Source organism: Blautia fusiformis (genome assembly GCF_020686995.1).
Classification (GTDB): domain Bacteria; phylum Bacillota; class Clostridia; order Lachnospirales; family Lachnospiraceae; genus Blautia_A; species Blautia_A fusiformis.
In genome coordinates, this window is sequence record NZ_JAJEPT010000004.1 from 57,672 (window position 1) to 115,342 (window position 57,671).

A 57,671-nucleotide genomic window follows, 5' to 3' on the forward strand; every position below is an offset into this window, starting at 1 on the left:
TTGGGGATGGAATCCTGGAAAAGCATTGCAAAGACCAGATATGTGAATGACAAGCAGATCACAGACCATTATGCGATCATTCCTACCGGTCAGGGATTGAATGCGCTTGGAAGCGTGTCTCTTACTGCGCAGCGTGTGTACGAGACTATTGTACGGAGATTTTTGTGTATTTTTTATCCGCCGGCCGTTTATCAGAAGGTGAGTCTTGTGACGAAGCTGGATGGCGAGGCATTCTTTTCATCCTTTAAGGTTCTCAAAGAAGAAGGCTATCTGAAGACCGCCACGAATTCTTTTTCGCGGAAAAGGGCTTCAGACAGTGAGAAAAACAGAAATGGAGAGGAAGACGAGGTTTCCTGTGATACTGTGCTCCTGGAGGCGTTGCAGAAGCTGAAAAAGGGTGATATACTTCCTGTGAACGGTTTGAGTATCAAGGAGGGTGAGACTTCACCGCCCAAACGATACAATTCCGGTTCCATGATCCTTGCCATGGAAAATGCAGGACAGCTGATCGAGGATGAGGAGCTTCGAGCCCAGATCAAGGGAAGCGGGATCGGCACCAGTGCTACCCGTGCCGAGATCCTGAAGAAGCTTTTTAACATCAAATATCTGGCACTGAACAAAAAGACCCAGGTGATCACTCCAACGCTTCTTGGGGAAATGATCTTTGATGTGGTAAATTGTTCTATCCGGCAGCTTCTGAACCCGGAGCTTACGGCAAGCTGGGAAAAGGGGCTCACCTATGTGGCAGAGGGCAGCATCACGGAACAGGAATATATGGACAAGCTGGAGCATTTTGTGCGGGTACGTACCCGGCAGGTGGAGGCAAGCAATTATCAGTATAACCTGCGGCAGTTTTTTGATGTGGCCGCTGTAAACTACAGGAAGCCGGAGCGAGCTTCCAGACAGGGAGGAAAGAGATCATCATGATGAAAGATTTTACTATCAGCAATATGCTGGATCTGAATGAGACCATTGCAGCAGAGCTTTTTGAGGGAAAAACCTATCCGTGGGAGGTTCTTCCGGAGATCGGAGATTTCATTATTAAGCTGGGAAAAACACTGGATTCTTCTGAATATGAGGAGAAGGGCGAAAATGTATGGATCGCAAGATCTGCTACAGTTGCGCCGACTGCAAGTATCACCGGACCGGCTATCATTGGCAGAGACGCCGAGGTGCGCCACTGTGCGTTTATCCGCGGCAAGGCTATCGTTGGTGAGGGCGCAGTTGTGGGAAATTCCACAGAGCTTAAGAATGCAGTGCTGTTTAACAAGGTTCAGGTTCCTCATTATAATTATGTTGGAGATGCTGTGCTGGGATATAAGTCCCACATGGGTGCCGGATCGATCTGTTCCAACGTAAAATCAGACAAGAAGCTGGTTGTCGTAAAAGACGGGGATGAAAAGATCGAAACCGGTCTTAAGAAATTCGGAGCGATGCTCGGGGATCATGTTGAAGTCGGATGCGGTTCTGTGCTGAATCCCGGTACTGTGATCGGACGGAATTCCAATATTTACCCGCTGTCACCGGTACGTGGATGTGTTCCGGCGGATTCCATTTATAAAAATGCAAAAGAGATCGTAAAGAAAAAATAAGAAACATATTCTTCTGGACACGCATTTAAGCTGCACTTTTGAGAAAGTGCAGCTTTTTTTGATGGGGTGATGGATGCAACAGTATTGGTCGTGGAAGGATGAACCGACCGGGAGCGGGCGGGATTAAGATAAAAACAAAAGCTGTCGAAGTATGACCAGTCCTATAATATGGACTGGGTAAAACCAGTAAAAGAAATATTTTGCTGATTTTCCGCGGATGAAGCCTCTTTTTCCATTGTACAGGTTAATGGACAGAAAGGCAAAGGAGGCTCTCCATTCATAGTAAAGCCAGCAGCTTCCGAGGATTGCCTGGCCTGGCTTATCGTTTCGCATATAGTACATGATCAGCAGGAAGATATACCCCCGCCATCCATAGTCTGCTTTCAGAAAAATGGAAACAACAAGCAGTCCCAGGATGCAGAGAAGCTGCATCGAAGGTCTGGCCTGGAAATATTCAATGGCACAAAAGGCCAGATATCCGAGGAAAAGCGTAAAAAACACATTTTGTCTTTCGTAACGCAGCGTATTTGTAAACATCAGATTCCACGGAATTTCTGAGAGCAGCGCAAAAAGAAGGAGATTTCTTCCATAGAGGAACCGGCTCCGTGTATGACGGAAGCCTTCCAGCAGGAGAAAACAGAAGATGGGAAAAGCAGCTCTTCCGATATCGCGGAAAATAAGATATACAGTATATTCTCTGCCGAAAAGTGTAAACAGGATTTTCTGTGCAGGCTGATACATACTGAGCAGCACAGCTCCGATATGATCGATCAGCATGGTGATGATCGCGATCATCTTCAGAGCGCTTCCGCTGAGAATGCGGTATTTTTCTGGAAAAACAGAATCCACAGATGCATTCATGAAAAATATACCTCCAAGGTTAAACTTGCTAATATATTATCACATACATACAGTAGTTGCCAGAAATATTTGACAGTTAGGCATGCAATACTGCCGGAATAACTACCAATATTATGCGTTTTATGGCAAAATTTTATCAAATATGACTGGACGAAACAACGGTTTTGTGAGAAAATAGCGATAGGGTGTTATCGAACTTTTTTTCTCAATAACATCGGTCAATCTATACTTGAAAGGAGTTTTAAAATGATTTATTCACGCGAAGTAGAAGAAATGTGTCCAGTGGCACAGGGCGTACATCATGGTGCCGCTCCGATCCCGGAAGAAGCAAAATGGGTTCAGGCAAAAGAAGTAAAGGATATCTCCGGATTTACACACGGTGTTGGCTGGTGTGCTCCGCAGCAGGGTGCTTGTAAGCTTTCCCTTAACGTTAAAGAGGGAATCATCCAGGAGGCACTTGTTGAGACAATCGGATGTTCAGGAATGACTCACTCTGCAGCTATGGCTTCTGAGATCCTTCCAGGACTTACCGTTATGGAGGCACTGAACACAGACCTTGTATGTGATGCAATCAATACAGCTATGAGAGAGCTTTTCCTTCAGATCGTTTACGGACGTTCCCAGTCTGCATTCTCCGAGGACGGACTTGCAGTAGGCGCTGGTCTTGAGGACCTTGGAAAAGGACTTCGTTCTCAGGTTGGTACAATGTATGGAACTCTGAAAAAAGGACCTCGTTACCTTGAGATGGCTGAGGGTTATGTTACAGGTATCGCTCTTGACGAGAACGATGAGATCATCGGATATCAGTTCGTAAGCCTTGGAAAAATGACTGACTTCATTAAGAAAGGTGATGACCCGAACACAGCATGGGAGAAAGCAAAGGGTCAGTACGGCCGTGTTGCAGATGCTGTTAAGATCATCGACCCAAGAAAAGAGTAATTACACTTCGTAAGGTGAAAATATCAGGAGGTTACAGGAAATGGCTTTATTTGAATCATATGAGAGACGAATTGACAAGATCAATTCTGTTTTAAACAGCTATGGAATCGCTTCTATCGAAGAAGCTGAGAAAATCACTAAAGACGCAGGACTGAACGTTTACGATCAGATCAAAGGCATTCAGCCGATCTGCTTCGAGAACGCTTGCTGGGCTTACACAGTAGGTGCAGCTATCGCGATCAAAAAAGGCTGCAGAAGAGCCGCTGATGCAGCTGCAGCTATCGGAGAAGGTCTTCAGGCTTTCTGTATCCCGGGATCCGTTGCAGACACACGTAAAGTAGGTCTTGGACATGGAAACCTTGGAAAGATGCTCCTTGAGGAAGAGACAGACTGCTTCTGTTTCCTTGCAGGACATGAGTCTTTCGCAGCAGCTGAGGGTGCGATCGGTATCGCTGAGAAAGCAAACAAGGTTCGTAAAAAACCTCTTCGTGTTATCCTGAACGGTCTTGGAAAAGATGCTGCTCAGATCATCTCCCGTATCAACGGCTTTACATATGTAGAGACAGAGTATGATCCATATAAGAACGAGGTTAAGGAAGTATTCCGTAAATCCTATTCTGAGGGACTTCGTGCAAAGGTTAACTGCTACGGCGCTAACAGCGTTCCGGAAGGTGTTGCGATCATGTGGAAAGAGGGCGTTGACGTTTCCATTACAGGAAACTCCACAAACCCGACTCGTTTCCAGCATCCGGTAGCAGGAACATACAAAAAAGAGTGCAACGAGAAAGGTAAAAAATACTTCTCCGTTGCTTCCGGCGGTGGTACAGGACGTACACTTCATCCGGACAACATGGCAGCAGGTCCTGCTTCCTATGGTATGACTGATACACTTGGACGTATGCATTCTGACGCTCAGTTCGCAGGATCTTCTTCCGTACCGGCTCACGTAGAGATGATGGGTCTTATCGGCGCTGGAAACAACCCGATGGTTGGTATGACAGTTGCTGTAGCTGTTTCCGTACAGGAAGCTGCTGACGCTGGCAAATTCTGATTTCAGATAACGAAAAATAGTGGGAAAGGCTGTAAACCTTAGGGTCTATGGCCTTTTTCTTTTTGCTCTGAAATAGAACAAAATATTCTCAAAAAGTGTGAAAAAACAGCAATAGCGAACACGTAGCTAACATTTTTGGGGAATTTATGAAATATTTTTTGGAGAAATTCATAAAATAAATCAAAGCGGCAGGGGAGATACTGAGAATATTTATGGAAGCGCTTGTGGATTATATTAAACCGGAATTGCTGATCACAGCGATCGCTTTGTATTTTATGGGGATCGCACTGAAGGAGGCTCAGGCTGTGAAGGACAAATATATTCCGCTGATACTGGGGTGTGCAGGGATACTTATATGCGGAATTTATATTTTTGCTACCTGTTCCTGTAAAAATGCACAGGATATTGCAATGGCAGTATTTACATCCACGACACAGGGAGTCCTGGTGGCGGGGCTTTCTACATATGTGAACCAGCTGATCAAACAGCTGGAAAAAGATGAATAATGGATTTTGTAAGGTAGTTTCAGATACTTGCAGCAGCTGCAGGAATTTATGCGCCAGAAGAAAGCCGTTCAGAACAGGATGCAGGTAATTTGCGGAAATGCCATAATTGAGAGTAGGAGAAAATATATCATAAAAAGGAAGGATACATCATGCATGAGCAGATGTATCCTTCCTTTTTGAATTGGTTATTTATGCATTTTTCAGTGCCTGATCCAGATCTTTGATAATATCATCTACATTTTCGATACCAATGGAAAGACGGATCATTCCGGGAGAAACTCCTGCTTCAACCAGCTGCTCGTCGTTCATCTGACGGTGAGTATGGCTGGCTGGGTGAAGGACCATAGTGATGGAAGCAGCAACATGAGTTGCGATGGTGGCAAGCTTCAGACTGTCCATAAAACGGACTGCTGCATCACGGCCACCGGTCAGTTCAAAGGAGATAACGCCGCAGGTACGGCCATCCTTCATATATTTCTGAGCCAGTGTGTGATATTTATCCTCTGGAAGTCCTGCGTAATTTACATGAGAAACCTTTTCGTGTGCGTTTAGGTATTCTGCGATCTTCTGGGCGTTGGAGCAATGGCGTTCAACACGCAGTGGAAGCGTTTCCAGGCCGAGGTTCAGAAGGAAACAGTTCATCGGAGACGGAATAGAGCCCAGATCACGCATCAGCTGGGAAGTAGCCTTAGTGATGTAAGCTTTTTTTTCAAACTGCTTTGTATAGACAACACCGTGATAGGATTCATCCGGCTCTGTCAGACCGTGATATTTATGGCCATAGGCATCCCAGTCGAAGTTACCGCTGTCGACAATGGCACCGCCTACCTGAACGGCATGCCCGTCCATATATTTGGTGGTGGAGTGGGTAACGATATCTGCACCCCACTCGAAGGGACGGCAGTTTACCGGTGTGGCAAAGGTGTTATCCACAATAAGAGGCACGCCGTTCTGGTGTGCAACGTGTGCAAATTTCTCGATGTCCAGGACGACCAGAGCCGGATTGGCGATGGTTTCTGCAAAGAGAACCTTTGTGTTCGGTTTAAATGCGGCAGCAATCTCTTCTTCTGTTGCATCGGTATCAACAAAGGTGCAGTCAATGCCAAGCTTCTTGAAGGTGACGGCAAGAAGGTTGAAGGTTCCTCCGTAAATGGTAGAAGCGGCAACAACGTGATCGCCTGCCTCACAGATATTAAATACTGCGTAGAAGTTGGCTGCCTGTCCGGAAGAAGTCAGGATCGCAGCAACACCGCCTTCCAGATCTGCGATCTTTGCAGCTACGGCATCGTTGGTCGGGTTCTGGAGACGGGTGTAAAAATATCCGTCTGCCTTCAGATCAAATAATTGGCCCATTTCGTCAGTGGTGTCATATTTGTAAGTAGTGCTCTGATAGACAGGAAGTGCACAGGGCTCGCCCTTGGATGGGGTATAGCCGGAGTGGATACATTTAGTCTCTAAATTATAGTCGCTCATAGGGATAAGTCCTTTCTGCTGTGTTTTTCGTATGAATTTAACCGAATCAGGGAAGCCTGCCTGCGTTTCAGGGATTTCTGAGAGAAGCTTTGATCCTTAAAGTTCGGTTAAATAAAGTATGAAAAATGCATTTGTGTATTTTAAATAAAACTACATATAAGTATAACTCTTTATGTGTTGAAATACAATAATATTCTACATAAACTCTACTAGGGTATAAGGGAAATGAAATATTGCGTTCTGGTGCACATAATAAAACGCTATATGATCAACGTTTATAATAAGCATAGTAAGTCATTTTATAGATGCGAAAATGTGAGTGAATGCCGAAAAAAATACTGTAAAACAAACAGAATATGTGAATGGAGTAACAAATAGTGAAAATCGCATAAAAACAAAATGGAAATTTTGTACAAAAAAGACATTGCGTTCACGTGCACAAAATGATAATATAACATCATCAAAAAGAACACAAAAACAGAAAACAATAAAAAATGAACGGAGGAATTTAAAATGTTAAGAGTAGGAGTTATCGGATGCGGCGGAATGGGAAGAGATCATATCAGAAGACTGACAGAGAAGATCCAGGGAGCAGAAGTAGTAGCTGTTTCCGATGTATTTGAGGAAAGTGCCAGGAAAGCAGCCGAGATCTGCGGAGCAAAAGTCTATGCAGACAGTAAGGAGCTCATCAATGCAGAAAACGTAGATGTAGTATTTATCGTATCTCCGGGCTTCGCACATGTAGATTCTCTTCTTCAGGCGATCGAGGCCGGCAAGAGGATTTTCTGTGAGAAACCATTATGTACAACTGCTGAGGACTGCCTGAAAGTAGTAAAGGCAGAGGAGGCAGCCGGCAAACATCTCATCCAGCTTGGATTTATGAGACGCTACGACAAGGGATATCAGCAGATCAAGGAAGCACTTGCAACCGGAGAATACGGCGAGCCGCTGATCCTTCACTGTACACACAGAAATCCGGAGGTAGGTACCAATTACAATACACCAATGGCTGTGCACGATACCGCAATCCATGAGATCGATGTCCTTCACTGGCTTGTAGATGATGAGTATGAATCAGCACAGGTAGTAATGCCAAAAGTGACGAAATATTCCCACTCTGAGCTGAAGGATCCGCAGATCATGATGCTCCGTACTAAAAAAGGTGTATGCATTGATGTAGAAGTATTTGTAAACTGCAAGTTTGGATATGACATCAACTGTGAAGTTGTATGTGAGGACGGTGCACTGAAAATGGCACAGCCGGCTTATCCGTCTATCCGCAAGAATGCGGCAGTGTCCACTGCTATTGACACAGACTGCTTCGTAAGATTTAAAGACGCTTATGATAAAGAGGTTCAGGACTGGGTTGATAACGCAGAGGCAGGAGTGATCACAGGACCGAATGCATGGGATGGATACCTGGCAGCGATCACAGCAGATGCTCTTGTAAAAGCGCAGGAAACCGGACAGATCGAGAAAATCGTTTCAGCAGTTGAGAAGCCGGAATTTTATAAATAAATATATTTTACGAGCTCCACCTCATCAAGTGTGAATTATCATACCAACTTATTGCTACAGACTTCCCCAATGAGTCTGCGGCGGCAGTTACCGGCAGGATCCGATTCCGCTTCGGCTTTGTTGAAACTGCAGTGGAAAACCTGCCGGTGAGATTAACTGGAAAAATTGGCTGAAAAGTAAAAACATATGGAGGGTATTGAAGATGAAATTAGGATTTAATGAAGCAACTGCACTGGAATGTAAAGGACAGTCTCTTATGGCAGACCTGGAGATGTGCGAGAAATATGGTTTTGATTATATTGAGATCCGCTTTGACTGCGTAAAGGACTATCTTAAAGAGCATACACTGGAAGAACTTGCAGACTGGTTTAAGAATCATCATCTGAAACCATGGGCATACAACACTCTGATCTTCTTTAACCAGAGAGATGAGGCAGGGGAAAAAGAGATTGACGAAGAAGTTGATTTTATCCTGAAGGTTTCCAAAGCGATCGGAATGAAAATGCTGATCACCGTTCCAAGCTTTGATGTAAAAGACAAATCTGTCAGTGAGATCAAAGAAGAAGCAGTTGCACGTCTTCGTTATCTTTCCGATAAGGTTGGCGCGGATATGAAGATCTCCTTGGAGTTCTGTGGTGCACCGAACTGCTCCATCAATCAGTTTGGAACAGCCTATGATGTGGTAAAAGCAGTAGACAGAGATAATGTAGGCGTTACCGTGGATACCTTCCATTTCCATGAGATGTGCTCCCGCCTTGAGGACCTGAGAGCTGCTGATGGCAAGAAGATTTTTGCATACCATTTAAATGACTGTGAGGATCTTCCGCTTGGCTCCTGCGGAGACGACAAGAGACTGTGGCCGGGTGAGGGTGTTGTAGATCATGCAGGAATCGCAGCTGCACTGAAGGAGATCGGTTTTGATGGCGTTTGCACCATCGAAGAGTTCCGTCCGGAATACTATGCAATGAGCCATGAGGACAACGTGAAAAAGGCTGCGGAAGTTACCAGAGACTTTGTGCAGAAATATTTCGGATAATTCATTCAGAAAGGTCCGACCTTAAACCGATAGGAGGTAGATACTATGGCTGGTAAGGGAATCCCTGAATTGTTGAATTACAAGCAGAAGGGGAAAGACTTGAATGAATTCATCAAGGTTCCGTTGTCGGAAAAGCTGGCATACTGTTTTGGTGATCCGGCACTGACCTTGATGTATACCATGACTACAACTCTGCTGATCTATTTTTATACCAACGTTGTTGGAATATCAGCAGGTGCGGTAGGAATGATCATGCTTTTGTCCCGTGTTTTTGATGGATTTTCCGATGTGCTGATGGGAACTATTATCGACCGGACTCATTCCAAGTATGGAAAAGCCAGGATCTGGATCTTAAGACTTGCGGTTCCTTATGCGCTGGCAGCGGTGCTTTTGTTCACCATGCCGCCAATGGGAAATATGGGAAAAATCATCTATGCTTTTGTTACCTATAATATCATGAATACGGTTGTATACACTGCTATCAGCCAGCCATTCCATGCACTGGGATCTCTGATGAGCCGTGACCGTCGTGAACGTGATGTGATCTGTAACATCCGCATGGTATTGTCGATCACAGCAAGTATGATCATTACTGCGTTCACACTGCCACTGATCAATATCGTAGCGAATATTACCGGCAATCAGCAGATGGCCTGGATCCTAGTAACTGCCGGCTATGCGATCATTTCTGTCGGTGTACTTGTGAATACTTATATGGTCTGTACAGAGCGTGTTTCTGCAGCAAAACAGGAAAAGGAAGATATTCCTTTTGTGGAAGCATTTAAAGCAACCGTTACCAACCGGTATTTCCTTATCGCTCTGGGGCTGATGATCTTTTATACCGCATATCAGATCATTATCGGAACGGACCTTACCTATTACTGCCAGTATGTACTCGGAAATGTAGACCTCGTCATGCCTCTTTCCGCAGCTGAGAAACTGGCAACTGTGGCAGGAATTGCCCTTCTGCCGAAGGTGCTTCCCCGATATGGAAAAAGAAATCTCATCTGTGCCGGCTGCATCCTGGGCGTTGCAGGACAGCTTCTGTTCCTGATGAATATTACCAGTGTTTCGCTTGGTGTTGTAACCTGTATCATGAGAGGTATCGGAATCGCCCCATTCTATGGTGTGCAGTATTCTCTTCCAAGCGATGCTATTGAGTATGGCCAGTGGAAAACAGGCAAGCGTGTGGAGGGTCTGATGTTCTCATCTATGAGCATGGGTCAGAAAGCCGGTTCCGGACTGACTTCTGCTATTATGGGAGGAATTCTTTCGGCGGCATACTTTGACGGAACAAAGGCGACAGCGGCAGAGCAGTCTGCAGAGGCAATCCGCGTGATCAAGGGATTTTATCTGTATGTTCCGATAGCAATCTGGGTAGTGATGTTTGTGATCGCAGCATGCTACCAGCTGGACAAAGTTTATGACAAAATGATGCGTGAACTGATCCAGCGAGAATCGGGAGAGGAAAGCGGCTCTGTGCCGGGCGAGATCCAGTCCATGCCGTTACCGGAAGCTTCCGGAAACCGGATCAACGTGGCAATTGGAAGACTGTATGGCAGCAGTGGAAGAAAGATTGCCGAGGGTGTTGCAAAAGCACTGGACTGCAAGGTTTATGATCGCCAGATCATCTGTCTTATGGCAGAAAAGTTCGGTATGGAAAAAGCAGATCTGGAAAGTGTAAGGCAGTATCTGGATTCCTACAATTATGAGGATTCTGAGCTTACATTTTCCCCGTATGGACATTCATCGGCAGGTGCGGCAGCAGATTATACAGGTGTTCAGATGTTTGAGGTGCAGAGCCGGATCATTCGTGAGCTTTCTGAGAGAAGACCAGGTGTATTCCTGGGAAGATGTGCCAACTATGTGCTTCGTGGAGAGCCGCATACATACAGCTTTTTCGTTTATGCAGATGATGCTTACCGGGAAAAAGAGGGCCAGGAATATTATAAAGGCCAGTCTCTTGGAGAACTGAAGAAACGTGATCAGATCCGAAATGAATATTATGAGAAGTTTACCGGAATCCGCAGAGACGATCCCCATTATTACGATATGGTGATCAATGTATCCAAAACAGGTGTAGCCGGAGCGGCCAGCCTGATCCTGGATTATATCCGGAATAAAGAAGAGGAAAAAGGAGGGAATGCATCATGAAGATTGCATTTGACGTAGATGTTCTTGCGAAACAGATGGATATCAACCGTATGGTCCATCAGGTGGCGGACTGGGGATATAAATATATTGAACAGTCTCCGCATCCGAGGATCAATCCGTTCTATAAGCATCCGTTATTTTCAAAAGAATGTGAACAGGAATACAGACAGGCTCTTAAAGAGACTGGCGTTGAGATTTCGTCCTTTATCGTGGTGTATCGCTGGTCTGGTCCGACGGAGGAACAGAGACAGTTTGCAGTTGCAAACTGGAAACGAATGATCCAGATCGCCGGAGATATGGGAGTGAAGGTTATCAATACAGAACTTTCGGGTGATCCGAACCAGCAGGAAATCTGCAATGGAATGTGGTTTAGATCCATGGAGGAATTGCTTCCGCTGATCGAGCGTGAGGGTATCCGTGTGGAGATCCAGTCTCATCCTTATGATTTCTGTGAGCTGAATAATGAGACCTGTGATATGGTGAAATCCTTCCGTTCTCCAAACCTTGGTTATGTGTATTCTTCTCCTCATGGCTTCTTCTACGATGAGGGCAAAGGAGATGTGCGGTCCATGCTGAAATATGCGGGAGATGAACTGACCCATGTACTTTTTGCGGATACCTTTAACCAGACCATGGACTGCAGATACATTTTAAATCCGCCGTGGCTGAATGGCCGTGGAAAAGCGGATGTGACGGTGCATCAGCATCTTGCAATGGGTGAGGGTGATGTGGATTTTGATGGTATTTTTGAAACATTGAGAGAAATGGATTTTGCCAGCAAGCAGCTGAAACCGGATGCACCGAAAGCCGGCGGCGATAACATTGCCTGCGTTTCCATGTTTGGTTTTCCGGAAAAGATGGATAAGCAGGCACCGGAAGCAAGAGAGAGGATTGAGAGAGAACTGCTGGGGAAATGATCGGGTGATTGCGGCAGATCAGAAAGAAAACTGTAATAAATGAGCAGCTGACAGTACGCAGAACGGTGAATAAGACTGATAAAATAATGAATGTGTGCAGAAACACGGTTTCCAGGATGAAAGTTTCATTGTGGAAACCGTGTTTTTTGATGTCTTTCTTTACAAAAAAACTTTACATATATCAAACAACTGTCTTGTCACATGTAAAGGACTGTGGTATTATGTGTAAGATGTTTTGAAAAAAGTTACATGATAATAAAAAAGCAGATCAGAAGCATCTGCATAATAAAGACTAGTACAGCGAAAATTAAGTTTCTGCTATATTGACGCAGCAGATGAAGAAATCAGACAAGTCAATATGGCGGTTACTTAATATTCGCTGTACTAGAAAGCAAAAGCAGGAACTCAAAAAAGAAATCCTGCAGGAAAGGTGAAAGATAATGACAGTTGCAGAAGAAATCCAGAAATTAAAAAAAGAAAAAGATGCCATCATCCTTGCACACTACTACGTGCGTCCCGAAGTGCAGGATGTAGCTGACTATATAGGAGATTCCTTTTATCTTAGCAAGATCGCAGCCAGCGCAAAAGAGAAGACGATCGTGTTCTGTGGAGTAGGATTTATGGGAGAGAGTGCCAAGATCTTAAGTCCGGATAAAACTGTTCTGATGCCTGCCATGGATGCAGACTGTCCGATGGCTCATATGGCAACAGAAGAAGGCATCCGCAAGGTGCGAGAGGAGTATGACGATGTGGCAGTTGTCTGTTACATTAATTCCACAGCAGCATTGAAGGAGCTTTCTGATGTATGTGTTACTTCCGCAAATGCAGTAAAGATCGTAAAAGCGCTTCCGAACAAAAACATCTTTTTTATCCCGGACAGAAATCTTGCACATTTTATTGCAGAACAGGTTCCTGAGAAGAACTTTATTTATAACGAAGGTTTCTGTATTGTCCATGAATTTATGGATCCGGAAGAAGTAAAAGCAGCAAAAGAAGCGCACCCGGATGCACTGGTTCTGGCACATCCGGAATGTCCTCAGACAGTTCTGAAACAGGCTGATTACATCGGAAGCACATCCGGAATCATTAAATATGCACAGGAAAGTGACAATAAAGAGTTTATCATCTGCACAGAATGTGGCGTTCAGTACAAGCTGGAAACTACCTGCCCGGATAAAAAATTCTACTTCACAGAAACCGTACCGGTTTGCAAAAACATGAAAAAAGTATTTCTGGAAAAAGTTCTCCACGTTCTGAAAACCGGGGAGAATGAGGTTCATGTAACAGACGAGACACGTGAAAATGCGAAGAGGCCGCTGGAGCGGATGCTAGAACTGGCAAAATAAATAAAACACATTTGTATAAAAGATTTGTCTGAGTTGGCTGAAAAGAGAAATCAAGACAGAGAGGCGAAAAGCAATGAGAATTAAAACAGACGTAGTGATCGTGGGAACAGGTGTTGCAGGTATGTTCAGTGCCTTGAAGCTTCCGCGGGACAAAAAGATCGTGATCATCACAAAAGAGGATATGAGGAGTAGTGATTCTTTCCTGGCGCAGGGGGGAATCTGTGTGCTTCGTGATGAAAACGATTACGACAGCTATTTTGAAGACACCATGAAGGCAGGACATTACGAAAACAGAAAAGAGTCGGTAGACATTATGATCCGAGGCTCCAGAGATATCATTAATGATCTTGTCGGATATGGCGTGGATTTTAAGATGGATGGAGATGATTTTGCCTATACAAGAGAAGGTGCACATTCCAGACCGAGGATCCTTTATCATGAGGATATCACAGGAAAAGAAATTTCCGAAAAACTGCTCCAGCAGGTCCTGAAGCTTGAAAATGTAACAATTCTGGAATATACTACCATGCAGGATATTCTTGTGGAAAATGGCAAATGTACAGGCCTGAAGGCAGTTTCCGCAGAAGCGAACAGGGCACGTCTTGAAGCTATGGAAGCCGGAAAAGCAGTGAAAACCCAGGAAGAGATCCAGCCGGGCGGAGAGATCCAGGTAGAGATTTATGCACAGGATACGATCCTGGCCAGCGGCGGGATCGGAGGAAGATATGCGCATTCCACCAACTATCCGCATCTTACAGGGGATGCTCTTGATATTGCAAAAAAACACAATGTGCGTCTGGAACATCTGGATTATGTGCAGATTCATCCGACAACGCTGTATTCCAAGAGACCGGGCCGCAGATTCCTGATCTCAGAATCGGTTCGAGGAGAAGGTGCAGTACTTTATAACAGCAAAAAAGAGCGTTTTGTCAATGAACTTCTTCCAAGAGATGTAGTAACAAATGCGATCCGGGAAGAAATGAAAAAAGAAGGAACAGACCATGTATGGCTTTCCATGGAAAATATTGATAAAGATACGATCCTGAATCATTTTCCGAATATTTATCAGAGGTGTCTGGAAGAAGGCTATGATGTGACAAAAGAATGCATCCCTGTTGTTCCTGCTCAGCATTATTTCATGGGCGGTATCTGGGTGGATTCTGACAGCAAGACCAGCATGGACCAGCTTTATGCAGTGGGAGAAACTAGCTGCAACGGTGTACATGGCGCGAACAGACTGGCAAGTAATTCCCTGCTGGAGAGCCTTGTATTTGCAAAACGTGCAGCCAAAGCAATCTCAGCAGAAAAGAAAAGTGCTGCAGGTGCGGCATAAATGCAGCCGGAATATAAATATCCGTATTATGAAAGACAGGAGTAGCCTTGCTTTGGAGAACAGGGCTGATGTGATAATTAAGAAAGAGAAGGTATTGTAAAATGAATAAGATCACAATGACACTTCAGGTAGATCACCTGATCCTGGAGGCTTTAAAGGAAGATATTTCAAGCGAAGACGTTACCACAAACTCTGTTATGAAAGAAGCAGTTCCGGGAGAGGTAGATCTGATCTGTAAAGAGGATGGAATCATTGCGGGACTGGAAATCTTCAGCCGTGTATTTACGCTTTTGGATGCTGACACAAAAGTGGAGCTGTTCTGCAAGGACGGCGATGAAGTAAAAAAAGGTCAGAAAATGGGAAAAGTTACAGGAGATATCCGGGTGCTTCTTTCCGGCGAGCGTGTGGCGCTGAATTATCTTCAGAGAATGAGCGGGATCGCAACCTATACACATTCGGTTGCGTCACTTCTTGAAGGAACAGGGATCACATTGCTGGATACCAGAAAAACAACGCCGAATATGCGTATTTTTGAGAAATATGCTGTTCGCGTAGGCGGCGGACAGAACCACAGATATAATCTTTCAGATGGAGTCCTTTTGAAAGACAATCACATCGGAGCAGCAGGAAGCGTTGCGAATGCTGTAAAAATGGCGCAGGAGTACGCTCCTTTTGTCCGCAAGATCGAAGTTGAGGTAGAAACTCTTGATCAGGTAAAAGAGGCTGTTGAGGCCGGCGCAGATATCATCATGCTTGATAACATGACTCCGGAGATGATGAAAGAGGCGGTGCAGCTGATCGATGGAAGAGCAAAAACTGAATGTTCCGGAAATGTTACAAAAGAAAACATTGCAAAGATCAGGGATGTTGGTGTAGACTATGTATCAAGTGGTGCATTAACGCATTCTGCACCGATCCTTGATATTTCGCTTAAGAATCTTCATCCGCTTTCCTGAAAAATGCAGGATTTTACAGAATACCGAGTGCTGTGACAGGAAATACCCCGAATATCAGAAAAGAAGCGTGAATTGCCGGAAGCAGAGGCATAGCAGGTGATGTCGGGCCGGGTTGGAGAGATCGCGAGAATGAAGGAGAGAGGTATCGGAACAAAAAGTACAGGCACAGCCAGGAAAGGGGAACTTAAATGACTGGTTCAGAACGCAGGACAGCGATCATGGATCAAATTAAAAACAGTGAACGGCCGGTCTCAGGAAGTGCTCTGGCCAGAACATTTCAGGTCAGCAGACAGGTGATCGTGCAGGATATTGCGCTGATACGCGCGGAGGGGAATGACGTGATCTCCACCAATAGAGGATATATTTTTACTGCTCCCCATACTGTGAGCCGGATATTCAAGGTGCATCATACAGATGCGGATCTGGAAAACGAGCTCTGCGGGATTGTGGATCTTGGCGGAAAAGTGATCAACGTAATGGTGAATCACAGAGTTTACGGACATATCGAGGCAGAACTGAATATCAGCTCCAGACGCCAGGTTGAGAATTTTATGGAGGATATCCGAAACGGCAAGTCCAGTCCTCTGAAGAATATCACATCGGATTATCATTATCATAAAGTAGAAGCAGAATCCGAGGAAATCCTGGATATGATCCAGGATATGCTGAAACGGCGAGGATTTCTGATCGAAGCAGAATAGTAGAAGTCAGATATAAAAAGAAAAGATATACAGAATGAGAAAATTCTGTTAATATGAAAATATAGTGACCACGAAAATAGGAGAAGGAATCCTGCATGGCAGGGTTCCTTCTTGCACCCTGCGGAAATGTGCACCTTGTGGAAATGTGCAGACAGGGAAAACAGGATGCAGATATGAGGGTGAGAAAAAATACGGCTTGATATGCATGGAGGGGGAAATGGATTATCAGAGTATGTTTACATTTATGCTGGAGATGGCAGGAACTATTGCGTTTGCTGCTTCCGGAGCTATGGTGGGGGCGCAGAGAGGAATGGATATTTTCGGGGTCTGCGTTCTTGGAGTGGTGACTGCAGTGGGCGGAGGAGCTACCAGGGATATTATCCTGGGAATCGTGCCGCCGGGGATGTTTCAGGATCCGCTGTATACCATTGTGGCAACCGTGACGTCCTGTATTGTTTTTGCAGTGATGTACTGGAAGCAGGAGCTTTTGGAAGGCGGGAACCGGCTGGTCTATGATAAGGTGATGCTGGTGATGGATACGGTTGGCCTTGGTGTGTTTACTGTCATGGGGGTTGATAAGGGGATTTCCCAGGGGTATATGGAAAGAACATTTTTTCTTGTATTTCTTGGAACTGTCACAGGAGTTGGAGGCGGCCTTATCCGTGATATGATGGCAGGAGTACCGCCGTATATTTTTGTGCGCCATATTTATGCCTGTGCGTCTATTGTAGGGGCCATTGCCTGTGTTTGGATATACAGGCTGTGGGGCGGAGTGCCGGCCATGGTGATCGGAACGGTAGTAGTGATCCTGATCCGGTACCTGGCGGCACATTACCGGTGGAATCTGCCGAGACTGAGAAGAGAATAAAAAAAATATGAAAAGATCCGGAACATTTAAGGAATAATGTTCCGGATCTTTTTGGCTTTTATTTGGTTTATATTGCGTAGAAGATTTTATCTGTTCCTCTCATAAGAGAATCATGCGTCTGTATCCTGCAGAGCCAGGAAGCCTTCCTCGCCGGTACGGATCTTGACAACGTTTTCGATATCGTAAACGAAGACCTTACCATCACCGATCTGACCGGTATGAAGAACTTCTTTTGCAGTATCAATAACCTTCTGAACCGGTACAAGACTTACAACGATCTCGATCTTAACCTTCGGACGGAGGTTCATGTCAACCTCAACACCACGATAGTAGGTTGGAGCACCCTTCTGAACACCACAGCCCATAACGTTTGTGATAGTGATACCGGTTACGCCGATCTCGTTCATAGCCTGCATAAACTCATCAAGCTTGTTCTGACGTGTGATGATAACAACCTTTGTCAGTTTGTGTACGCCGTCTGCAGGAATTTCAGGAACAGATTCAGCAGGAGCAGAAGGAGCATGTTTTACAACAGGGGCTTTTACGGAAGTTCCCATTGGAGTCGGAGCCTTTGTCATGGTATCCTGTACAAAGAATCCATCGTATGCACTTGCGAGGCCATGCTCTTTCATATCCAGACCTGCGATCTCTTCCTCAGCGGAAACACGAAGACCGATGGTGTGTTTGATCACCTGGAAGATAATTGTCATAGTAATAGCAACCCATGCGATGGTGATAACCATACCAATAAACTGAACACCGAAGCCATGGAAACCACCGCCTGTGAGAAGACCTTTCCATTCGGTACCTGCACCGTCGGAGAAAAGACCGACAGCAAGAGTTCCGAAAGCACCGTTAAGACCGTGAACGCCAACAGCACCAACCGGGTCATCAATTTTGAGAACTTTATCAACAAATTCAATACCAAATACTACAATGAATCCGGAGAGGATTCCGATGATAGCTGCAGATGTAGGAGATACGGTATCACAGCCTGCTGTGATGGCTACCAGTCCTGCAAGAGAACCGTTCAGGGACATGGAAACATCCGGTTTTTTGTAGCGGATCCATGTGATCAGCATAACTGTTACAGTAGCAACAGCAGCTGCAAGGTTTGTTGTTACGAAGATCTTTCCGGCGCTTACAATGGCATCGCCTTCCATGCTGACAGTAGATGCACCGTTGAAACCGAACCAGCAGAACCAGAGAATGAATACACCAAGTGCACCAACCGTAAGGTTATGTCCCGGGATCGCTCTGGATTTACCGGATTTGGAATATTTTCCGATACGAGGTCCGAGGATGATGGCACCGATCAGTGCAGCAACACCACCAACCATGTGAACGGCACAGGAACCTGCGAAATCATGAAATCCCATCTGGCTGATAAAGCCGCCGCCCCAGATCCAGTGACCGGATACCGGATATACAACGAGACTGATCAGTAAACTGTAGATACAGTAGGAGATGAATTTAGTACGCTCTGCCATGGCACCGGATACGATGGTAGCAGAAGTAGCACAGAATACAGTCTGGAAGATGAGAAATGCCCAGAAAGGAACTCCATCTGGAAGCATTGCGTTTCCGTAGTTTGCCTCTGAGGCGATTCCGCCAATCTTGCCGAAGAAACCGTTTCCTGCACCGAACATGATGCCAAATCCAACCAGCCAGAAGACCGGTGTACCGATACAGAAGTCCATCAGGTTTTTCATGATGATATTTCCTGCGTTTTTTGCTCTTGTGAATCCTGTTTCGACCATTGCAAATCCAGCCTGCATGAAGAAGACCAGTGCTGCACCGACGAGGACCCAAGTTGTGTTTACTGAAGAATACATAGTAACACTCCCTTTCCCAATTTTTTTCTTTCCTATTATGTATAGAAAGAATTTTTGTAATACCGGACAAAAAAACAGATGGAATTTATCCAGTATCAGTATAACGAAAAAGCGCAGGAGAGAGGAAATTCTCTTCCGCGCCTTTACGAAATCAAAATTAGTATATGTAAAACAGGGGATATCTGTATCGTGTGATTAATGGATGAGGAAATCGATAATGAATTATGAAGTAGAGTTCATAAGGGATATCCCCTGTATTTACCGTATGAAATTGTTATCTGATATCCGTGATCAGATGGAGAATAACAGCTCGTCGTAGGTCGGATAAGGAAGTAACTCATCCGGGATCAGAGCCTCTGCCTCATCTGCAGATTTTCTTAAAGTTTCCATGTCTTCCAGAACAGTTTCCTGATAAGCCTTGGAGCATGCAAGTACATCGTCAGAAGAAGCAAGAGCTTTTGCTGTATCTGCTTTCAGAGTTTCCAGATCTTTTGCCATGGTGTCTGCAAGTGTACTCAGTTTGGAGATCAGAGCAGCTTCACTTGCTACAGAAATATCAGCTACTACGGATTTCTTTGCAGCTGCAGTATCTGCAAGCTTTTCAACATATGTATATACAGAAGGAATTACCTGCTTCTGGATCATCTCAGCCAGAGTGTTGGACTCGATGTTGATGGTCTTGTAATAGTTCTCAAGCCAGATCTCGTAACGGGAGAAAAGCTCTTCCTTTGTAAAAATGCCATGCTTTGTAAACAGCGCAATGTTCTTCTCAGCAATGAAATGCGGAAGTGCATCCGGAGTTGTTTTCAGATTGTAGAGACCACGTTTCTCAGCTTCTTCAACCCATTCGTCTGTATATCCGTTTCCGTTAAAGATGATGCGTTTATGCTCTTCAATGGTCTTCTTAAGAAGTGCATGTACTGCGTTTTCCATTTCTTCTTCCGGAACATCCTTAAGAGCTGCGCTGAATTCTGCAAGAACCTCTGCAACAGCGGTATTCAGTACGATGTTCGGGTTTGCGACAGATGCTGCAGAACCAAGCATACGGAACTCAAATTTGTTTCCGGTAAATGCAAATGGTGAAGTACGGTTTCTGTCTGTGGTATCCTTTATGAAGTGCGGAAGTACCTTTGCTCCGATATCCATCTGTACCGCATGCTTATTGCTGAAGAAGGTATCGTTTTCAATAGATTTCAGTACGTCTGTTAGCTCATCTCCAAGGAAGATGGATACGATTGCAGGCGGTGCCTCGTTTGCTCCAAGACGATGATCATTTCCGGCGCTTGCAACGGATACGCGGAGAAGATCAGCATAATCGTCAACGGCTTTGATGACAGCTACCAGGAATACCAGGAACTGTGTATTTTCTGCCGGTGTTTTTCCTGGATCAAGAAGGTTTACACCTGTGTCTGTGCTCATGGACCAGTTGTTGTGTTTACCGCTTCCGTTGATTCCCTCAAATGGTTTCTCGTGAAGGAGGCAGACCATGTTGTGCTTGTCGGCAACCTTCTTCATGATCTCCATGGTCAGCTGGTTGTGGTCAACAGCAACATTTGTGGTATCAAATACAGGAGCCAGTTCGTGCTGTGCAGGAGCAACCTCGTTATGTTTTGTTTTTGCTGGAATGCCAAGCTTCCAAAGCTCTTCGTCAAGATCATGCATGTAAGCAGCAACGCGAGGCTTCAGGGCTCCGAAGTAATGATCTTCCATTTCCTGTCCTTTTGGTGCAGAAGCGCCCAGAAGAGTACGGCCGCAGAAGATCAGGTCTTTTCTCTTTTTGTAAAGATCCTTGTCAACCAGGAAATATTCCTGCTCAGGTCCTACGGTTGTGTCGATGTGACGGACCTCTTTGTTTCCGAGGATGTGAAGAATACGAACCGCTTCTTTGTTCAGAACATCCATGGAACGAAGAAGAGGAGTTTTCTTATCCAGTGCCTCTCCGCTGTAGGAACAGAATGCAGTAGGAATGTAAAGAGTTTTATCTTTAATGAATGCAGGTGAAGTAGGATCCCATGCTGTATATCCTCTTGCTTCAAAAGTAGCACGAAGTCCGCCTGACGGGAAGCTGGATGCATCCGGCTCACCTTTTACCAGCTCTTTACCGGAGAAATCCATGATCACCTGTCCGTCACCTGTAGGGGAGATGAAGCTGTCATGCTTCTCAGCAGTTACGTTTGTCATCGGCTGGAACCAGTGTGTGTAATGTGTCGCACCGTTTTCAGTAGCCCATTCTTTCATGGCAACTGCTACGGAATTTGCAACGTCCAGTTCCAGATGAGTTCCGTTTTCAATTGTTTTCTTTAATGCTTTGTACATGTCCTTTGGCAGTTTGCTTCGCATCACTTTGTCATTGAATACAAGGCTGCCATACATTTCAGGGATACTCTGTGCCATATAGGTACACTCCTTTCGATTTCACTCATTCATTATAATTTTTAATTATTTTATAAGGACCGTTGCCGGAAGAACCGGGTATAAACGGACCGGAAAACAAAAAAAGCGCTTCAGATACCTGCCGTATCCAAAGCGCCTTTGCTTTATGTGTTGCAGTATACACCAAAATAAAATATTGTCAAGAACTTTTTTGAAAAAATCTAAAAAATCGACCAGGGCGATCGGACTGTCGGAAAATAGGCGGGGTTGACAAATCTTGTCCTTTTATTATAATCTGATATCGTAGTTATACAGTCGAAAAGTCAGCGATCGCTATAAGTGATCGAGGCAAAAGAAGCTTTTTGACCAGTGACAAAGATGTACAATACGGAAAGAACAGATGGAGGAAAATATGTCAGGAGTAAAGGAAGAATGTGGCGTATTCGGGATTTATGATCTGGATGGAGGGAATATTGCACCATCTATTTATTATGGTCTTACCTCGCTGCAGCACAGGGGACAGGAGTCCTGCGGAATGGCCGTTTCAAGGACGGACGGAGAAAGAGGAAACGTACAGTTCCATAAAGATCTCGGACTGGTAAGCGAAGTTTTGCGAAAAGATGTTGTACATAATATGAATGGTGATATCGGAATCGGACATGTTCGTTATTCCACCACCGGAGAATCTGTCGCAGAGAATGCACAGCCGCTGGTACTTTCTTATATCAAGGGAAGTCTGGCACTTGCGCACAACGGAAATCTGGTTAATACAGAAGCTCTGAAATGGGAGCTGATCCAGACCGGCGCAATTTTCCATACAACTACCGACTCAGAGGTTATCGCGTTCCATATCGCAAGAGAACGTGTGCATTCTGCCACTGTAGAGGAAGCAGTACATAAAACCGTAGAGAAGATCCGCGGAGGATATGCTCTTGTGATCATGAGCCCCCGGAAGCTGATCGGTGCCCGTGATCCTTACGGACTGAAACCCCTCTGTCTTGGAAAAAGAGATAATGCCTATGTCCTTGCATCTGAAAGCTGCGCGCTGACATCTGTAGGAGCGGAATTTATCCGTGATATTGAACCGGGTGAGATCGTCACGATCACCAAGAACGGACTGAAATCCAGTAAACTGACTGAGAAGAAAAAGCATGCTCATTGTGTTTTTGAATATATTTATTTTGCAAGACTGGACAGCACCATGGATGGCGTGAAAATCTATGATGCAAGGATCCGTGGAGGAAAATCTCTTGCAAAATCCTATCCGGTAGAAGCGGACCTGGTGACCGGTGTACCGGAATCCGGACTTCCGGCAGCAAAAGGCTATTCTGAGGAATCCGGAATCCCGTTTGGCTTTGCGTTCTATAAAAACAGTTATATTGGAAGAACTTTTATCAAGCCTACACAGCAGGAGAGAGAGTCCAGTGTCCATCTGAAGCTGAGCGTTCTGGAATCCGTGGTGAAGGGGAAGAGAATCGTTCTGGTGGATGATTCCATTGTCCGCGGAACTACCATTGCCAATCTGATCCACATGCTGAAAGAAGCAGGAGCAAAAGAAGTCCATGTACGTATCAGCTCCCCGCCATTTTTACATCCCTGTTATTTTGGTACCGATGTGCCGTCCAATGACCAGCTCATCGCAGCACAGCACAGCACGGAAGAAATCCGTAAGATGATCGGTGCAGACTCCCTGGGTTATATGCAGATCGATTATCTGGAAGGCATGGCAGGTGGACTTCCGCTGTGTAAAGCATGTTTTGATGGCAATTATCCGATGGAAATACCGGCAGAAATCAAACAGGATTAATGAACTATGTGGAATTAATCTCACAGTAAAAAATAATGGATTGAAAAACGAAAATGTAAAAACTGCACAATAAATATATAAAAAACCCGGATTTTGTCATATAAAATCCGGGTTTTTATAGAAAGACTCTTAAAAACGATAAAAAACATCAACTTGACAAATCTGACAACATGAGACATAATGTGGAACAGCCAGATGAAAAAAGGCCGCTGGTCTGGAATATACAGGAAAACAGCAAGGCCGAAAAAAGGCCGGTTTTTTGCCGAGATAAAAGAGAGGATGATATTTATGTCTAAAAAAATTAGATTGAATGCGACAGAGGATGTTAAAGAATTTGTTAAGGCTGCAAGTAAATGTGATTTTGATGTAGATATTTCATATAACAGAATTTTAATTGATGCAAAATCTATTCTTGGAATCCTCAGCATGGATCTGACCAGAGTTCTTACAGTAACCTGTCATGGCGAGGATCATGAGTTTGATCGTTTCCTTCAGAAATATGCAGTTGCCTGACAGACAGTGCAGAGACAGACAAGATATGAAAGACATAACAAGAAAAGGCAGACGTGACTGCAGAGACAGGAGATCAGTTTGAAATCCTCAGCAGGCGTCTGTTTTTTCTTTACATCCATTTCATAGGAAGAAATTCCGCAGACTATATGAAAAATCAGTTATTGACAAATAAAAAAAAATAGTTTATAGTAAACCATATTTTATATGAAAGATAACTGACAAAGGCGTCAGGAACGGATACCACAGGGGAATTCTCACCCCTTGAAATCTGTTCCGGACGCCTTTTTGTTGTGGGACACAAAATGGAGGAGGAAATCGAAGATGGCAGTAAAGTATGTTTTTGTAACAGGTGGAGTTGTTTCAGGTCTGGGAAAAGGAATTACCGCAGCGTCTCTTGGGCGCCTTCTGAAAGCCAGAGGGTATCAGGTGACCATGCAGAAATTTGATCCCTACATTAATATTGACCCGGGAACTATGAATCCCATTCAGCATGGAGAGGTTTTTGTAACGGATGACGGTACAGAGACTGACCTTGACCTTGGACATTATGAGCGTTTCATTGATGAAAGCCTTGACAAAAATTCCAATGTGACAACCGGTAAGATTTACTGGTCTGTTCTTCAGAAAGAGCGTCATGGTGATTTCGGCGGAGGTACCGTTCAGGTGATCCCGCATATTACCAATGAGATCAAGAGCCGTTTTTACAGAGCAAAATCCGCAGACGAAGACAGAATTGCCATCATCGAGGTTGGTGGTACAGTCGGTGATATTGAGAGCCAGCCGTTCCTGGAATCCATCCGTCAGTTCCAGCATGATGTGGGACATGACAATGCGATCCTTATCCATGTAACTCTGATCCCGTATCTCCGTGCTTCCGGAGAGATGAAGACCAAACCCACCCAGGCCAGTGTAAAAGAACTTCAGGGAATGGGAATCCAGCCGGATGTCCTGGTATGCAGAAGTGAGTATCCTCTTACCGAGGATATCCGTGGAAAGATTGCCCTGTTCTGTAATGTGCCTGTAAGCAATGTGCTTCAGAATCTGGATGTGGAATATTTATATGAAGCTCCTCTTGCAATGGAGAGAGAAAAGCTTGCAGACGTAGTACTGCAGAGCTTAAGACTGGAGAATCGCAAACCAGATCTTACAGACTGGGAAAATATGGTAGAAAATCTCCGCCACCCGGATAAAACTGTGAAAATCGCCATGGTTGGTAAATATACACAGCTTCATGATGCATACCTGAGTGTTGTGGAAGCACTGAAGCATGGCGGGATCTCTTGCCGTGCAAAGGTTGATATCACCTGGGTGGACTCCGAAGAACTCAATGAAAAAAATCTGGATCAGACTCTCCATTCTGTAGATGGAATCCTGGTTCCGGGAGGATTCGGAAACCGTGGTACAGAAGGAATGATCCTTGCGGCACAGTATGCAAGAGTTCATAAGATCCCATACCTTGGGATCTGCCTGGGAATGCAGATGGCTATTGTGGAATTTGCCCGCCATGTGCTTGGATATGAAGATGCCAACAGTATTGAGCTGGCACCGGAAACAACACATCCGGTCATTGCTCTGATGCCGGATCAGGAGGATGTGGAAGATCTTGGAGGAACTCTTCGTCTTGGGAGCTATCCGTGTGTGCTTGCAGAAGGCTCCAGATCCTATGAGCTTTTTGGAAAGAAAGAGATCCAGGAACGTCACAGACATCGTTATGAGGTAAACAACGCATTTCGTAAGGAACTGGACGAAAAGGGAATGTCCATTGTAGGAACATCCCCGGATGCTCACATTGTTGAGATGATCGAAATTGCCGGACATCCGTTCTTTGTGGGAACACAGGGACATCCGGAATTTAAATCCAGGCCAAATCATGCACATCCACTGTTCCGTGGATTTGTGCAGGCAGCAGTTGATAAAAAGACGGCAGAAGAAGCTGCAATGAAAGGATGAGAAAAATGAGAGAAGTAGCAAATCAGCAGCAGGGCCTCTACCGCCCTGAATTTGAACATGATAACTGCGGTATCGGAGCCGTTGTTAATATAAAAGGAAAGAAAACACATGATACAGTTGCCAATGCTCTTAAGATCGTAGAGAATCTTGAGCATCGTGCTGGTAAGGATGCAGAAGGAAAAACCGGTGATGGTGTCGGTATCCTTCTTCAGATCTCCCACAAATTTTTTAAGAAGGTTTGTAAAAAAGAAGGCTTTGATATCGGCGGAGAGAGAGAATACGGTGTAGCCCAGCTCTTTTTCCCACAGCAGGAGATCAAACGTGCTCAGGCAAAGAAGATGTTCGAGATCATCGTGGAAAAAGAGGGGCTGGAACTTCTTGGATGGCGTACAGTACCGGTCTTCCCGGAGGTTCTTGGTCATAAAGCGAAAGAGTGCATGCCGTGCATTATGCAGGCATTTGTTAAAAAGCCGGAGGATGTGGAAAAAGGTCTTGCCTTTGACCGTATGCTTTACATCGCACGTCGTGAATTTGAGCAGAGTAATGATAATACTTACGTAGTTTCCATGAACAGCCGTACCATCGTATACAAAGGTATGTTCCTGGTAGGACAGCTCCGTACCTTCTTTGGCGATCTTCAGAGCCAGGATTACGAGTCTGCCATTGCAGTGGTACATTCCCGTTTCAGTACCAACACGAATCCAAGCTGGGAGAGAGCACATCCGAACCGTTTCATCGTACATAACGGTGAGATCAACACGATCCGCGGAAACGCCGATAAGATGCTTGCACGTGAGGAAAACATGGAGTCTCCGTATCTGAAGGATGAGCTTCACAAGGTCCTTCCTGTAGTTAACCGCAATGGTTCTGACTCTGCAATGCTTGACAATACCCTGGAATTCCTGGTTATGAGTGGAATGGATCTTCCACTTGCAGTGATGATCACGATTCCGGAGCCATGGGCAAACAACGATACGATTTCTCAGGAGAAGAGAGATTTTTATCAGTACTATGCGACTATGATGGAGCCATGGGACGGTCCTGCGTCCATTCTGTTCTCAGATGGTGATGTGATGGGAGCGGTTCTTGACAGAAACGGTCTTCGTCCATCCAGATACTATATCACATCGGATGGCTATATGATCCTTTCCTCCGAGGTTGGTGTTCTTCCTGTGGATGAGGAGAAGATCGTATTAAAAGAACGTCTTCATCCGGGAAAAATGCTTCTGGTTGATACCGTTCAGGGTCGTGTCATTGATGACAATGAGCTCAAAGAAAAATATGCGAAAAAACAGCCTTATGGTGAGTGGCTGGACAGCAATTTGGTACAGCTTCGTGATATCAAGATCCCGAATCAGAGAGTTGTCGAATACACTCCGGAGGAGAGAGCACGCCTTCAGAAAGCCTTCGGATATACTTATGAGCAGTACCGTACTTCGATCCGAAACATGGCATTAAACGGCGCAGAAAGCATCGGAGCCATGGGACATGATACTCCCCTTGCAGTATTTTCCAAGGAACATTATCCGTTGTTCGATTATTTCAAGCAGCTTTTTGCACAGGTAACAAACCCGCCGATCGATGCGATCCGTGAGGAGATCGTTACTTCTACAAGTGTATATGTAGGCAAAGACGGAAATCTTCTGATCCAGAAGCCGGAGAACTGTCAGGTGCTGAAGATCAACAATCCGATCCTGACCAACACCGATATGCTGAAGATCAAGAATATGAAAAAGGACGGCTTCAAGGTTGTGACTATTTCCACATTATATTATAAGAGCACAAAGCTTGAACGTGCCATTGACCGTCTGTTCGTAGAGGTAGACAAAGCCTTCCGTGAGGGAGCAAACATCCTGGTCCTTTCTGACCGCGGTGTGGATGAGAACCATATGCCGATTCCGTCCCTGCTGGCAGTTTCCGCAGTACATCAGCATCTTGTAAAAACAAAGAAGAGCACTTCCCTTGCCCTGATCCTGGAGTCCGGTGAGCCGAGAGAGGTACATCATTTCGCAACACTCCTCGGATATGGTGCAAGTGCAGTCAATCCGTATCTGGCACTGGATACGATCCATGAGCTGATCGATACACATATGCTGGATAAGGACTATTACGCAGCCGTTGATGATTACAATCATGCAGTGATCAGCGGTATCGTAAAGATCGCTTCCAAGATGGGTATTTCCACTATCCAGTCCTATCAGGGATCTCAGATCTTTGAGGCAATCGGAATTTCCCAGGATGTGATCGATCGTTACTTTACAGGAACCGTAAGTCGTGTAGGTGGAATCACACTGGAAGATATCGAGGATAATGTAGAAAAACTTCATTCTGAGGCATTTGATCCCCTTGGACTTGCCACAGATCTTACTCTGGACAGCGTAGGTGCCCATAAGATGAGAAGCCAGGGCGAGGAGCACAAATATAATCCGCGTACCATCCATCTTCTCCAGCAGTCCACAAAACAGGGCAGCTATGAGATGTTCAAGGAATATACAAAGCTGGTAGATGACGAGGGTCATGGAAACTTAAGAGGCCTTCTGGACTTTAAGTTTGCCAAGGAGCCTATTCCCATCGACCAGGTTGAGAGTGTTGAGGATATTGTAAAACGATTTAAGACAGGTGCCATGTCCTACGGTTCTATTTCCCAGGAAGCACATGAGACATTGGCTATTGCCATGAACCATCTCCATGGAAAATCCAATACCGGTGAGGGTGGTGAAAGTGATGAGCGTCTGGATTCAGCAGGAACAGACAATGACCGCTGCTCTGCGATCAAACAGGTAGCCAGCGGACGTTTCGGTGTTACCAGCCGTTATCTGGTTTCCGCAAGAGAGATCCAGATCAAGATGGCACAGGGTGCAAAGCCGGGTGAGGGCGGACATCTTCCTGCAAAGAAGGTATATCCGTGGATCGCAAAAACCCGTCATTCCACACCGGGAGTCAGCCTGATCTCTCCGCCGCCACATCATGATATCTACTCTATCGAGGATCTGGCAGAATTGATCTATGACCTGAAAAACGCCAATAAATATGCGGATATTTCCGTAAAGCTGGTTTCTGAGGCGGGTGTTGGTACGGTTGCAGCCGGTGTTGCAAAGGCCGGTGCACAGACTGTTCTGATCTCCGGATATGACGGAGGTACAGGAGCAGCGCCAAGAAGCTCTATCCATAATGCAGGACTTCCATGGGAGCTTGGACTTGCAGAAACACATCAGACGCTGATCATGAACGGACTTCGTAACCGTGTACGTATCGAGACAGACGGTAAGCTGATGAGCGGCCGTGACGTTGCCATTGCAGCACTTCTCGGTGCAGAGGAATTCGGTTTTGCAACAGCGCCACTTGTAACGATGGGCTGCGTGATGATGAGAGTCTGCAATCTGGATACCTGCCCGGTAGGTGTGGCTACACAGAACCCGGAGCTGCGTAAGAGATTCCGCGGAAAACCGGAGTATGTGGAGAACTTCATGCGCTTTATTGCACAGGAGCTGAGAGAGTACATGGCACGCCTTGGTGTTGCCACCATCGATGAGATGGTAGGTCGTACAGACCTTCTTACAGTTTCTGACAGTGTGCAGGAGCCGCATAAGGGTAAGGTTGACTTAAGTGCCATCCTGAATAACCCATATGCAGGAAAGGGCAAAGTAACCTTTGATCCGAAGGCTGTATACAATTTCAATCTTGAGAAAACTCTGGATGAAAAAGTTCTGGTCAAGAAATGTGCACCGGCGATCCAGAAGGGTGAGAAAGTTTCTGTTGATGTAAATGTTACCAATACAGACCGTGCATTTGGTACCATCCTCGGATCTGAGATCACAAGAAATCATAAGGATGGACTTCCGGAGGATACGGTAACTGTAAACTGTACAGGTGCAGGCGGACAGAGCTTCGGTGCCTTTATTCCGAAAGGACTGACATTGAAACTGACCGGTGACAGCAACGACTACTTCGGAAAAGGCCTTTCCGGTGGAAAGCTAATCGTTAAGGTTCCAGAGAAGGCCGGATACAAGGCTGAAGAGAACATCATCGTCGGAAACGTGGCACTCTATGGTGCGACCAGCGGAACTGCATTTATCAACGGCGTTGCCGGTGAGCGTTTTGCAGTACGTAACTCCGGTGCGGTTGCAGTTGTTGAGGGTGTTGGCGAGCATGGCTGCGAGTACATGACAGGCGGCCGTGTGGTAGTTCTTGGAAAAACAGGAAAGAACTTTGCAGCAGGTATGAGCGGCGGTATCGCTTATGTCCTTGATGTGGATAACGTTCTTTATAAGAACCTCAATAAAGCAATGATCTCCATTGAAAAAGTGGAGAATAAATATGATAAAAAAGAGCTTCGTGATCTTATCGAGGCTCATGTGGAAGCAACAGGCTCTGAGATCGGTAAGAAGGTGCTGGCTGATTTTGATTCCTATCTGCCTCACTTCAAAAAACTCATTCCGGATGAGTACAAGAGAATGATCACATTAAGTGCAAAGCTGGAAGAAAAAGGTCTGACCAGCCAGCAGGCACAGATGGAAGCGTTCTATGAGAGCATCGGCGTGAAACATTAAGGAGGATGAGGAAATGGGAAAGCCAACTGGATTTTTAGATTATGAAAGAGAAACGGCAAAGGTTCTGCCGCCAAAGGAACGTATTCAGAATTTCAACGAATTTCGTATTCCATTAAATAAAGAAAAACAGAAACTTCAGGGAGCACGCTGCATGGCCTGCGGCGTCCCCTTCTGCCAGTCAGGTATGATGATCGGCGGAATGGCTTCCGGCTGCCCGCTGCACAACCTGGTTCCTGAGACAAATGATCTTGTGTACACAGGAAACTGGAAGCAGGCATTCCTTCGTTTAAACAAGACACACAGCTTTCCGGAGTTTACATCCAGAGTGTGTCCAGCACTTTGCGAAGCTGCATGTACCTGTAACCTGAACGGAGATCCGGTCAGCACAAAGGAGAATGAGAAAGCGATCATTGAGACAGCCTATGCAGAAGGATGGGTAAAACCGCAGATCCCGCCTGTCCGCACAGGAAAGACGATCGCAGTCATCGGAAGCGGACCTTCCGGACTGGCAGCAGCACAGCAGCTGAACCGTCGCGGACACAGCGTAACCGTATTTGAGAGAAACGACCGTATCGGAGGACTTCTCCGTTACGGTATCCCGAATATGAAACTTGAGAAAAAAGTCATCGACCGCAGACTGAAACTGATGGAAGAGGAAGGCGTGAAATTTGTCACCAATATCAATGTTGGGGTGGACATTACAGCAGAGCAGCTTCTGAAAGATTACGACCGTGTCCTTCTCTGCTGCGGAGCTTCCCATCCAAGAGATATCAAGGTTCCGGGAAGAGATGCCAAGGGAATTTACTTTGCAGTGGATTTCCTGAAGCAGGTAACAAAAAGTCTTCTGGATACAGATTTTGCAAAATTCCCATATGAGCTTGCAAAGGGCAAAAATGTTCTGGTCATTGGCGGTGGTGATACTGGTAATGACTGTGTGGGAACATCCATCCGTCTGGGGGCGAAATCTGTAACACAGCTTGAGATGATGCCGCAGCCTCCTGCAGCAAGAACTCCTTCCAATCCATGGCCGGAGTGGCCGAAGGTCCTGAAAACTGATTACGGCCAGGAAGAGGCTATTGCAGTATTCGGCCATGATCCTCGGATCTATCAGACAACCGTTACCGAGTTTATCAAGGACAAAAAAGGAAATGTCTGCAAGGCCAAAATCGTAAAACTGAAAAGCGTAAAGGATGAAAAGACCGGAAGATTCAATATGGTACCGGTCGAGGGCAGTGAGGAAGTGATCCCTGCAGATGTGGTCCTTATTGCGGCAGGCTTCCTTGGCAGCGAGAAATATGTGACAGATGCTTTCCGTGTAGCGCTTACACCAAGAACCAATGTGGAAACAAAACCGGAGCAGTATGCAACAAGCGTAGATCGTGTGTTCACAGCAGGTGATATGCATCGTGGACAGTCCCTTGTCGTATGGGCGATCCATGAGGGACGTGAGGCTGCGAAAGCAGTGGATGAATCACTGATGAGCTATTCATATTTACAGTAAAATAACAGGTACCAGGGGCAAAAGGTCAAAAAAACTGTTCGTGTTTCCGCGATAAAGCTTTTGAACTTTTGCCCCTTTTAAAAAATGGTTGACAAAGAATTGACCGATTGCTATAATTACGTCCATGAACAAGGGTGTTCTTCAGGAGCGGAAGCTCTCTGAAGTGCACCCTTTTTCTGATTTTGAGGGTAATTATTTTGTGTGATGAGGAAATAAAGGAGAGAATACTATGGGGAATTATACCAGAGAAGAGATTCTTGCAATGGCAGAGGAGGAAGACGTAGAGTTCATCCGCCTCCAGTTTACAGATATGTTTGGAACTCTGAAAAATATTGCGATCACAGCAAGAGAGCTTCCAAGAGCCCTGGATAACCAGTGCGTTGTATATGGCTCTCATATTGCGGGCATTGTGGGAGAGAAGGAGCCGGATCTGATCCTGTATCCGGACTATGATACCTTTTCAATTCTCCCATGGCGTCCTCAGCAGGGAAAGGTCGCAAGACTGATCTGTGATATGCGCCGTGCAGATGGGTCTGAGCATGAGATGAGCTCCAGATATATTCTGAAAAAAACAGCGCAGGCAGCAGAGGAGGCAGGGTATACCTGTTATGTTGACCCGGAATGCGAGTTTTTCCTGTTTCATATTGATGATAACGGAATGCCTACAACGGTTTCTCACGAAAAGGCCGGATATCTGGATGTAAGTCCGGTGGACTTGGGCGAAAATGCAAGACGTGACATGGTACTGACTCTTGAGGATATGGGATTTGAGGTGGAATCCTCTCATCATGAGACAGCACCCGCACAGCATGAGATTGCCCTTCATTACGGGGAAGCGCGTGAGATGGCAGACGAAGTTATAACCTTTAAGATGGCGGTAAGAACTGTAGCCAAACGTCATGGACTTCATGCGACATTTATGCCGAAGCCAAGACGGGAAGTAAACGGTTCAGCCATGCATATCCATTTTTCGCTGTTTAAAAATGGAAAAAATATTTTCGTGGATCCGGAGGATCCGACCAGATTAAGTGAAGAGGCATACTATTTTATCGGAGGTCTTCTGGCTCACAGCCGTGAGATGACTCTGATCACCAATCCGCTTGTAAATTCTTATAAGCGTCTTGTACCTGGATTTGATGCGCCTACAGAGCTGACCTGGACGAGAAATAACCAGAATTCACTGGTAAGGATCCCGAGAGTCAATGGTGCTGATACCAGGATCGAGCTTCGAAGCCCGGATGCTGCATCCAACCCATACCTTGTTTTTGCGGTATGCCTGGCAGCGGGCCTGGATGGAATCCAGAAGAAGATCTATCCTACAAAAGCTTCTAACCGTTCTCTTTCCGAGTCGGATCAGAAGGAACAGGGTATCGAGAATTTACCGGAGAACCTGCGGGAAGCGATCACACTGTTTGAGGACAGCAGCTGGATGAAGGAAATCCTTGGAGAAGCTTTCTGCAAACAGTATGCGCAGGCAAAGAGAAAAGAGTGGTTGCGTTATTCCCAGGAGATTTCCGACTGGGAGATCGAGGAGTATCTGTATCGGATCTGATGAACGAGGCATAATGGGACGAAAGAGAGTGGCGGCTTATGAACACGAGTATCGTGATTGCATTACCGAAAATAGAAGATGCAAAAAAGATCCGCACAGTCCTTAACCGATATGGATTCACGGTGGCGGCAGTATGCAATTCAGGTGCCAATGCCCTTGCCAGTATCTCGGAGCTTGATGGCGGCGTTCTGCTTTGCGGTTATCATCTTCAGGATATGTACTACCGTGATCTTCTGGACTATATGCCGGATTATTTTGAAATGCTGCTTATGGCCTCCCGGGGAGTGATCAGTGAGGCGCCAACATCCATTTTATGTGTGGGAATGCCTCTGAAGGTCGGAGATCTGGTAAATACGGTGAGCATGATGATCTCTCAGATCGAAAGGCGCTGGAAAAAAGATAAGAAAAAGCCGAAGCAGCGTTCATGGAAAGAACAGAATTATATTTCAAATGCAAAGATGCTTTTAATGGAAAGAAATCACCTGAGCGAGGATGACGCATACCGCTATATCCAGAAATGCAGTATGGATTCCGGAACCAATATGGTTGAAACGGCCCAGATGGTTCTGATGCTTTTATATGATTCTGTGTAAAAAACAACAGGGCGGACAGAAATGATCTGCTCTGAATGCCTGATATCACACCGGATCGGGAAAAATTCCGCAGGGGATTTCCTGATTCGGTGAAACTACTTTGAATTGGAGGATGAGGGAATGGAATTTATGGATGGAATCTGTAAGACTAGAGAATGTGCCTGGGATGTGCTTCTTTCCGAGAGCATGAAAGACCAGGAAGCAACAGTGGAAGGTGCAATACACAGCATCCGTAATATGGGTGACGTGGCATTTGTGATACTTCGAAAAAAAGAAGGGCTTTTTCAGACCGTATATGAAAACGACAAGACAAATGTTTCCATTCATGATCTGAAGGAGGCGATGTGTGTGCGCCTCACAGGAACTCTTCATGAGGAAGAAAGAGCACCTCACGGAAGAGAACTCCGCATCAGCCATGTGGAGATCCTTTCCTCACCTGCAGAGCCTCTTCCGCTGGCCATCGACAAATGGAAGCTGAACACTTCCCTGGAGGCAAAGCTGAATTATCGTCCTATCGCCCTGCGTAATGTGCAGGAGCGTGCAAAATTCAAGATCCAGGAGGCTCTGGTGCGGGCATTTCGTGATTACCTCTATGAGAAGGGGTTCACCGAGATCCACACACCGAAGATCGGAGCCAGAGGTGCAGAGGGTGGTGCAAACCTGTTCAAGCTGAGTTATTTCCATAAACCGGCAGTTCTGGCACAGAGCCCGCAGTTTTATAAACAGATGATGGTAGGTGTTTTTGACCGTGTATTTGAGACCGGCCCTGTATTCCGTGCAGAGAAGCATAATACAAAACGTCATCTGAATGAATATACAAGCCTTGATTTTGAGATGGGCTATATCAACGGATTTGAGGATATCATGGAGATGGAAACCGGATTTCTCCAGTATGCGGTAGAACTTCTTAAGAAAGACTACGCTCATGAGATTTCCATTCTGAAGGTGGAGCTTCCGAAGGTGGACAAGATCCCGGCAGTACGTTTTGACAAGGCCAAAGAGCTGGTAGCCGAAAAATATAATCGTAAGATCCGCAACCCATATGATCTGGAGCCGGAGGAAGAAGCGCTGATCGGAAGATATTTCAAAGAAGAATATGATGCTGATTTTGTTTTTGTCACACATTATCCGTCTAAGAAGCGTCCGTTCTACGCAATGGATGATCCGTCAGATGAGAAATTTACATTAAGCTTTGACCTTCTGTTCAAGGGACTTGAGGTAACTACAGGCGGACAGCGTATCCATGATTATCAGATGCTGAAGGATAAGATCGCAGCCCGTGGTATGGATGAAGAGGGTATGGAGCAGTACCTGGATACCTTCAAGCATGGAATGCCGCCTCACGGAGGACTTGGAATCGGACTGGAACGTCTTACCATGCAAATCCTCGGAGAAGAAAACGTTCGTGAGACCTGTCTGTTCCCACGTGATATGAACAGACTTGAGCCGTAATAAGGAGAAAAAAGATGGCAAAGATAATCGATGATGAAACAATGGAAAATGTCTGCATCCTTGCAAAACTTTCTCTGACAGAGGATGAAAAGGAAAAAGCAAAAGAGGACATGCAGAAGATGCTGGATTATGTAGACAAGCTGGATGAACTTGACACTTCTTCCGTAGAGCCCATGTCCCATATTTTTGAGGACGAAAATGTATTTCGTGAAGATATTGTGACAAACGGAGACAATCATGAGGCGATGCTTGCCAATGCACCGAAACAGAAAGAAAACCAGTATCAGGTTCCGAAAACAATTGGATAAGACAGGAGACAGGACATGGATTTGGGAAAATTAACCGCATTACAGCTTGCGGAAAAGATCAAGCAGCATCAGATAAGCGTCCTGGACGGTGTGAAATACGTATTTGATCAGATCGAAGCAAAAGAGGACAAGGTCCACGCTTATCTTGATACTTACAAAAAAGAAGCCTATGCAAGAGCAAAAGAGGTACAGAAGGGCATTGAGGATGGAACCTATACAGGACTTCTTGCCGGTGTACCTATTGCAATTAAGGATAATATCTGCATTAAGGGAAAAACAACTACCTGTGCATCAAAGATCCTTGAGAATTTTGTGCCGCAGTACAATGCCGAGGTTATTGACCGTCTGGAACAGGCAGGTCTTGTGATCATCGGAAAGACAAACATGGATGAGTTCGCCATGGGAAGTACCACAGAGACATCCGCTTACGGCGTCACCAGAAACCCGTGGGATCTGGAGCATGTTCCGGGCGGCTCCTCCGGCGGCTCCTGTGCGGCAGTGGCAGCAGGAGAGACTTACCTGGCACTGGGTTCTGATACCGGCGGTTCCATCCGTCAGCCAAGCTCCTACTGCGGTGTTACCGGAATCAAACCGACCTACGGAACAGTATCCCGTTACGGACTGGTTGCTTATGCATCCTCTCTGGATCAGATCGGACCGGTTGGAAAAGATGTTGCGGACTGTGCGGCACTCCTTGAGATCATTGCCGGACACGATGCAAAAGACAGCACTTCCATGAAGAGAGAGGATCTTGCTTTCTCCTCTTCCATGACAGATAAGATCGTGGGAATGAAATTCGGTGTGCCGAAGGAATATCTCTCAGAGGGACTGAACCCGGAGGTAAAAGAGGCATTTATGAATACGCTGAAAAGCCTTACCGAGATGGGTGCAGTCGTAGAATTTTTCTCCATGAAGACAACAGAATATATGATCCCTGCTTACTACATCATTGCCAGCGCAGAGGCCAGCTCCAATCTGGAGCGCTTTGACGGTGTGAAGTACGGCTTCCGTGCAAAAGAGTACGAGGGACTTCATGATATGTACAAGAAGACAAGGACTGAAGGTTTCGGCGAGGAAGTAAAACGCCGTATCATGCTTGGCTCCTTTGTGTTAAGCTCCGGTTACTACGATGCTTACTATCTGAAAGCACTTCGCACAAAAGCCCTTATCAAAAAGGAATTTGATCAGGCCTTTTCCAAATATGATGTTCTTCTTGCCCCGGCATCACCGTTTACCGCACCGAAGCTGGGAGAGAGCCTGAAAGATCCTCTTGCCATGTATCTTGGCGATATTTATACGGTAGCAGTAAACCTGTGCGGACTTCCCGGAATCACAGTTCCATGCGGAAAAGACGCAGCAGGACTTCCGATCGGGATCCAGATGATCGGTGACTGCTTCAAAGAAAACAACCTGTTCCGCGCAGCACACGCCTATGAGAAAAAACGTGGTGATTTCGGAACAGCAATGGAAGGGGGAGAAAAGGCATGAAACAGTATGAGACAGTCATAGGACTTGAGGTGCATGTGGAGCTTGCCACAAAAACAAAGATCTTCTGCGGATGCTCCACAGAATTCGGAGGCGCACCAAATACACATACCTGCCCGGTCTGCACCGGTATGCCGGGCTCTCTTCCGGTCCTCAACAAAAAAGTGGTAGAGTTTGCCATCAAGGCAGGTCTTGCGGCAAACTGTCATATCCATCAGTACTGTAAGTTTGACCGTAAGAACTATTTTTACCCGGATAATCCCCAGAACTACCAGATCTCTCAGCTGTATCTGCCGATCTGCTATGACGGAGCTGTTGAGATCGAGACTTCCGCAGGCAAAAAGACCGTACGTATCCATGAGATGCATATGGAGGAGGATGCCGGTAAGCTGATCCATGATGAGTGGGAGGACTGCTCCCTGGTTGACTACAACCGAAGCGGGGTACCGCTGATCGAGATCGTATCCGAGCCGGATATGAGAAGTTCCGAGGAGGTTATCGCATATCTGGAAAAGCTCCGCTGCACCATGCAGTATCTTGGAGTTTCTGACTGTAAGCTCCAGGAGGGCTCCATGCGTGCCGATGTCAACCTTTCCGTCCGTGAGGTGGGAAGTGAGACCTTCGGAACAAGAACAGAGATGAAGAACCTGAACTCCTTCAAGGCCATTGCGAGAGCGATCGAAGGAGAGAGAGAACGTCAGATCGAGCTTCTGGAAGAAGGAAGAGCCGTTGTACAGGAGACAAGAAGATGGGACGATAACAAAGAGTCTTCCCATGCTATGCGTTCCAAGGAGGATGCAAAGGATTACCGTTACTTCCCGGACCCGGATCTTCCGCCGATCCACATTTCCGATGCATGGATCGAAGAGCTGCGTACTTCCATTCCGGAGCTTCGTGAAGCCAAGATGGAGCGTTATCAGAAGGAGTATGAGCTTCCGGCTTATGATGCAGGGATCCTGACCGAATCCAGACATCTGGCAGGACTTTTTGAGGAGACAGCAGTTCTTCTCGGAAACCCGAAAAAGGTGGCAAACTGGTTTATGGTGGAGGTTCTCCGCCTGACAAAGGACAAGGGCCTTGATCCGGAAATGGTAAGCTTTACCCCGAAGCATCTGGCAGACCTTCTTTCCATGGTGGAGAAAAAAGAGGTCAGCGCACAGAATGCCAAGAAAGTATTTGAAAAAGTGTTTGACGAGGATATTGATCCGGTTGTATATATAGAAGAGAATGGTCTTAAGATCGTAGAAGATACAAGCCTTCTCACCGAAACTGTGAAAAAGATCGTAGATGCAAACCCTGGACCGCTGGCAGAGTTTCTGGGCGGCAAGGATAAGGTTATGGGATTTTTTGTAGGACAGCTGATGAGAGAGCTGAAAGGCAAGGCAAATCCTGACAGCGTCAGAAAAGCACTGGCAGAGGAAATTGAGAGAAGGAGATAAAATACTATGGTTACAGTAAATCAGAATTATTTAAAACTTCCGGGAAGCTATCTGTTTTCCAATATCGCAAAGAAGGTAAGCGCATATAAGGAGGCCAATCCGGAATTTAAGGATTCTGTGATCAGTCTTGGAATCGGTGATGTGACACAGCCCCTTGCACCGGCGATCATCGATGCCCTTCATAAATCCGTAGACGAGATGGCACACGCAGAAACCTTCCACGGATATGCTCCGGATCTCGGATATGAGTTCTTAAGAAGTGCCATTGCAAAAAATGATTATCAGTCCAGAGGCTGCGACATCAGCGCAGATGAGATCTTTGTTTCCGATGGAGCAAAAAGTGATTCCGGAAACATCCAGGAGATTTTCGGACTGGATAACAAGGTTGCGGTCTGCGACCCGGTTTATCCTGTATATGTAGATACCAACGTTATGGCTGGACGTACTGGCCTTTATAACAAAGAGCGTGAGAATTTTGACGGTGTGATCTACATGCCCTGCAAAGAGGAGAATGGTTTCCTTCCGGAGATCCCGGCAGATGAAGTACCGGATCTGATCTATCTCTGCTTCCCGAACAATCCCACCGGTGGTGCGATCACAAAGGCAGCTCTTCAGGAGTGGGTCGACTACGCCAACAAAAACGGCTGCGTGATCATCTATGATGCAGCATATGAGGCATATATTTCTGAGGAGGATGTCCCGCACAGCATTTATGAGTGCGAGGGTGCAAGAACCTGTGCCATCGAGCTTCGAAGCTTTTCCAAAAATGCTGGCTTTACAGGCGTTCGTCTTGGCTTTACCGTTGTTCCGAAGGAACTGGTGCGTGATGGCGTAGAGCTTCACAGTCTCTGGGCAAGACGCCACGGAACCAAGTTTAACGGTGCTCCGTACATTGTACAGAGAGCAGGCGAGGCTGTTTACTCTCCGGAGGGAAAAGTACAGCTGAAGGAGCAGATCGCTTATTACATGCGTAATGCAAAGACGATCCTGGAGGGCCTTTCCGCAGCAGGATTTTCCGTGTCCGGTGGAAAAAATGCTCCATATATCTGGCTGAAAACACCGGATCAGATGACCTCCTGGGAGTTCTTTGATTATCTCCTTGAGAAAGCACACATCGTAGGAACACCAGGTTCAGGCTTTGGTGCACATGGTGAGGGATATTTCCGTCTGACAGCATTCGGAAGCTATGAGAATACTCTTGAGGCAATTGAGAGAATTAAAAATTTGTAATATGAGTATAAATTGCGGAGTAGGTCTTTGAAAAAGAGCTGCTTCGTTTTTTAACCGGATCAAAGAAGTATCCTGCTTCAATTGCGAATGTCCACTTGCTCTGAATCAAAGAAGCTCCCGGCAGGGCTGCGAAAAGCAATAAACAGTGGAAAAAATTTGCCTGTAAGTTAATTTGCGAAAATAACAATAAGGATTGCGAAAATTTATCATATCATTTATAATTGTACAGGAAGTAAGGCACAGGCCGCAGAAAGCCTGTGTTCATAAAATTTCACAAATTTATGCAATCACGAAAGGGGATTTTATCATGGGTATCAGAAGAGTAGAAAATATGTGCGGCGGTAAAGGTCATGTGATCATCAAAGACATCCTTGAGGGAGACGAGCTGAAGGGAAAATGCGGACTTTACGCACAGGTTACCATCGAAAAAGGATGTTCTCTGGGATACCATGAGCATCATGGCGAGACAGAAACCTACTATATCTTAAGCGGCGAAGGCGAGTACGACGATAACGGCGTGAAACGCCCGGTAAAGGCCGGCGACATCACCATCACACCAGATGGAAAAGGACACGGTCTTACCAATACAGGCGACACAGATCTTGTGTTTATGGCACTGATCATTTTTGACTGATCCATATAGAAGAAAACAGAAGTGAGACAGAAGGGCGGCCTTTTTGAAGAGGCTGCTCTTTTTACGACTGAGGCGTAACCTGTGTCGGAGTATAAATTCTGGGATGAAAGATTCTCTGTCTCAGATTGTTATTAAACGAAATGTATTAATTGTATAAACAAAAAATATTTTTGGATTTTTTTAGAAAAAAACTGTTGACATACAAAAAGCACTTTGCTATACTATCACTTGTCGCGAGGGAGAAGATAAAGAATCCCGAAGAAATGCGATATGCGGAAGTGTCGGAACTGGCAGACGAGCAAGACTAAGGATCTTGTGAGCATTGCGCTCGTGTGGGTTCAAGTCCCATCTTCCGCATTTTTTATTTGAGAAACCTGCATCTGGAAACGGATGCAGTTTTTTTGCTACCTAAAAATATCTGTAAAAAAGGAATCCGGATAGAATATATCATGTTTATATGATATGATAGAAGAAAATGGAAGGAGCATAGTCATATGAGAAGAAAAAGTGCAGGAAAAAAGATCATGGTCGTACTTGTAGCGGCAAGTCTGGCACTGACTCCGGCGGAGCTGACAGTGGCGGCAGAAATGGAACCAGAGGGTGCGGAAGCAACATTTTTGGCAGAAGAAAGTGGAGATGCTGCATCCTCAGATCAAGAAGATACTGCAGAGACGGAAGCAGAGATTGCAGATGGATCAGCTGCTACAGAGGAACAGGAAACCACAGATACAGACAAGCCAGATACCGGGAATAACGTACAGGAGAATGCGGAAACAGGCGTAATGGAGCCTGGTGAAGAAGCGCCAGAGGGTACTGCAGAAGAGGAAGATCCGGAGACTCCGGAAGCGGCAATGGATGCAGCCGAAGCGTTGGAGGAATGCGAACAGGAAGAAGAAAACGCAGCTTTTGATGATGGAACGAAGGATGCAGTGCAGGCATCTGCAGAATACTCTGATGGAAAATTTACGTGGGTACTGGACGGGAATGGAACACTGACCATTACGGGAAATAACATGGAGTTGACAAAAAATGAGATATCTGAAAGTGCTTTGGAGAAGGCAGGCATCGATTTTTCTAGAGTAAATAAGCTTGTAATCGGGAATGGGATCACAGGCTTTGATAGATGGGGCATGTGGAATCTGAAAAAATATATTAAGGAACTGGAAATCCATGGAAATGCAGGCATGAATATGCCGGAGCAATGCTTTTACGATGTGCCAAATATAGAGAGTGTGGTGATATCCGGTGCAGTGGATGTGCCGAGAGATATGTTTGGAAAATGTACCGGGCTGAAAAAGGTTACATTAAAAAATGGAGTGAGGTCTATTGGAGAGGATGCCTTTCGAGATTGCAGCAGTCTGGAGGGTGTGATATTTGAGAATACAGTATTGGAAAAAATCAGTGACGGAGCATTTTGGGGCTGCAGTGCGCTGAGTTCTATTGTGTTACCGGATTCCGTAACAGAAATAGAAAGGAATGCATTTTTCGAGACCGGACTCAGAAATATCCAGCTTCCGGAAAAACTGACGCTGATAGGAGGAGGGGCATTTTGTAACTGCAAAAATCTGAAGCAGGTACAGCTTCCGCCTCAATTAAAAGAGCTGGGTGAGGGTGCATTTTTTAACTGCGAAAATCTGACACAGATCCAGCTTCCGGCTCAGTTAAATAAATTAGGGACAGATGCATTCAGAAATTGTACATCATTGGATAAGATTGACATACCTGCCGGTCTGACGCAGATCGGGCCTGATACATTTTGCAATACCGGGCTGACCAGTGTGACCTTACATGAGGGACTGACGAAGATCGAAGATGGGGCGTTTCATGATTGCCTTAAGCTGAAAAAGATCCGTATTCCGAAATCAGTTACAGATATTGGTGGACTGGCATTAGGAATACGTTATAACAGGGGAAATGGTGCAGAGGAAGTTATTCCCGGTGGTTTTACAGTAGAAGGTTATACAGGCTCGGCAGCGGAACGATATGTAAAGAGAATGCATCAATGTGAAAATTTATATCATGTATTTTTTAAAGATGTGAAATTTGTTTCCATTGGTGGACAGACTGCAGCGGTTACCAATATCAGCAAAACAAAGATATCCGCACTTAAGACCGGGGCCTTTACCGGAAAGCCGCTGACCCAGGCACTCACCATAACCTACGGCGGTAAGAAGCTTGTAAACGGAAGGGATTACACCCTTACCTGGAAGAATAATAAAAACATCGGAACTGCATCCGTTACGATCAAAGGAAAAGGAAAATATAACGGTTCTGTTACAAAAAAATTCCGGATCACGGTTCAGAAAAACGCAGTCTATACAGTCAGCAGGCTGAAATATAAGATATCCAATGCAGACACATCCGGCAAGGGAACCGTAGTCTTTACCGGAGCTACGGATAAGGCAGCAAGAAAGACACTTACGATCCCGACGACAGTAAAGATTGGTGGAAAGAGCTTTCGTGTAACAGCCATTGGCACCTCTGCAATGTCCGGAGCGAAGAAGCTGACAACAGTGAAAATCGGAGCGAATATAATGACAGTAGGTGCGAAAGCCTTCTGCGGCTGCAGTAAACTCTCCAATGTAACGATCTTCAGCACAAAGCTTACGACAGCGAAGACCGGAGCCAATGCATTTAAGGGGATCCGTTCCAACTGCAGATTTAAAGTACCGGCTTCCAGGGTAAGTGCATACAAAAAACTCCTCCGTGCAAAGGGTGCCGGACCAAAGATAATCGTGACAAAATAACAGAAAAACCGAAAAAATAGAAAACTTTTGAAAAAAGGTGTTGACATACAAGATCCACTTTGCTATACTATCACTTGTCGCGAGGGAGAAAATAAAAAATCCCAAGGAAATGCGGTCATGCGGAAGTGTCGGAACTGGCAGACGAGCAAGACTAAGGATCTTGTGAGCATTGCGCTCGTGTGGGTTCAAGTCCCATCTTCCGCATTGGAAATTTCCAATGAAATGCGATATGCGGAAGTGTCGGAACTGGCAGACGAGCAAGACTAAGGATCTTGTAAGCATTGCGCTTGTGTGGGTTCAAGTCCCATCTTCCGCATGACTTTAAAACAGAGCTGTGAATTGCAGCTCTGTTTTTGGCTATATGAAAGTAAATTATTGCATGCCTGCACTGGTGAGAAGCTGAAATGGGAAGATCTGCGTGATATATTTGTATTCGTTTCATATACAATAGGATAATTTTGGACATCTTAAGGGCTGATCAGACCGTAACTCCAATATTTTTTGAATTATTTTTTCAGAAAAGAGGAATTTGTGGTTTTGTGTAGAATATAATTAACAGAGGGTATTTTGTCGCCGCTGTTTGTCAGACTGTGGAGGAAATGCTTATGAACATCAGAGAGAGCATGGAACAGAGAGAACGGGAGCTTTTGAGCCCTTATGCTTCTCACAGCGCAGATACCAGAGGCCGGGAGCACCCGGAAGAGGAATGCGATGTGCGGACAACGTATCAGAGAGACAGAGACAGGATCCTTCACTGTAAGGCTTTTCGCCGTATGAAGGATAAGACACAGGTGTTTCTGGCACCACAGGGAGATCATTACCGTACCAGGCTGACACATACACTGGAGGTATCGCAGATCGCCCGGACTATTGCCAAGGCACTTCGCCTAAATGAAGATCTGGTGGAAGCAATCGCTTTGGGACATGATCTGGGGCATACGCCTTTTGGACATGCAGGAGAGAGAGCACTGGATCAGGTACATCCGGGTGGCTTTGCACACTATAGGCAGAGCGTCCGGGTTGTGGAAGTACTGGAGAAGAACGGAAACGGGCTGAACCTTACCTGGGAAGTCCGAAATGGGATCATGAATCACCGCACCAGCGGAAATCCTTTCACACTGGAAGGACAGGTGGTACGTTTTTCTGACAAGATCGCCTATATCCACCATGATATGGACGATGCCCAGCGGGCAGGGATCATCACAGAAGATGATATTCCTGTCACAATGAGAACTTTTCTGGGCTATACCACGAGAGAACGGCTGAATACTTTCGTACATAATATTATAGAGAACAGTATGGGGAAAGACAGCATCTCCATGTCGCCGGATGTTTTTGAGGCGATGATGGAGCTTCGGGCGCTGATGTTCCGGAATGTCTATGAGAATCCGGTTGCCAGGAAGGAAGAGGATAAAGTGATCCAGATGCTGAGTGAACTGTACGGATATTATACTGACCATCCGGAGGCAATGTCCCGGGAATACAGGGAATTGGTGGAATACCGGGGAGTACCTAAGGAACAGGCAGTATGTGATTATATTTCGGGAATGACGGATCAGTATTCCATGGAGAAATTCAGGGAGATCTATATACCGAGAGCCTGGGAGGTCTATTAAATGGAAAAGAGGGATAAGCATGCGTTATTCAGATGACATCATAGAAGAAGTCCGAATGAAAAATGACATTGTAGACGTGATATCCCAGTATGTGAAACTGACACGGAGGGGGAGTTCCTATTTTGGGCTGTGTCCCTTCCATAATGAGAAAACCCCTTCCTTTTCCGTAACACCATCCAAGCAGATGTATTACTGCTTTGGCTGCGGGGCAGGAGGAAACGTATACAATTTTATCATGGAATATGAGAATTACTCGTTTGGTGAGGCGCTGTCACATCTGGCTGACCGGGCAGGGGTAGAGCTTCCGAAGATCGAGTATTCCAGAGAAGCCAGAGAAAAAGCAGAACAGAGAGCAAATCTTCTGGAGATCAACAAGCTGGCAGCACAGTACTTTTATTATCAGCTCCGGAGAGAAGGCGGAAAGACGGCTTACGGATATCTGACAGGAAGAGGTCTTTCCGAGGAAACCATCCGTAAATTCGGTCTTGGATATTCGGATAAGTATAGTGATGATCTGTACAAATATCTTAAGGGGAAGGGCTACAGTGATGAACTTCTCAGGGAATCCGGCCTGTTCAATGTAGATGAGCGGCGAGGTATGTATGATAAGTTCTGGAACCGTGTGATCTTCCCGATCATGGATGTAAACAACCGGGTCATTGGTTTCGGAGGTCGTGTCATGGGAGATGGCAAGCCCAAGTACCTGAATTCACCGGAGACGAAGATCTTTGATAAGAGCCGGAATCTTTACGGGCTGAATGTGGCCAGGACCACCAGGAAGAATTATCTGATCCTCTGTGAGGGATATATGGATGTGATCGCCATGCATCAGGCAGGCTTTACCAATGCAGTGGCGTCGCTTGGAACTGCACTGACCTCCGGACATGCAAGCCTTGTGAAACGTTACACCAAGGAAGTCCTGCTTCTTTATGACAGTGACGGTGCAGGGATCCGGGCGGCACTTCGTGCGATTCCGATCCTGCGGGAGGCGGGAGTCACGTCCAGGGTAGTAAGCCTGAAGCCCTGGAAGGATCCGGACGAGTTCATCAAGAATGAAGGAGCGGAGGCCTTTGAGGAACGTCTGAACCGGGCCATGGACAGCTTTATGTTTCGTGTACATATTGCGGAACAGGAATTTGCCATGGATGCACCCCAGGGACAGAATCAGTTTTTTGAGCGGTGTGCCGGGATGCTTCTGGAGCTTTCCGATGAACTGGAGAGGAATCTTTATATAGAAGCCATTGTAAAGGAATACGGCCGCTATGGAGTGGGCACGGAGGATATCCGGAAAAGGGTCAACACGCTGGCTCTGAAGGGAACGCCTGCAGAGAAACGGATCCAGCCAAAGTCCGGGACTCCGGAAACAAAGAAAAAGGAATCCGCCGCAGACAAAGCACAGAAGCTGATGCTGACCTGGCTTGTAAATTATCCGGGTATTTTTGAACAGGTGGAAAAATACATTTCCCCTTCCGATTTTGTGGTACCGCTGTATAAAGAGGTAGCCCAGATGCTGTTTGAACAGCATAAGGAGGGAGAGACCAATCCGGGAAAGCTTCTCAACGCCTTTACAGACAGTGAGGAGCAGCGGGAGGTGGCATCTCTTTTTAACGCCACCATCCATCTGGAAAACGAAGGAGAACAGCAGAGGGCTTTTTCCGATGCGCTGCTGCGGATCAAGGAAGAAAGCCTCAAAGAAAAAAACCGTACCTGGGACCCGTCAGACATGGCCGGGCTTCAGGAACTGATAAAAGCAAAAAAAGAACTGGAAGACCTTGGAAGAAAGAGGCAGCAGCTGCATATTTCTTTCAATTAAGGATAAAATATAAACACTATATGGAGGTATAGAGCACCTATGGAAATGAATATGGCAAAATTCAGCGAGAAACTTGTAGAGCTTCTTGAACTTGCAAAAAAGAAAAAGAATGTGCTGGAATATCAGGAGATCAGCGACTTTTTCAAGGACTCTCCACTGGAAGTGGATCAGATGGAGAAGGTTTTTGACTTCCTGGAGGCCAGCGGTGTGGACGTTCTCCGTATCACAGAAAATAGCGGTGACGAACTCCTCCTTGATAACGATATGGATATGGATGGGATGGAAGATGAAGAAGAGGTAGAGCTTGATAAGATCGACCTCTCTGTACCGGAAGGTGTCAGCATCGAGGATCCGGTCCGTATGTACCTGAAAGAGATCGGTAAAGTCAGTCTGTTAAGTGCAGATGAGGAGATCGAGCTTGCCAAGAGAATGGAAAAGGGGGATGAAGCTGCCAAGAAACGTCTGGCAGAGGCCAATCTCCGTCTTGTTGTCAGCATTGCAAAGCGTTATGTTGGACGTGGGATGCTGTTCCTCGACCTGATCCAGGAGGGAAATCTTGGCCTTATCAAAGCTGTTGAAAAATTTGATTACAGAAAAGGCTACAAGTTCAGTACCTATGCAACCTGGTGGATCCGTCAGGCTATCACAAGAGCCATTGCAGATCAGGCACGTACCATCCGTATCCCTGTGCATATGGTTGAGACTATCAACAAGCTGATCCGTGTTTCCCGTCAGCTGCTCCAGGAGCTTGGACGTGAACCTACGCCGGAGGAAATTGCTGAGGAGATGGACATGCCGGTAGACCGTGTACGTGAGATCCTTAAGATCTCTCAGGAGCCGGTATCTCTGGAAACTCCTATCGGTGAGGAGGAAGACAGTCATCTTGGCGATTTCATCCAGGATGATAATGTTCCGGTACCTGCAGATGCAGCTGCATTTACACTTCTGAAGGAGCAGCTGGTAGAAGTCTTAAGTACGCTTACTGACCGTGAACAGAAGGTTCTCCGCCTCCGTTTCGGACTGGACGACGGACGTGCCAGAACTCTGGAGGAAGTTGGTAAAGAGTTCAATGTCACAAGAGAGCGTATCCGTCAGATCGAGGCAAAAGCTCTGCGCAAGCTGCGTCATCCCAGCCGCAGCCGCAAGCTGAAGGATTATCTTGACTGATAAAAATATATCCGTACAGCTTTCCATGCGTCTTCGTGCCATTGCCGGTATGGTAACAAAAGGAAACCGGCTGGCAGACGTAGGATGTGACCATGGCTATCTGTCGATCTGGCTTGTCAGTGAAAAAACAGTTCCGTCAGCCATTGCCATGGATGTACGCCCGGGACCGCTTTCAAGAGCCAGGGAGAATATTACCCGTTATGGCCTTGAAGATTACATAGAGACCCGTTTGAGCGACGGGCTTGCGAAGCTTGAGCCAGGAGAAGGTGATACCCTGGTGATCGCGGGAATGGGTGGTCCTCTGATGGAAAGGATATTAAAGGATGGAGCGAAGGTCCGGGAGGGGTTTCAGGAACTGATCCTGCAGCCTCAGTCGGACCTTCCTCATTTCCGGCATTTTCTTTCTGAGATCGGCTGGGAGATCGTAAGGGAAGAAATGATAAAAGAAGACGGAAAATTTTATCCTATGATGAAAGCGGTACGTAACAATTCGGGAGAAAAGTCTGTTTACACAGAGGAAGAGGCCTGGTTTGGACCTCTCCTTCTGAAAAAATGTCACCCGGTCCTTAAAGAGTATCTTCTCCGGGAGGAAATGATTCGTAAGAAAATACTTGCCGGTCTTTCCGGGGCAGAGTCTGTTTCCGCAAAAACTCGTCTGGCAGAAGTAAAGGAGGAAATGGAGCTGATCCATACAGCTCTGAAACGATATGAAAGCATATGAACTGATCGAATGGCTGAATGAGCACCATCCGCAAAAATTTGCGGAGGACTGGGATAATGTGGGACTGCTGGTGGGAGATGACCAGAAAGAGATTTCCCATGTATTTCTTGCGCTGGATCTTACGGAACCGGTGTTGGATGAGGCGGTGGCTGCTGGTGCGGATATGATCCTTACCCATCACCCAATGATCTTTTCCGGGATCAAAAAGATCAACAATCATACCTTTACCGGAAGGAAGATCCTCCGTCTGATAAAGGAGGATATCCCGTATTTTGCCATGCATACCAATTATGATGTGATCGGAATGGCAGATTTAAGTGCAGAGCATCTGAAGCTTCAGGATACAAGGGTGCTTACAGTTACCGATGGATCCGGGGAGCAGCCGGAGGGGTTCGGAAGAGTGGGAAAGCTTCCCCATGTTATGACTCTTGGTGAGTTTGGAAAATATGTAAAAGAATGCAATCATCTTCCGGATGTGCGGGTTTACGGTGATCTGGATCGGAAGATCGAGACTGTGGCGATCTGTACAGGAAGCGGAAAGAGTATGATCGGTGATGTAATGGCCGCCGGTGCGGATGTATATGTGACCGGAGATATTGATTATCATACTGCCATTGATACTATGGCAGATGGTCTGGCGATTGTAGATGCCGGACATTACGGTACGGAGTATATTTTTGCGGAAGCTATGGAGAAGGAGCTGAATGCGGCATTCCCTGCGCTTAAGACAACCTGCGCCAGTGTGAAAAATCCATATATTGTTTTGTAAAAGCGGATTGCAAAAAAGTGTTTGTATTCATGAATATGTAGTGGGACGGAATACGATTATCCGTTTCGGAAAAATGAATTGTGAAACACATGGCTGTCCGAAAAATCGGGCAGCTGTATAAATATATAAGCCTGTGGAGGGGATCGTTATGGAACAGACAATGATTAAAGTGACCATAAACGGAGAAACAAGGGAATACCCCAAAATGACACCGTATTCTGAGATCATAAGGGATTATGAGGGCAAAACAGAGTATCCGGTGATCCTTGTGACTGAGAACGGAAAGCTCCGTGAGCTTCACAAGAAGCTTCAGCATGACTGTACACTGGGATTTATAACCGCAAAGGACAGTGCCGGTCGAAAAACCTATCGGAGAAGTGCGATCTTTATTCTTTTGAAGGCAATTTTTGATGTAGCTGGAAAAGAGAATGTGGATCATGTTGTGATCCATTATTCTATTGGAAATGCTCTTTATTTTACTATGAAAGGCAGTGCTACCCTGGATCAGGAGCTTCTTGACCGGGTAAAAGTGCGGATGCGGGAACTGGTAGACCGGAAGCTTCCGATCTGCAAACGCAGTGTCAGCACGGATGATGCCGTTTCCATGTTCCACAGGCATCATATGTATGATAAAGAAAAGCTGTTCCGTTATCGGCGGGTTTCCAGAGTGAATATTTACAGCCTGGAAAATTTCGAGGATTATTTTTACGGATTTATGGCACCAGATACCGGCTATGTGAAGTATTTTGATCTGCAGCTTTATGATGAAGGCTTTGTGCTGATTCTTCCGAGACAGAAGAACCCGGATGTGCTGGAGCCTTTTGAACCCCAGGATAAGATCTTCCATGTGCAGAAGGAATCGGAAGAGTGGGGCGATAAGCTGGATGTTGCCACTGTAGGAGATCTCAATGACCGGATCACAAGAGAAGGTGTGCAGAGCCTGATGCTGATCCAGGAGGCACTCCATGAGGCCAAGATTTCTTCGATTGCCGAGGAGATCCGGAGAAGGGGCAATGTAAAGTTCGTAATGATCGCAGGTCCGTCTTCTTCCGGAAAGACCAGTTTTTCTCACAGATTATCTATTCAGCTTTCTGCTCATGGTCTGAAGCCGCATCCCATTGCTGTGGATAACTATTTTGTGGATCGTGAACATACGCCGTTGGATGAATTCGGAGAAAAGAATTATGAGTGTCTGGAAGCCATTGATACGAAGCAGTTTAATGAAGATATGCTGAATCTTCTTTCGGGAAAAACCGTGGATCTTCCTACATTTAATTTCAAGACCGGATGCAGGGAATACCGGGGAGACCAGCTTCAGCTTGGAAAAGATGATATCCTGGTTATCGAAGGCATTCACGGGCTTAATGACAAGCTGAGTTATGCCCTTCCAAAAGAGAGTAAGTTTAAGATCTATATCAGTGCGTTGACACAGCTGAACATTGATGAGCATAACCGGATCCCCACAACGGATGGAAGACTGATACGCCGAATTGTCCGTGATGCACGTACACGTGGAACTTCCGCAAAGGATACCATTGCAAGGTGGCCTTCTGTACGGAGAGGCGAGGAGCAGAATATTTTTCCGTTCCAGGAGGAAGCAGATGTGATGTTTAATTCAGCTCTTGTGTATGAGCTTGCCTGCCTGAAGGTTTATGCGGAACCGCTGCTTTTTGGAATTGACAAGAGTGAACCGGAGTATCAGGAGGCGAAGCGGCTTTTGAAGTTCCTGGATTATTTTGTGCCGGTGCCCAGTGAGGGTGTTCCGTTTAATTCGCTTCTGAGGGAGTTTATTGGCGGTAGTTGTTTTAATGTATAAATTAATTGTATGAATAAAAAAAGCTATGTGTAGATATAAGGCTCTATGCAATGCAGATATCGGTTGGCACAAAGATGAGAAGATTAGGATTTCTCTGTGCATAGGATCTGTGGTGTGTGGAGCCTTTTGAGTGTGAATCGGAAAAGTTAAAGTCCTCTGTGGTGCTGCGGATGGATGACGGGATTTACAGGACTTAAAGGAAAGGGAAAATGATCATGAAAGAAAAAATACAATTGACAAAACTGGCTCCAAACTGTGGCTGTGCAGCTAAGGTAGGACCGGGGACTCTGGCGGGAGTTCTTGGCGGGCTGCCAAAGTTCTGTGATCCGGATCTTCTGGTTGGAACGGACACTTCGGATGATGCTGCAGTTTACCGGGTGAGTGATGATCTGGCGCTGATCCAGACACTGGATTTTTTTACGCCTGTGGCAGATGATCCTTATGATTTCGGGCAGATCGCGGCGGCCAATGCGTTGAGTGATGTATATGCTATGGGTGGAACTCCAAAGACGGCTTTGAATATTGTGGCGTTTCCGAAGGATATGGATGTGGAGATTCTCGGGGAGATCCTGCGTGGTGGTGCAGATAAGGTGATGGAGGCTGGTGCGGTTCTTGCCGGTGGCCATACGATCCAGGATGATACACCAAAGTATGGGCTCAGTGTGACGGGTTTTGTAGATCCGAGGAAGTTCTGGAAGAATTTTGGAGCGCAGACCGGAGATAAGCTGATCCTGACGAAGGCGCTGGGTGCGGGGATCGTGAATACGGCGATCAAGGCGGATCTGGTGACGGAAGGTGCACGTAAGGCGGTTTTGGCTTCCATGAAGAAACTGAACCGGGATGCCTGTGAGGTTTTTAAAGAGTTTGAGGTTCATGCCTGTACGGATGTGACGGGGTTTGGTCTTGGGGGACATGCTACGGAGATGGCTGTGGCCAGTGACCGGACGGTTGTGATCGATACGGAGAAGCTGCCGGTGCTTCCGGATGTGGAGGAGTTTGCTTCTATGGGATTGATTCCGGGTGGGGCTTACAGGAACCGGGAGTTTGCTGAGAAAACCGGAGTGAAAAGTGTGGCAGAGCTCTGGCGGGAGGATCTGGTGTTTGATCCGCAGACTTCTGGGGGATTGCTGGCGGCGGTTCCGGAGAGGGATGTGCCGGAGATCATGAAGCGGCTGGATGCGGCTGGTCTGCAGGCTGGGGTGATCGGTGAGGTTGTGGATCGGCGGGAGTGGACGTTGGAGATCCGGTAGGAAATTAATTTACGAACGAATGTTTGGACGATAACGTCAGAGTGGATGGTTGCGTAGGGGGGATACTGCTGGGGAAAGTGGTGGAAGCAGAATGATGGATGGCGGATGGCGGACGACGGACGCCTGGGGGAGAGGATATCGGTCCGGGCAGGGACTCCGTCGGGGGATACTACTAGGACTCCGTGAGTCGGCTAAAAGCATTGCGGCAGGGCCAGAACTCGCCGTTGGCTCAGACAGCTGACCCTGCCGCAATAACGCCGACTCCCGCAGCCCAAGTAGTTATCACCCCTCCTCCGCAGCAGCCCAAACCGATATCCTCTCCCCCAGGCTGGTGCATCCAGCTGGCAGGAAAAATATAAAATGTGCGGAGAGTATGGTTGTGGGATGCAGAACAGGAAAATTACTGTTTACTGGTAATATTCCGCGAGGTGTTTTTTGTGAGCGAAGGTCACAGAAAACCCGAGCCATACTGCGCGAATTTATGTGATTAGCATAAATTCTGTGCACCGCGAAGCGTGTTACTGAGAATGGAGTGAACAGTAATTCAGGAAATATAGGCTCTGTATTTTTTTAATATATTGTTTGCCTGAGGGATAAAAGCATGGTATTATCATATGAGCGGAAATTGAGAAGACATAAAGAATACAAAAAACAAATATGTGACGGGAAAGGAAGAATTATGGAGAAACATAAACATGAGAGGAGTACATTTTCCGGGAAGATTGGATTTGTACTGTCTGCAGCTGGTGCTTCGGTAGGGCTTGGGAATATATGGAGATTCCCTTATCTGGCGGCAAAGTACGGCGGTGGAATTTTTTTACTGATCTATATCATTTTGGCATTGACCTTTGGATATTCTATGATCGTGGCAGAGACAGCTCTGGGACGTATGACAAAGAAAAGTCCGGTAGGTGCGTTTGGAACTTTTGGTAAATCAAAGTGGCTGTCTTTGGGCGGTTGGATCAATGCGATCATACCGGTTCTGATCGTGCCGTATTATTCCGTGATCGGTGGCTGGGTAATTAAATACTTGGTGGAGTATGTAAAGGGAGGCAGTCAGACTCTTGCTGAAGACGGATATTTTTCTGCTTTTATAGCGGATGGATTTTCTACAGAAACCTGTTTCCTGTTTTTTACACTGCTTACGCTGGTGATCATTTATGCAGGTGTGCAGAATGGCGTGGAACGAGTTTCCAAATTAATGATGCCGATACTGGTATTCTTGTCTGTGGTCATTGTCATTTATTCGGTAACGAGGCCAGGAGCACTGGAAGGTGTGAAATATTTTCTGATACCAAATATCAAAAACTTCTCCTGGATGACAGTGGTTGCGGCAATGGGACAGATGTTTTATTCTCTGTCGATCGCGATGGGTATTCTGGTAACTTTTGGTTCTTATATGAAAAAGGATGTATCTATTGAAGGGTCTACACAAAATGTAGAAATTTTTGACACAGCGATCGCAATGATGGCAGGTCTGATGATCATTCCGGCTGTGTTTGCATTCTCCGGTGGAGATCCGGATACGTTACAGGCGGGACCGGCACTGATGTTTATTACGATTCCGAAGGTATTCGCAAGCATGGGATTTGGAACTCTGGTTGGAATCCTGTTTTTTGTACTGGTTCTCTGTGCAGCCTTGACCAGTTCTATTGCATTGACTGAGAGTGCAGTATCTACTTTTCAGGATGAACTGAAATGGGGACGCAAGAAGGCAACAGTATTTGTCGGAATTATCATGGTTGTTCTCGGAAGTCTTTCTTCTCTTGGCTATGGTCCTCTGGCGTGTGTTAAGATCATTGGAATGCAGTTCCTTGATTTCTTTGATTTCCTGACGAACTCTGTCATGATGCCGATCGCAGCGATTGCTACCTGTCTTCTGATATCCAGAGTAGTTGGTACAAAGAAGATTGAAGAGGAAGTACTGCAGGAAGGTGGTACTTTCCGCAGAAAAAGAATCTTTAATTTTATGATCCAGTATCTTTGCCCAATCTTTGCGGCGATCATTCTTTTCAGTTCTGTGGCAAATGCATTTGGATGGATTTCCATGTAAAAGACATAGGAGACCAAGAAAATTCCAACTTTACAAGTCTATACACCTGTGTTAAAATAGCAGATGCGCAGCCAGGCCAGGTGATCGCGGCTGGACAGACGAAAGGGTCCAGACGAGGAAAGTCCGGGCTTCACAGGGCAGGATGCCGGATAACGTCCGGTGGAGGTAACTCCCAGACCAGTGCAACAGAAATAAACCGCCCCGTTTTGCGGGGTAAGGGTGGAAAGGCAGTGTAAGAGACTACCGCCGCTGTGGTAACAGAGCGGGCACATGTAAACTCCATTCGAAGCAAGACCGAGAAGAAAGCCATACGGCGGCCCGTCGTGCTTTCAGGTAGGTCGCTGGAGCCTTCTGGCAACGGAAGGCCTAGATAGATGATCACCCAACGACATAACCCGGCTTATCGGTCTGACTGTGTATGATAATAAGCACATAATAAAAGCAACTGTATTTTGCAGATCTGATCTGTGAAATATCAGTTGCTTTTTTGATAAAGAATGACAGCTTTTTATAGTTTCATAGTTTTTTCTTTTTTCAGCTCCAAAATCACATCCAAAGACAAACCGGTAGTTTCAGCGATAGAAGTATCACTGAGTTTTCCTATCAGATTTCTGGCAATTTCAAGCTGCTTTTTCTGGGAACCATTGTTGAAACCATCATTAAAACCATCATTAAACAGCATCTGACCCAAACGTGTCATACGAATACACTCCTTTACATGTTCAAAATCATCATTTTCAAGAAACTTATCTGCCATAGTATAGAGCATCGCCTCGATTTTCTGCAGATCTTCCGATGGAATATCTTTTGTATTTTCGGTCAGAGAGAATGCCTGAAGGAACCGTTCCTTTTGAGAAAGTTGACCATCCATCAGAGGGATAAGTGTTAATGGAACGAGATCAGCCTTTGTAAGAATGTCTTCAGAGGAAAATTTCTCTTTCAGCGTTTCAATCAGCCTATCTGCATTGTGATTCTTCATTATGATCGGAATAATACGATAAGTATTTATTCCTTCAGTAAATGAAGTGACCGGATTTCGGATATTTCCCGAATAAAGAACGTATGTGGTGATAGAAACGCTATACTGATAACTGGTCACAGCTTCATAGGATCGAAAACGCTTCAAACCGGGAATCCCTTCATTCTTACTCTGAAATTCAAAGTGTTTCCACGTACCATCTTCCATGATGAGATTGATATCTTCGTAGAATTTCTTAAGATTAAGAACAATGGACTCTGTAGGAGCAGAAGATACAACCTTTCCATCAATGCCAAGATAAGGAATCAGCTCCTCGGCAAAGAATTGAGCGGCAGTCTTTAGAACCGTATCTTCATGCTGAAATACAGTTGCAGAACCGATTTTATCATTTGTAATCATTTCTTTCTGTGTCATAAAAAATCCTTCCTGCAAAAGGAAATCAGAAAGAAATTGTCTGATTACAATATAACAGAAAAAATAAAAACAGACAATACATTTTCCTTTGCGCAACAGCTATGTGTATGTAAACTTGATAAAATGAAAAAATACCAGAATCGGTAGATTATAATAAGAATAAAAATAGAAAAACTAAAAAATGTAATACAGACAATCCTTTCCGGAAATGCAAATCTGTTTCTAAAAGAATAAAATATCTAACACAAAAAGTCAACAATAAAAAACAGAGGAGCAATGAGCAGGAGCCCACCATTTCAAAATCTATGAAAACACAGCGCTCGGTTCCCGCTTCGATATTCAGGCCTTTGCAGGAGCCGTAGTAATACTTGGTCTGCGGGAGACTGCGTTATTTTTCAAAATCATGCTGTCTGAGCGACGTCAGGAGCGAGTTCATGATTTTAGAAAATGTTTTTAGCAGTCTTTCGCAGGCTTAGTATTACTAGGCTCCGAAACAGCCAAATATCGAAGCGGGGACCGGACGCGTCCGTTTGTTAATCATGCTCATATGAACTCTATTTATTCCGTTTACCTCTATATTTCTCCTCGCAATACTTACACCGGTAAACCTCATTCTCTTCATCTGCAAGAACAAAAATCTGATCCAGTCCCTGCTCGATGGAAGTAATGCAGCGAGGATTCTTGCACTTGATCACGTTCACAACCTGCTTCGGCAGCTTCAGCTCTTTCTTTGCAACGATCTTTTCGTCCTTGATGATATTTACGGTAATATTATGATCGATAAAACCAAGGATATCCAGATCCAGATCCTCGATGGGGCATTCAACCTTGATGATATCCTTTTTTCCCATTTTCTGGCTGCGGGCATTTTTGATGATAGCAACCGTACAGTCCAGCTTATCCAGCTTCAGGTCATGATAGATCGTCATTGCCTTGCCGGCTTTGATATGATCCAGAACATAACCCTCACGAAGAGCACCTACGTTTAACATGGCAGTTCCACCTCCAGTAATGTAAGAATCAGGGCCATACGGACATACACACCATACTGGACCTGTTTGAAATAAGCGGCACGTGGATCAGAATCCACTTCAACAGAAATCTCGTTAACACGTGGGAGTGGGTGGAGGACATACATATCCTTCGGTGCAAGCTCCATTTTCTGTTTGTCCAGAACATAGAAATCTTTCATGCGGACATAATCCTCTTCGTTGAAGAAACGTTCCTTCTGAACACGGGTCATGTACAGGATATCCAGATCCGGAAGTGCATCCTCCAGACGTTCCTCCTCGACAAACTCGACATTGTTGCGTTTCAGAACATCCTCACGGATATAGCTTGGAATACGAAGCTCCTCCGGAGAAATCAGAACAAATTTCACATTTTCATAACGGACCAGAGCCTCGATCAGAGAGTGAACGGTACGGCCGAATTTCAGGTCACCGCAGAGGCCGATGGTAATATTGTCAAGTCTGCCCTTCAGGGAGCGGATAGTTAAAAGATCGGTTAATGTCTGGGTAGGATGCTGGTGGCCGCCATCACCGGCATTGATCACCGGAATATTGGATGACATAGAAGCTACAAGCGGAGCACCCTCTTTCGGATGACGCATAGCACAGATATCTGCATAACAGGAAACAACGCGAATAGTATCGGCAACGCTTTCGCCTTTGGATGCGGAGCTGGAATCAGCAGAAGAAAAACCGAGAACCTTTCCTCCAAGATTCATCATGGCTGCTTCGAAACTTAAACGTGTACGTGTACTTGGTTCGTAAAACAATGTCGCAAGCCTTTTATCATCACAGGTATGCGCATACTTTTTTGGATTTTTCCCGATGTCGTCGGCGAGATTC

At 45.8% G+C, this 57,671-nt stretch carries 43 protein-coding genes, 3 tRNA genes and 1 other RNA gene (2 of these 47 cut by a window edge); 40 read left to right on the forward strand and 7 right to left on the reverse strand.

Annotated elements, in window-relative coordinates; genetic code table 11:
• Both LKD46_RS04880 and LKD46_RS04885 read left to right on the forward strand, forming a co-directional pair.
• A protein-coding gene (locus tag LKD46_RS04880) for a DNA topoisomerase (RefSeq protein ID WP_110102059.1) crosses the window boundary here: on the forward strand, positions 1 to 927 show its 3' end. Its footprint begins 1,125 nt before the window's first position; the window shows 927 of its 2,052 coding nt (coding positions 1,126–2,052); its start codon lies beyond the left edge, outside the window; its stop codon occupies positions 925 to 927.
• The gene (locus LKD46_RS04885) at positions 924 to 1,592 is read left to right on the forward strand and encodes an LbetaH domain-containing protein (protein WP_110102057.1); all 669 of its coding nucleotides are present in this window, start codon (positions 924 to 926) and stop codon (positions 1,590 to 1,592) included. The genes LKD46_RS04880 and LKD46_RS04885 overlap by 4 nt, the downstream gene beginning before the upstream one ends.
• A 123-nt stretch (positions 1,593 to 1,715) precedes the next feature.
• Here LKD46_RS04885 and LKD46_RS04890 read toward each other — a convergent pair whose 3' ends face one another.
• Positions 1,716 to 2,453 (reverse strand): TraX family protein, encoded by a 738-nt coding sequence (locus LKD46_RS04890; RefSeq protein ID WP_110102055.1) that lies wholly within the window; start codon positions 2,451 to 2,453, stop codon positions 1,716 to 1,718.
• A 246-nt stretch (positions 2,454 to 2,699) separates the two neighbouring features.
• On the opposite strand from LKD46_RS04890, the gene LKD46_RS04895 reads away from it, so the two are divergent.
• The 3 genes from LKD46_RS04895 to LKD46_RS04905 all read left to right on the forward strand — a co-directional run bounded on the left by LKD46_RS04895 (position 2,700) and on the right by LKD46_RS04905 (position 4,949).
• The gene (locus tag LKD46_RS04895) at positions 2,700 to 3,392 is read left to right on the forward strand and encodes an iron-sulfur cluster assembly scaffold protein (protein WP_015525726.1); all 693 of its coding nucleotides are present in this window, start codon (positions 2,700 to 2,702) and stop codon (positions 3,390 to 3,392) included.
• 40 nt (positions 3,393 to 3,432) lie between these two features.
• Positions 3,433 to 4,443 (forward strand): GGGtGRT protein, encoded by a 1,011-nt coding sequence (locus tag LKD46_RS04900; protein WP_015525727.1) that lies wholly within the window; start codon positions 3,433 to 3,435, stop codon positions 4,441 to 4,443.
• A 212-nt stretch (positions 4,444 to 4,655) separates the two neighbouring features.
• Positions 4,656 to 4,949 (forward strand): phage holin family protein, encoded by a 294-nt coding sequence (locus LKD46_RS04905; protein ID WP_015525728.1) that lies wholly within the window; start codon positions 4,656 to 4,658, stop codon positions 4,947 to 4,949.
• Between the two features lie 189 nt (positions 4,950 to 5,138).
• On the opposite strand, the gene LKD46_RS04910 is transcribed toward LKD46_RS04905, so the two are convergent.
• Entirely contained in the window at positions 5,139 to 6,422 is a 1,284-nt protein-coding gene (locus LKD46_RS04910; protein ID WP_110102053.1) for an O-acetylhomoserine aminocarboxypropyltransferase/cysteine synthase family protein, read from the reverse strand.
• A 513-nt stretch (positions 6,423 to 6,935) separates the two neighbouring features.
• Between LKD46_RS04910 and LKD46_RS04915 the strand changes: the two genes are divergently transcribed.
• From LKD46_RS04915 to LKD46_RS04955, 9 genes are all read left to right on the forward strand, one after another.
• Positions 6,936 to 7,940 carry a Gfo/Idh/MocA family protein gene (locus LKD46_RS04915; protein WP_110102051.1) on the forward strand — a complete coding sequence of 335 codons (1,005 nt, stop codon included), beginning with the start codon at positions 6,936 to 6,938 and terminating at the stop codon, positions 7,938 to 7,940.
• A gap of 202 nt (positions 7,941 to 8,142) precedes the next feature.
• Complete coding sequence (locus LKD46_RS04920) at positions 8,143 to 8,976, forward strand: sugar phosphate isomerase/epimerase family protein (RefSeq protein ID WP_021651116.1); 834 nt, start codon at positions 8,143 to 8,145, stop codon at positions 8,974 to 8,976.
• A 45-nt stretch (positions 8,977 to 9,021) separates the two neighbouring features.
• Positions 9,022 to 11,130, forward strand: coding sequence for a cytidylate kinase family protein (locus LKD46_RS04925; protein WP_110102049.1), 2,109 nt, complete (start codon positions 9,022 to 9,024; stop codon positions 11,128 to 11,130).
• A complete protein-coding gene (locus LKD46_RS04930) occupies positions 11,127 to 12,047 on the forward strand; it encodes a sugar phosphate isomerase/epimerase family protein (protein WP_015525733.1) in 921 nt (306 codons plus the stop codon). The genes LKD46_RS04925 and LKD46_RS04930 overlap by 4 nt, the downstream gene beginning before the upstream one ends.
• A gap of 440 nt (positions 12,048 to 12,487) precedes the next feature.
• Complete coding sequence (gene nadA / locus LKD46_RS04935; protein ID WP_021651119.1) at positions 12,488 to 13,393, forward strand: quinolinate synthase NadA; 906 nt, start codon at positions 12,488 to 12,490, stop codon at positions 13,391 to 13,393.
• A gap of 73 nt (positions 13,394 to 13,466) precedes the next feature.
• A complete protein-coding gene (locus tag LKD46_RS04940; protein ID WP_118368564.1) occupies positions 13,467 to 14,726 on the forward strand; it encodes an FAD-binding protein in 1,260 nt (419 codons plus the stop codon).
• A gap of 101 nt (positions 14,727 to 14,827) precedes the next feature.
• A complete protein-coding gene (gene nadC / locus LKD46_RS04945; protein WP_059086301.1) occupies positions 14,828 to 15,682 on the forward strand; it encodes a carboxylating nicotinate-nucleotide diphosphorylase in 855 nt (284 codons plus the stop codon).
• Positions 15,683 to 15,870: 188 nt separating this feature from the next.
• A complete protein-coding gene (locus tag LKD46_RS04950; protein WP_059086300.1) occupies positions 15,871 to 16,383 on the forward strand; it encodes a transcription repressor NadR in 513 nt (170 codons plus the stop codon).
• 217 nt (positions 16,384 to 16,600) lie between these two features.
• Positions 16,601 to 17,251: a trimeric intracellular cation channel family protein gene (locus LKD46_RS04955; protein ID WP_022426741.1), complete on the forward strand. Its 651-nt coding sequence runs from the start codon at positions 16,601 to 16,603 to the stop codon at positions 17,249 to 17,251.
• A 110-nt stretch (positions 17,252 to 17,361) separates the two neighbouring features.
• Here the strand turns inward: LKD46_RS04955 and LKD46_RS04960 are convergent, their stop codons facing one another.
• Positions 17,362 to 19,086: an ammonium transporter gene (locus LKD46_RS04960; RefSeq protein ID WP_110102043.1), complete on the reverse strand. Its 1,725-nt coding sequence runs from the start codon at positions 19,084 to 19,086 to the stop codon at positions 17,362 to 17,364.
• 291 nt (positions 19,087 to 19,377) lie between these two features.
• Positions 19,378 to 21,480 carry a glutamine synthetase III family protein gene (locus tag LKD46_RS04965; RefSeq protein ID WP_110102042.1) on the reverse strand — a complete coding sequence of 701 codons (2,103 nt, stop codon included), beginning with the start codon at positions 21,478 to 21,480 and terminating at the stop codon, positions 19,378 to 19,380.
• Between the two features lie 391 nt (positions 21,481 to 21,871).
• Between LKD46_RS04965 and purF the strand changes: the two genes are divergently transcribed.
• The 26 genes from purF to rnpB all read left to right on the forward strand — a co-directional run bounded on the left by purF (position 21,872) and on the right by rnpB (position 54,844).
• Positions 21,872 to 23,266 carry an amidophosphoribosyltransferase gene (gene purF, locus LKD46_RS04970; RefSeq protein ID WP_015525743.1) on the forward strand — a complete coding sequence of 465 codons (1,395 nt, stop codon included), beginning with the start codon at positions 21,872 to 21,874 and terminating at the stop codon, positions 23,264 to 23,266.
• A 288-nt stretch (positions 23,267 to 23,554) separates the two neighbouring features.
• The gene (locus LKD46_RS04975; protein WP_022426744.1) at positions 23,555 to 23,779 is read left to right on the forward strand and encodes an HPr family phosphocarrier protein; all 225 of its coding nucleotides are present in this window, start codon (positions 23,555 to 23,557) and stop codon (positions 23,777 to 23,779) included.
• Between the two features lie 321 nt (positions 23,780 to 24,100).
• The gene (locus tag LKD46_RS04980) at positions 24,101 to 25,729 is read left to right on the forward strand and encodes a CTP synthase (RefSeq protein ID WP_022426745.1); all 1,629 of its coding nucleotides are present in this window, start codon (positions 24,101 to 24,103) and stop codon (positions 25,727 to 25,729) included.
• The gene (gene gltB / locus LKD46_RS04985) at positions 25,726 to 30,279 is read left to right on the forward strand and encodes a glutamate synthase large subunit (RefSeq protein WP_110102040.1); all 4,554 of its coding nucleotides are present in this window, start codon (positions 25,726 to 25,728) and stop codon (positions 30,277 to 30,279) included. Before LKD46_RS04980 ends, gltB begins: the two co-directional genes overlap by 4 nt.
• 13 nt (positions 30,280 to 30,292) lie before the next feature.
• Positions 30,293 to 31,780, forward strand: coding sequence for a glutamate synthase subunit beta (locus LKD46_RS04990; protein WP_021651136.1), 1,488 nt, complete (start codon positions 30,293 to 30,295; stop codon positions 31,778 to 31,780).
• Between the two features lie 229 nt (positions 31,781 to 32,009).
• Positions 32,010 to 33,332, forward strand: coding sequence for a type I glutamate--ammonia ligase (gene glnA / locus LKD46_RS04995; protein WP_092069303.1), 1,323 nt, complete (start codon positions 32,010 to 32,012; stop codon positions 33,330 to 33,332).
• A 38-nt stretch (positions 33,333 to 33,370) separates the two neighbouring features.
• Entirely contained in the window at positions 33,371 to 33,925 is a 555-nt protein-coding gene (locus LKD46_RS05000; protein WP_110102038.1) for an ANTAR domain-containing response regulator, read from the forward strand.
• Between the two features lie 120 nt (positions 33,926 to 34,045).
• Complete coding sequence (aspS, locus tag LKD46_RS05005) at positions 34,046 to 35,377, forward strand: aspartate--tRNA(Asn) ligase (protein WP_110102036.1); 1,332 nt, start codon at positions 34,046 to 34,048, stop codon at positions 35,375 to 35,377.
• Between the two features lie 14 nt (positions 35,378 to 35,391).
• Positions 35,392 to 35,685: an Asp-tRNA(Asn)/Glu-tRNA(Gln) amidotransferase subunit GatC gene (gatC, locus tag LKD46_RS05010; RefSeq protein ID WP_110102034.1), complete on the forward strand. Its 294-nt coding sequence runs from the start codon at positions 35,392 to 35,394 to the stop codon at positions 35,683 to 35,685.
• 15 nt (positions 35,686 to 35,700) lie between these two features.
• Positions 35,701 to 37,173, forward strand: coding sequence for an Asp-tRNA(Asn)/Glu-tRNA(Gln) amidotransferase subunit GatA (gene gatA, locus LKD46_RS05015; RefSeq protein ID WP_110102033.1), 1,473 nt, complete (start codon positions 35,701 to 35,703; stop codon positions 37,171 to 37,173).
• Positions 37,170 to 38,609: an Asp-tRNA(Asn)/Glu-tRNA(Gln) amidotransferase subunit GatB gene (gene gatB / locus LKD46_RS05020; protein ID WP_110102031.1), complete on the forward strand. Its 1,440-nt coding sequence runs from the start codon at positions 37,170 to 37,172 to the stop codon at positions 38,607 to 38,609. Before gatA ends, gatB begins: the two co-directional genes overlap by 4 nt.
• A 6-nt stretch (positions 38,610 to 38,615) precedes the next feature.
• Complete coding sequence (locus LKD46_RS05025; protein ID WP_110102029.1) at positions 38,616 to 39,839, forward strand: LL-diaminopimelate aminotransferase; 1,224 nt, start codon at positions 38,616 to 38,618, stop codon at positions 39,837 to 39,839.
• A 307-nt stretch (positions 39,840 to 40,146) separates the two neighbouring features.
• Entirely contained in the window at positions 40,147 to 40,473 is a 327-nt protein-coding gene (locus tag LKD46_RS05030; RefSeq protein ID WP_015525755.1) for a cupin domain-containing protein, read from the forward strand.
• A 272-nt stretch (positions 40,474 to 40,745) separates the two neighbouring features.
• A tRNA-Leu gene (locus tag LKD46_RS05035) sits at positions 40,746 to 40,830 on the forward strand.
• A 137-nt stretch (positions 40,831 to 40,967) separates the two neighbouring features.
• On the forward strand, positions 40,968 to 43,220 hold the full coding sequence (locus LKD46_RS05040; RefSeq protein ID WP_110102028.1) for a leucine-rich repeat domain-containing protein: 2,253 nt from the start codon (positions 40,968 to 40,970) through the stop codon (positions 43,218 to 43,220).
• Between the two features lie 119 nt (positions 43,221 to 43,339).
• Positions 43,340 to 43,424: transfer RNA gene (locus tag LKD46_RS05045), tRNA-Leu, on the forward strand.
• Between the two features lie 27 nt (positions 43,425 to 43,451).
• Positions 43,452 to 43,536: transfer RNA gene (locus LKD46_RS05050), tRNA-Leu, on the forward strand.
• Positions 43,537 to 43,825: 289 nt separating this feature from the next.
• Positions 43,826 to 44,836, forward strand: coding sequence for a deoxyguanosinetriphosphate triphosphohydrolase (locus tag LKD46_RS05055; protein WP_015525757.1), 1,011 nt, complete (start codon positions 43,826 to 43,828; stop codon positions 44,834 to 44,836).
• Between the two features lie 19 nt (positions 44,837 to 44,855).
• Positions 44,856 to 46,649 carry a DNA primase gene (gene dnaG / locus LKD46_RS05060; RefSeq protein WP_110102026.1) on the forward strand — a complete coding sequence of 598 codons (1,794 nt, stop codon included), beginning with the start codon at positions 44,856 to 44,858 and terminating at the stop codon, positions 46,647 to 46,649.
• A 39-nt stretch (positions 46,650 to 46,688) separates the two neighbouring features.
• Positions 46,689 to 47,816: an RNA polymerase sigma factor RpoD gene (gene rpoD / locus LKD46_RS05065; protein WP_021651146.1), complete on the forward strand. Its 1,128-nt coding sequence runs from the start codon at positions 46,689 to 46,691 to the stop codon at positions 47,814 to 47,816.
• Positions 47,809 to 48,537 (forward strand): tRNA (adenine(22)-N(1))-methyltransferase, encoded by a 729-nt coding sequence (locus LKD46_RS05070; protein WP_227573898.1) that lies wholly within the window; start codon positions 47,809 to 47,811, stop codon positions 48,535 to 48,537. The genes rpoD and LKD46_RS05070 overlap by 8 nt, the downstream gene beginning before the upstream one ends.
• Entirely contained in the window at positions 48,524 to 49,306 is a 783-nt protein-coding gene (locus LKD46_RS05075; RefSeq protein ID WP_092069324.1) for a Nif3-like dinuclear metal center hexameric protein, read from the forward strand. Before LKD46_RS05070 ends, LKD46_RS05075 begins: the two co-directional genes overlap by 14 nt.
• Positions 49,307 to 49,454: 148 nt before the next feature.
• Positions 49,455 to 51,122: a nucleoside kinase gene (locus LKD46_RS05080; RefSeq protein WP_173739874.1), complete on the forward strand. Its 1,668-nt coding sequence runs from the start codon at positions 49,455 to 49,457 to the stop codon at positions 51,120 to 51,122.
• A gap of 209 nt (positions 51,123 to 51,331) precedes the next feature.
• Entirely contained in the window at positions 51,332 to 52,372 is a 1,041-nt protein-coding gene (gene selD / locus LKD46_RS05085; RefSeq protein ID WP_110102024.1) for a selenide, water dikinase SelD, read from the forward strand.
• A gap of 679 nt (positions 52,373 to 53,051) precedes the next feature.
• On the forward strand, positions 53,052 to 54,425 hold the full coding sequence (locus LKD46_RS05090; protein WP_092069463.1) for a sodium-dependent transporter: 1,374 nt from the start codon (positions 53,052 to 53,054) through the stop codon (positions 54,423 to 54,425).
• Positions 54,426 to 54,493: 68 nt separating this feature from the next.
• Positions 54,494 to 54,844, forward strand: an RNA gene (rnpB, locus tag LKD46_RS05095) — RNase P RNA component class A.
• Positions 54,845 to 54,933: 89 nt separating this feature from the next.
• On the opposite strand, the gene LKD46_RS05100 is transcribed toward rnpB, so the two are convergent.
• The 3 genes from LKD46_RS05100 to pyrB form a co-directional block, all read right to left on the reverse strand.
• Positions 54,934 to 55,818: a hypothetical protein gene (locus LKD46_RS05100; protein WP_173722576.1), complete on the reverse strand. Its 885-nt coding sequence runs from the start codon at positions 55,816 to 55,818 to the stop codon at positions 54,934 to 54,936.
• A 554-nt stretch (positions 55,819 to 56,372) separates the two neighbouring features.
• The gene (locus tag LKD46_RS05105) at positions 56,373 to 56,810 is read right to left on the reverse strand and encodes an aspartate carbamoyltransferase regulatory subunit (protein WP_015525765.1); all 438 of its coding nucleotides are present in this window, start codon (positions 56,808 to 56,810) and stop codon (positions 56,373 to 56,375) included.
• A protein-coding gene (gene pyrB, locus LKD46_RS05110) for an aspartate carbamoyltransferase (protein WP_022426605.1) crosses the window boundary here: on the reverse strand, positions 56,804 to 57,671 show its 3' portion. Its footprint extends 56 nt past the window's final position; the window shows 868 of its 924 coding nt (coding positions 57–924); the start codon falls outside the window, past its right edge — the gene reads right to left on this strand; it ends in the stop codon at positions 56,804 to 56,806. Before pyrB ends, LKD46_RS05105 begins: the two co-directional genes overlap by 7 nt.

Bases quoted from the DNA above. Each gene is read 5' to 3' on its own strand.
- LKD46_RS04950 (WP_059086300.1), top strand. From the start codon at position 15,871: ATGACTGGTTCAGAACGCAGGACAGCGATCATGGATCAAATTAAAAAC.
- LKD46_RS04895 (WP_015525726.1), top strand. From the start codon at position 2,700: ATGATTTATTCACGCGAAGTAGAAGAAATGTGTCCAGTGGCACAGGGC.
- LKD46_RS05055 (WP_015525757.1), top strand. From the start codon at position 43,826: ATGAACATCAGAGAGAGCATGGAACAGAGAGAACGGGAGCTTTTGAGC.
- LKD46_RS05000 (WP_110102038.1), top strand. From the start codon at position 33,371: ATGAACACGAGTATCGTGATTGCATTACCGAAAATAGAAGATGCAAAA.
- LKD46_RS04965 (WP_110102042.1), bottom strand. From the start codon at position 21,480: ATGGCACAGAGTATCCCTGAAATGTATGGCAGCCTTGTATTCAATGAC.
- LKD46_RS04920 (WP_021651116.1), top strand. From the start codon at position 8,143: ATGAAATTAGGATTTAATGAAGCAACTGCACTGGAATGTAAAGGACAG.
- LKD46_RS04915 (WP_110102051.1), top strand. From the start codon at position 6,936: ATGTTAAGAGTAGGAGTTATCGGATGCGGCGGAATGGGAAGAGATCAT.
- LKD46_RS05090 (WP_092069463.1), top strand. From the start codon at position 53,052: ATGGAGAAACATAAACATGAGAGGAGTACATTTTCCGGGAAGATTGGA.
- nadA (WP_021651119.1), top strand. From the start codon at position 12,488: ATGACAGTTGCAGAAGAAATCCAGAAATTAAAAAAAGAAAAAGATGCC.
- LKD46_RS04905 (WP_015525728.1), top strand. From the start codon at position 4,656: ATGGAAGCGCTTGTGGATTATATTAAACCGGAATTGCTGATCACAGCG.
- LKD46_RS05030 (WP_015525755.1), top strand. From the start codon at position 40,147: ATGGGTATCAGAAGAGTAGAAAATATGTGCGGCGGTAAAGGTCATGTG.
- LKD46_RS05040 (WP_110102028.1), top strand. From the start codon at position 40,968: ATGAGAAGAAAAAGTGCAGGAAAAAAGATCATGGTCGTACTTGTAGCG.
- LKD46_RS05025 (WP_110102029.1), top strand. From the start codon at position 38,616: ATGGTTACAGTAAATCAGAATTATTTAAAACTTCCGGGAAGCTATCTG.
- LKD46_RS04900 (WP_015525727.1), top strand. From the start codon at position 3,433: ATGGCTTTATTTGAATCATATGAGAGACGAATTGACAAGATCAATTCT.
- LKD46_RS04990 (WP_021651136.1), top strand. From the start codon at position 30,293: ATGGGAAAGCCAACTGGATTTTTAGATTATGAAAGAGAAACGGCAAAG.
- LKD46_RS04885 (WP_110102057.1), top strand. From the start codon at position 924: ATGATGAAAGATTTTACTATCAGCAATATGCTGGATCTGAATGAGACC.
- gatB (WP_110102031.1), top strand. From the start codon at position 37,170: ATGAAACAGTATGAGACAGTCATAGGACTTGAGGTGCATGTGGAGCTT.
- LKD46_RS05075 (WP_092069324.1), top strand. From the start codon at position 48,524: ATGAAAGCATATGAACTGATCGAATGGCTGAATGAGCACCATCCGCAA.
- LKD46_RS04930 (WP_015525733.1), top strand. From the start codon at position 11,127: ATGAAGATTGCATTTGACGTAGATGTTCTTGCGAAACAGATGGATATC.
- selD (WP_110102024.1), top strand. From the start codon at position 51,332: ATGATCATGAAAGAAAAAATACAATTGACAAAACTGGCTCCAAACTGT.
- LKD46_RS04975 (WP_022426744.1), top strand. From the start codon at position 23,555: ATGTCTAAAAAAATTAGATTGAATGCGACAGAGGATGTTAAAGAATTT.
- LKD46_RS04960 (WP_110102043.1), bottom strand. From the start codon at position 19,086: ATGTATTCTTCAGTAAACACAACTTGGGTCCTCGTCGGTGCAGCACTG.
- LKD46_RS04925 (WP_110102049.1), top strand. From the start codon at position 9,022: ATGGCTGGTAAGGGAATCCCTGAATTGTTGAATTACAAGCAGAAGGGG.
- LKD46_RS05080 (WP_173739874.1), top strand. From the start codon at position 49,455: ATGGAACAGACAATGATTAAAGTGACCATAAACGGAGAAACAAGGGAA.
- rpoD (WP_021651146.1), top strand. From the start codon at position 46,689: ATGGAAATGAATATGGCAAAATTCAGCGAGAAACTTGTAGAGCTTCTT.
- LKD46_RS04910 (WP_110102053.1), bottom strand. From the start codon at position 6,422: ATGAGCGACTATAATTTAGAGACTAAATGTATCCACTCCGGCTATACC.
- nadC (WP_059086301.1), top strand. From the start codon at position 14,828: ATGAATAAGATCACAATGACACTTCAGGTAGATCACCTGATCCTGGAG.
- dnaG (WP_110102026.1), top strand. From the start codon at position 44,856: ATGCGTTATTCAGATGACATCATAGAAGAAGTCCGAATGAAAAATGAC.
- LKD46_RS04980 (WP_022426745.1), top strand. From the start codon at position 24,101: ATGGCAGTAAAGTATGTTTTTGTAACAGGTGGAGTTGTTTCAGGTCTG.
- gltB (WP_110102040.1), top strand. From the start codon at position 25,726: ATGAGAAAAATGAGAGAAGTAGCAAATCAGCAGCAGGGCCTCTACCGC.
- purF (WP_015525743.1), top strand. From the start codon at position 21,872: ATGTCAGGAGTAAAGGAAGAATGTGGCGTATTCGGGATTTATGATCTG.
- LKD46_RS05105 (WP_015525765.1), bottom strand. From the start codon at position 56,810: ATGTTAAACGTAGGTGCTCTTCGTGAGGGTTATGTTCTGGATCATATC.
- gatA (WP_110102033.1), top strand. From the start codon at position 35,701: ATGGATTTGGGAAAATTAACCGCATTACAGCTTGCGGAAAAGATCAAG.
- glnA (WP_092069303.1), top strand. From the start codon at position 32,010: ATGGGGAATTATACCAGAGAAGAGATTCTTGCAATGGCAGAGGAGGAA.
- LKD46_RS04955 (WP_022426741.1), top strand. From the start codon at position 16,601: ATGGATTATCAGAGTATGTTTACATTTATGCTGGAGATGGCAGGAACT.
- LKD46_RS04890 (WP_110102055.1), bottom strand. From the start codon at position 2,453: ATGAATGCATCTGTGGATTCTGTTTTTCCAGAAAAATACCGCATTCTC.
- gatC (WP_110102034.1), top strand. From the start codon at position 35,392: ATGGCAAAGATAATCGATGATGAAACAATGGAAAATGTCTGCATCCTT.
- LKD46_RS04940 (WP_118368564.1), top strand. From the start codon at position 13,467: ATGAGAATTAAAACAGACGTAGTGATCGTGGGAACAGGTGTTGCAGGT.
- LKD46_RS05100 (WP_173722576.1), bottom strand. From the start codon at position 55,818: ATGACACAGAAAGAAATGATTACAAATGATAAAATCGGTTCTGCAACT.
- aspS (WP_110102036.1), top strand. From the start codon at position 34,046: ATGGAATTTATGGATGGAATCTGTAAGACTAGAGAATGTGCCTGGGAT.